At 59.7% G+C, this 51909-nt stretch carries 44 protein-coding genes and 1 tRNA gene; 29 read left to right on the top strand and 16 right to left on the bottom strand.

Annotated elements, in window-relative coordinates; all coding sequences use genetic code 11:
- Window positions 1–354: 354 nt before the first annotated feature.
- Entirely contained in the window at window positions 355–1557 is a 1203-nt protein-coding gene (gene tyrS / locus KXD86_RS14345) for a tyrosine--tRNA ligase (RefSeq protein WP_218636678.1), read from the bottom strand.
- A gap of 305 nt (window positions 1558–1862) precedes the next feature.
- Here tyrS and KXD86_RS14340 point away from each other — a divergent pair, with 305 nt between their 5' ends.
- Window positions 1863–3239: an OapA family protein gene (locus KXD86_RS14340; RefSeq protein ID WP_218636677.1), complete on the top strand. Its 1377-nt coding sequence runs from the start codon at window positions 1863–1865 to the stop codon at window positions 3237–3239.
- 5 nt (window positions 3240–3244) lie between these two features.
- Window positions 3245–4342 (top strand): anhydro-N-acetylmuramic acid kinase, encoded by a 1098-nt coding sequence (locus KXD86_RS14335; protein WP_218636676.1) that lies wholly within the window; start codon window positions 3245–3247, stop codon window positions 4340–4342.
- A gap of 88 nt (window positions 4343–4430) precedes the next feature.
- On the opposite strand, the gene erpA is transcribed toward KXD86_RS14335, so the two are convergent.
- From erpA to argC, 4 genes are all read right to left on the bottom strand, one after another.
- Complete coding sequence (erpA, locus tag KXD86_RS14330) at window positions 4431–4763, bottom strand: iron-sulfur cluster insertion protein ErpA (RefSeq protein WP_218636845.1); 333 nt, start codon at window positions 4761–4763, stop codon at window positions 4431–4433.
- 85 nt (window positions 4764–4848) lie between these two features.
- The gene (locus KXD86_RS14325) at window positions 4849–5340 is read right to left on the bottom strand and encodes a bactofilin family protein (protein ID WP_218636675.1); all 492 of its coding nucleotides are present in this window, start codon (window positions 5338–5340) and stop codon (window positions 4849–4851) included.
- Window position 5341: 1 nt separating this feature from the next.
- Window positions 5342–6082, bottom strand: a complete 741-nt coding sequence (locus KXD86_RS14320; RefSeq protein WP_218636674.1) for a DUF6776 family protein — start codon at window positions 6080–6082, stop codon at window positions 5342–5344.
- Window positions 6083–6091: 9 nt separating this feature from the next.
- Entirely contained in the window at window positions 6092–7129 is a 1038-nt protein-coding gene (argC, locus tag KXD86_RS14315; protein ID WP_218636673.1) for an N-acetyl-gamma-glutamyl-phosphate reductase, read from the bottom strand.
- 155 nt (window positions 7130–7284) lie between these two features.
- Between argC and KXD86_RS14310 the strand changes: the two genes are divergently transcribed.
- The 6 genes from KXD86_RS14310 (at window position 7285) to KXD86_RS14285 (ending at window position 13502) form a co-directional block, all read left to right on the top strand.
- Window positions 7285–9060: a chloride channel protein gene (locus tag KXD86_RS14310; RefSeq protein ID WP_218636672.1), complete on the top strand. Its 1776-nt coding sequence runs from the start codon at window positions 7285–7287 to the stop codon at window positions 9058–9060.
- 3 nt (window positions 9061–9063) lie between these two features.
- The gene (gene hemJ, locus KXD86_RS14305) at window positions 9064–9486 is read left to right on the top strand and encodes a protoporphyrinogen oxidase HemJ (RefSeq protein ID WP_218636671.1); all 423 of its coding nucleotides are present in this window, start codon (window positions 9064–9066) and stop codon (window positions 9484–9486) included.
- Between the two features lie 41 nt (window positions 9487–9527).
- A complete protein-coding gene (gene thiD, locus KXD86_RS14300; RefSeq protein ID WP_218636844.1) occupies window positions 9528–10286 on the top strand; it encodes a bifunctional hydroxymethylpyrimidine kinase/phosphomethylpyrimidine kinase in 759 nt (252 codons plus the stop codon).
- Window positions 10274–10942, top strand: a complete 669-nt coding sequence (thiE, locus tag KXD86_RS14295) for a thiamine phosphate synthase (RefSeq protein ID WP_218636670.1) — start codon at window positions 10274–10276, stop codon at window positions 10940–10942. Before thiD ends, thiE begins: the two co-directional genes overlap by 13 nt.
- A 15-nt stretch (window positions 10943–10957) precedes the next feature.
- Window positions 10958–12238 (top strand): glutamate-1-semialdehyde 2,1-aminomutase, encoded by a 1281-nt coding sequence (hemL, locus tag KXD86_RS14290; protein ID WP_218636669.1) that lies wholly within the window; start codon window positions 10958–10960, stop codon window positions 12236–12238.
- A gap of 343 nt (window positions 12239–12581) precedes the next feature.
- Window positions 12582–13502, top strand: coding sequence for a lipase family alpha/beta hydrolase (locus KXD86_RS14285; RefSeq protein ID WP_218636668.1), 921 nt, complete (start codon window positions 12582–12584; stop codon window positions 13500–13502).
- 34 nt (window positions 13503–13536) lie between these two features.
- On the opposite strand, the gene KXD86_RS14280 is transcribed toward KXD86_RS14285, so the two are convergent.
- From KXD86_RS14280 to KXD86_RS14265, 4 genes are all read right to left on the bottom strand, one after another.
- Entirely contained in the window at window positions 13537–14763 is a 1227-nt protein-coding gene (locus KXD86_RS14280; RefSeq protein WP_218636667.1) for a tetratricopeptide repeat protein, read from the bottom strand.
- Window positions 14764–15008: 245 nt separating this feature from the next.
- Complete coding sequence (locus KXD86_RS14275) at window positions 15009–15446, bottom strand: hypothetical protein (protein WP_228739599.1); 438 nt, start codon at window positions 15444–15446, stop codon at window positions 15009–15011.
- On the bottom strand, window positions 15446–16159 hold the full coding sequence (locus KXD86_RS14270) for an anti-sigma factor family protein (RefSeq protein ID WP_228739391.1): 714 nt from the start codon (window positions 16157–16159) through the stop codon (window positions 15446–15448). Before KXD86_RS14270 ends, KXD86_RS14275 begins: the two co-directional genes overlap by 1 nt.
- Window positions 16160–16163: 4 nt before the next feature.
- Complete coding sequence (locus KXD86_RS14265) at window positions 16164–16700, bottom strand: RNA polymerase sigma factor (protein WP_312846295.1); 537 nt, start codon at window positions 16698–16700, stop codon at window positions 16164–16166.
- Window positions 16701–16967: 267 nt separating this feature from the next.
- On the opposite strand from KXD86_RS14265, the gene KXD86_RS14260 reads away from it, so the two are divergent.
- Complete coding sequence (locus KXD86_RS14260; protein WP_218636664.1) at window positions 16968–17903, top strand: DUF4382 domain-containing protein; 936 nt, start codon at window positions 16968–16970, stop codon at window positions 17901–17903.
- A gap of 54 nt (window positions 17904–17957) precedes the next feature.
- Here KXD86_RS14260 and KXD86_RS14255 read toward each other — a convergent pair whose 3' ends face one another.
- Window positions 17958–18533, bottom strand: a complete 576-nt coding sequence (locus tag KXD86_RS14255) for a tetratricopeptide repeat protein (RefSeq protein ID WP_218636663.1) — start codon at window positions 18531–18533, stop codon at window positions 17958–17960.
- A complete protein-coding gene (gene mrcB / locus KXD86_RS14250) occupies window positions 18530–20860 on the bottom strand; it encodes a penicillin-binding protein 1B (protein ID WP_218636662.1) in 2331 nt (776 codons plus the stop codon). The genes KXD86_RS14255 and mrcB overlap by 4 nt, the downstream gene beginning before the upstream one ends.
- A 122-nt stretch (window positions 20861–20982) precedes the next feature.
- Here mrcB and KXD86_RS14245 point away from each other — a divergent pair, with 122 nt between their 5' ends.
- Together KXD86_RS14245 and KXD86_RS14240 are read left to right on the top strand one after the other, a co-directional pair.
- Window positions 20983–22560, top strand: a complete 1578-nt coding sequence (locus tag KXD86_RS14245) for a bifunctional aminoglycoside phosphotransferase/ATP-binding protein (RefSeq protein WP_218636661.1) — start codon at window positions 20983–20985, stop codon at window positions 22558–22560.
- Between the two features lie 32 nt (window positions 22561–22592).
- Window positions 22593–22967 carry a Rieske (2Fe-2S) protein gene (locus KXD86_RS14240; RefSeq protein WP_218636660.1) on the top strand — a complete coding sequence of 125 codons (375 nt, stop codon included), beginning with the start codon at window positions 22593–22595 and terminating at the stop codon, window positions 22965–22967.
- Here KXD86_RS14240 and sfsA read toward each other — a convergent pair.
- Entirely contained in the window at window positions 22951–23682 is a 732-nt protein-coding gene (gene sfsA / locus KXD86_RS14235; RefSeq protein ID WP_218636659.1) for a DNA/RNA nuclease SfsA, read from the bottom strand. The genes KXD86_RS14240 and sfsA overlap by 17 nt on opposite strands.
- A 180-nt stretch (window positions 23683–23862) precedes the next feature.
- Between sfsA and dksA the strand changes: the two genes are divergently transcribed.
- From dksA to pgi, 9 genes are all read left to right on the top strand, one after another.
- On the top strand, window positions 23863–24303 hold the full coding sequence (dksA, locus tag KXD86_RS14230; protein WP_218636658.1) for an RNA polymerase-binding protein DksA: 441 nt from the start codon (window positions 23863–23865) through the stop codon (window positions 24301–24303).
- Between the two features lie 61 nt (window positions 24304–24364).
- Window positions 24365–25237, top strand: a complete 873-nt coding sequence (gene gluQRS, locus KXD86_RS14225; protein WP_218636657.1) for a tRNA glutamyl-Q(34) synthetase GluQRS — start codon at window positions 24365–24367, stop codon at window positions 25235–25237.
- Between the two features lie 216 nt (window positions 25238–25453).
- The gene (locus KXD86_RS14220) at window positions 25454–28411 is read left to right on the top strand and encodes an ATP-binding protein (protein ID WP_218636656.1); all 2958 of its coding nucleotides are present in this window, start codon (window positions 25454–25456) and stop codon (window positions 28409–28411) included.
- A 7-nt stretch (window positions 28412–28418) separates the two neighbouring features.
- On the top strand, window positions 28419–29822 hold the full coding sequence (locus tag KXD86_RS14215; RefSeq protein WP_218636655.1) for a sigma-54-dependent transcriptional regulator: 1404 nt from the start codon (window positions 28419–28421) through the stop codon (window positions 29820–29822).
- Between the two features lie 716 nt (window positions 29823–30538).
- Window positions 30539–31906 (top strand): polynucleotide adenylyltransferase PcnB, encoded by a 1368-nt coding sequence (pcnB, locus tag KXD86_RS14210; RefSeq protein WP_218636654.1) that lies wholly within the window; start codon window positions 30539–30541, stop codon window positions 31904–31906.
- Entirely contained in the window at window positions 31906–32418 is a 513-nt protein-coding gene (gene folK / locus KXD86_RS14205; protein ID WP_218636653.1) for a 2-amino-4-hydroxy-6-hydroxymethyldihydropteridine diphosphokinase, read from the top strand. The genes pcnB and folK (KXD86_RS14205) overlap by 1 nt, the downstream gene beginning before the upstream one ends.
- Before the next feature lie 149 nt (window positions 32419–32567).
- Window positions 32568–33362: a 3-methyl-2-oxobutanoate hydroxymethyltransferase gene (panB, locus tag KXD86_RS14200; RefSeq protein ID WP_218636652.1), complete on the top strand. Its 795-nt coding sequence runs from the start codon at window positions 32568–32570 to the stop codon at window positions 33360–33362.
- Window positions 33359–34207, top strand: coding sequence for a pantoate--beta-alanine ligase (gene panC / locus KXD86_RS14195; protein ID WP_218636651.1), 849 nt, complete (start codon window positions 33359–33361; stop codon window positions 34205–34207). The genes panB and panC overlap by 4 nt, the downstream gene beginning before the upstream one ends.
- Before the next feature lie 31 nt (window positions 34208–34238).
- Window positions 34239–35900 carry a glucose-6-phosphate isomerase gene (pgi, locus tag KXD86_RS14190; protein ID WP_218636650.1) on the top strand — a complete coding sequence of 554 codons (1662 nt, stop codon included), beginning with the start codon at window positions 34239–34241 and terminating at the stop codon, window positions 35898–35900.
- Here pgi and folK (KXD86_RS14185) read toward each other — a convergent pair.
- The gene (gene folK / locus KXD86_RS14185; protein ID WP_218636649.1) at window positions 35883–36407 is read right to left on the bottom strand and encodes a 2-amino-4-hydroxy-6-hydroxymethyldihydropteridine diphosphokinase; all 525 of its coding nucleotides are present in this window, start codon (window positions 36405–36407) and stop codon (window positions 35883–35885) included. The two genes, pgi and folK (KXD86_RS14185), sit on opposite strands and share 18 nt — an antisense overlap.
- Window positions 36407–36763, bottom strand: a complete 357-nt coding sequence (locus KXD86_RS14180; RefSeq protein ID WP_218636648.1) for a dihydroneopterin aldolase — start codon at window positions 36761–36763, stop codon at window positions 36407–36409. Before KXD86_RS14180 ends, folK (KXD86_RS14185) begins: the two co-directional genes overlap by 1 nt.
- 141 nt (window positions 36764–36904) lie before the next feature.
- Between KXD86_RS14180 and plsY the strand changes: the two genes are divergently transcribed.
- On the top strand, window positions 36905–37498 hold the full coding sequence (gene plsY / locus KXD86_RS14175) for a glycerol-3-phosphate 1-O-acyltransferase PlsY (protein WP_218636647.1): 594 nt from the start codon (window positions 36905–36907) through the stop codon (window positions 37496–37498).
- Window positions 37499–37506: 8 nt separating this feature from the next.
- Here plsY and tsaD read toward each other — a convergent pair whose 3' ends face one another.
- Entirely contained in the window at window positions 37507–38562 is a 1056-nt protein-coding gene (tsaD, locus tag KXD86_RS14170; RefSeq protein ID WP_218636646.1) for a tRNA (adenosine(37)-N6)-threonylcarbamoyltransferase complex transferase subunit TsaD, read from the bottom strand.
- A 236-nt stretch (window positions 38563–38798) separates the two neighbouring features.
- Between tsaD and rpsU the strand changes: the two genes are divergently transcribed.
- The 5 genes from rpsU (at window position 38799) to KXD86_RS14145 (ending at window position 43676) form a co-directional block, all read left to right on the top strand.
- Window positions 38799–39014 carry a 30S ribosomal protein S21 gene (gene rpsU / locus KXD86_RS14165; protein WP_007153483.1) on the top strand — a complete coding sequence of 72 codons (216 nt, stop codon included), beginning with the start codon at window positions 38799–38801 and terminating at the stop codon, window positions 39012–39014.
- Between the two features lie 153 nt (window positions 39015–39167).
- Window positions 39168–40895, top strand: coding sequence for a DNA primase (gene dnaG / locus KXD86_RS14160; RefSeq protein ID WP_218636645.1), 1728 nt, complete (start codon window positions 39168–39170; stop codon window positions 40893–40895).
- A 121-nt stretch (window positions 40896–41016) separates the two neighbouring features.
- A complete protein-coding gene (rpoD, locus tag KXD86_RS14155; RefSeq protein WP_218636644.1) occupies window positions 41017–42864 on the top strand; it encodes an RNA polymerase sigma factor RpoD in 1848 nt (615 codons plus the stop codon).
- 99 nt (window positions 42865–42963) lie between these two features.
- A tRNA-Ile gene (locus KXD86_RS14150) sits at window positions 42964–43040 on the top strand.
- 348 nt (window positions 43041–43388) lie between these two features.
- Entirely contained in the window at window positions 43389–43676 is a 288-nt protein-coding gene (locus KXD86_RS14145) for a hypothetical protein (RefSeq protein WP_218636643.1), read from the top strand.
- A 73-nt stretch (window positions 43677–43749) separates the two neighbouring features.
- Here the strand turns inward: KXD86_RS14145 and KXD86_RS14140 are convergent, their stop codons facing one another.
- Window positions 43750–44319: a PEP-CTERM sorting domain-containing protein gene (locus KXD86_RS14140; protein WP_218636642.1), complete on the bottom strand. Its 570-nt coding sequence runs from the start codon at window positions 44317–44319 to the stop codon at window positions 43750–43752.
- Between the two features lie 530 nt (window positions 44320–44849).
- Between KXD86_RS14140 and aupA the strand changes: the two genes are divergently transcribed.
- From aupA to KXD86_RS14125, 3 genes are all read left to right on the top strand, one after another.
- Window positions 44850–46187 (top strand): alkane uptake protein AupA, encoded by a 1338-nt coding sequence (gene aupA, locus KXD86_RS14135; protein WP_218636641.1) that lies wholly within the window; start codon window positions 44850–44852, stop codon window positions 46185–46187.
- Window positions 46188–46201: 14 nt separating this feature from the next.
- Window positions 46202–49450: an Ig-like domain-containing domain gene (locus KXD86_RS14130; protein ID WP_218636640.1), complete on the top strand. Its 3249-nt coding sequence runs from the start codon at window positions 46202–46204 to the stop codon at window positions 49448–49450.
- Window positions 49451–49606: 156 nt separating this feature from the next.
- The gene (locus KXD86_RS14125; protein WP_218636639.1) at window positions 49607–51901 is read left to right on the top strand and encodes a molybdopterin-dependent oxidoreductase; all 2295 of its coding nucleotides are present in this window, start codon (window positions 49607–49609) and stop codon (window positions 51899–51901) included.
- Window positions 51902–51909: the final 8 nt, after the last annotated feature.

Here is a 51909-nt window from a genome sequence, read left to right as displayed (position 1 = left end):
TGGTTAATTTTTTAAAGAGCGTTTGAGCCGTTGCTCAATCAAGGCCGCGTATTCTACATCGAACCGCCACCTTGTCAACCGTTTATTTTTCGTTGTTTTCCGTCTCCGGAAACCGCCGAAAAATCACCCGGCTTATTGCTTGTTTCGGGCTGCGCATTCTACGCTGAATCGCTACCCTGTCAACCGTTTTCTGAAGAAGCTTGAAACTCATTTTCTTCAATACTTTCAAACGGTTATCTTTCGATTTCCGGCCCGCCTCAGTGGCGTTCCCCTCGAAAGAGATGCGCATTCTACAGACCTGCTCGGAGGTGTCAACGGCGATTCTGAAAAAAACTCAAAATCACCGAAAATCGGTTACGCCGTGATCAAAACCCGGGCAATCTTCTTCTTACCCGCCTGGACGACGCAATCGTCACCCTCAACAAACAGGCGATCACCCTCAAACTTCTGGCCATCCACAAACACAGCCCCACGACCCAGCACATCCCGGGCGGCTGCGCCGTTCTTTACCAGACCAGCCAAACGGAGCACCGAGGCCATGGGCATCTCGGACTGACCATCCAGGGACACCTCAACCGTCGGCACGTTATCTGGAATATCGCCCAACGCCACCCGATTGCCCGCCGACTTGTGCGCCGTTTTCGCCGCCTCTTCATCATGGAAGCGGGTGATAATCTCTTCAGCCAGCAGCTTCTTGTAGTCCTGCGGATTGGCACCATCCGCCACAGCCTTGCGAAACTCTTCAATCTCAGCGAGCGGCCGGAAGCTCAGCAACTCAAAGTAGCGCCAGAGAAGATCGTCCGGCATCGACAACAGCTTGGTGTACATTTCGCCGGGCGAATCATTCACACCCACATAGTTCCCCAACGACTTGGACATCTTCTGAACGCCGTCCAACCCCTCAAGAATAGGGACCGTGAGAATCACCTGAGGTTCCTGCCCGTAACGCCCCTGGATGGTTCGCCCCATACCAAGATTGAAACGCTGGTCAGTGCCACCTAACTCAACGTCCGCTTCAAGGGCTACGGAATCATAGCCCTGGACCAACGGATACAGAAATTCATGAATGGCAATGGGCTGATTGGAATCATAACGCTTCGAGAAGTCATCACGCTCCAGCATACGTGCAACCGTACTCTGCCCCGCAAGCCGAATCATGTCTGCAGCAGACATCTGCCCCATCCATTCCGAGTTAAAAACCACCCGAGTCCGCGCAGGGTCCAGGATCTTGAATACCTGCTCTTTATAGGTAATGGCATTCTGCCGCACCTGCTCCTCTGTCAAAGGGGGCCGCGTAGCGCTTTTGCCAGTGGGGTCACCAATCATTCCGGTAAAGTCACCGATGAGGAAGATCACGTCGTGCCCCAGATCCTGGAACTGGCGCAACTTATTGATCAGTACGGTGTGACCAAGATGGAGATCGGGGGCGGTGGGATCAAAGCCTGCCTTGATTCTGAGAGGACGACCTTCCTTGAGCTTCGTTATCAACTCCTCTTCCGGAATAAGTTCGTCTATTCCGCGCTTGATTATCGCCAACGCCTCATCAATAGATGCCATGAACAACACGTCCCCAATTTGATCTCGGTGGATTCTGACAGTTACAGACCTCTACAAAAGAAATCTGTGAGTTACCTGCACTCCTGCTAAAGTATAATCGTACAGTTTTTAAGCAATGCTGGATGAACAGGGCGGCGCATTATAGCAGTGCCGCCAGCAAAAATCCGGGGGGATGGATCCGCAATCGTAATGTTCCATGCTCGCCCGTGTGCCGTTTATACGGTAATCTGTTTGTCTATACTTAAATAACAGCTTTAATTAGGTAGCTCAACCTACCGGAATACCGATCAAAACGGATGCGATACGTGCTGAAAATGTTTCCAAAGACCCACATTACCATTGCCGCCACTGCAACCGTCGTTGTGACCGCCGCCATTCTTATGAGCCCGAGTGCCGACGTGGAAGCCAAGCGCATGTCCTACGCGCTGGATCTGGAACAGGGCACTGTCTCTGGCAACGGCGTGGCGGAACAGGCCCAACCCGACGCAACCCAGGCCAAGGCGATTGACGAACAGGCGCCGGTGGTAAGCGCAGGCCAGGCGACCGAGGTGGCAGAGCCCGCTGAGCCCCGTTTTGACTGGGCAACCTTTGAGATCAGGTCCGGTGACACGCTGTCTTCCCTGTTCAAGAAAGCCGGCTTCAACGATGGCGTCATGCTCTCGGTCATTCATGGCGAAGGCGATGCGGAGCATCTTCAGCGGCTCTACGCCGGTGAAACCATCCGTTTTGCTACGAGCGAGGAGGGCGGCCTGGCGGCCATTGAGCTTCAGCGCAGCCTGCTTGAGTCCCTCAAAATCGAGAAAACCGAAGATGGCTTCATCGGAGAAAAGGTCATTCGCGAACCGGAAGCACGTCCGGCGTTCGCCTCCGGCACCATCGACGGCTCCCTTTATCTGGCCGCCCGCGAGGCAGGCCTGAACGACCGCTTGACCATGGAACTTGCAGGCATCTTCGGCTGGGAAATTGACTTTGTGTACGACGTTCGCAAGGGCGACCATTTCGAAGTGGTATACGAAGAACTGTACCTGGACGGCGAAAAATTCGACACCGGCCGGATTCTCTCTGCCCGTTTTATTAACCGGGGCGAGGACAACACCGCCCTGCTCTATACTGACAGCAACGGTGACAGCGACTATTACGCCCCCGATGGCAAGAGCATGCGCAAAGCATTTCTTCGCACCCCGATCAATGCCAGGGTCTCGTCACCGTTCAACCTCCAGCGCCGCCATCCGGTACTCGACGTCGTACGCCCCCATGAAGGCACCGACTATGGCGCCCCCACAGGCACGCCCATCAAGGCTGCCGGAACGGGCCGGGTACACTTTGCCGGCTGGAAAGGCGGCTACGGCCGCACCGTCATCCTTCAGCATGGCGACAACATCACGACGCTGTACGCGCACATGAGCCGCCTTGGCCGCGGCATCAAAAAAGGCACCCGGGTCAAGCAGGGCGAAACCATCGGCTATGTGGGTTCATCCGGCATGGTGACCGGTCCACATCTGCACTACGAGTTCCGCCTCAACGGCTCGCCGCGCAATTCCCGGACCGTCAAACTCCCGGACGCCAAGCCAGTACCTGCCTCTGAAATGGCTCGATTCAAACGCCACACCGAGCAGCGCATGGCCCAGTTCGACGTCTTCCGCGAGAATTACCAGCAACTCGCTCTCGCCTCAGAAGAGTAAACACCATGGAAGCCTGGATCGGGCTTATGTCAGGCACCAGCATGGATGGCATCGACGCCGTGCTGGTGTCCTTTGATGGCCGGTCGGTGAATGTCCACGCCTCCGAAACCCTGAGTTATCCGGACGACCTTCGACATCGCCTTCTGGCTGTGAGTCAAAACCTGGGCACACCCGACGAAGTCGGGGAACTCGATACACTGACCGGCACCCTCTTTGCGGATGCCGCCTGCCGGGTTATCGAACGCTCAGGCTTCTCTCCCTCAGCCATCCGCGCCATCGGCTCTCACGGCCAGACGATACGCCACCAGCCGTCGGGGTTCGCGCCGTTTTCCATCCAGATTGGCAACGCGGCTGTCATCGCGGAACGCACCGGGATAACGACCATCTCCGATTTCCGAAGCCGGGATATGGCGGCGGGAGGCCAGGGAGCCCCCTTGGTCCCAGCTTTTCACAAGGCATTTTTCAGTTCAGACCGCGAAGACCGCTGCATTCTCAACCTCGGCGGCATCGCAAACATCACCTGGATTCCGGCAGATTCTACCGAACCGGTCATCGGCTTTGACACTGGTCCAGCCAACGCCCTGATGGATGCCTGGTGCCTGAACCAGACCGGCCTTCCCTACGATACCGACGGCCACTGGGCTGCCGAAGGCCGTGTCGACGAAGAATTATTGAGAGACATGCTATCGGACGCGTACTTTGCGCGACCGGCGCCGAAAAGCACAGGCAAGGAACGGTTCAATCTTGACTGGGTCAAAACCCAGGTTCAGAGACACCCCGACATACCGGCAGAAAACGTCCAACGGACGCTGTTGCAGCTGACCGTGGCAAGCATCATCGAGCAGATGCCGTCCGCGCCAGCGATGAAAATGTATGCCTGCGGCGGCGGAACCCGGAATCCTCTGCTGATGCAGGAGCTGGAGAAGGTAATGGCCCCGACACCACTGGCCATTACCACCGAACTCGGGCTGGATCCGCAGTGGGTAGAGCCGGTGGCCTTCGCTTGGCTGGCCCAGCAAACCCTCGCCGGAAGTCCCGGTAACCTGCCCGACGTCACCGGAGCACGCGGGCCTCGAATACTTGGTGCAATCCACCACGCTTGAGCGCGCAGTCCGCGATGCACACGCACAAAAAAGGAGAGCACGTTGCTCTCCTTTTTCGTTCAGTAGGGATTGATTCAATCCGTCCCACTCAGATGGAGAACGAACTCCCGCAACCGCAGGTCGAACTCGCATTCGGGTTCTGGACCACGAACTGCGACCCCTGGAGCCCTTCCTGGTACTCGATGGTTGCACCGACCAGGTACTGATAGCTCATCGGGTCTACCAAAAGGCTAACGCCTTCCCGTTCGATCACGGTGTCCTCTTCGTCCTGACTGTCGTCAAACGAAAAACCATACTGGAACCCGGAGCAGCCACCACCCGTCACAAAGACACGGAGCTTGAGATCAGGATTTTCCTCCTCCTCAATTAACTCGCGCACTTTGGCCACGGCACTGTCACTAAAGAACAGCGGCGCCGCCATTTGTTGCTGGACTACGCTCAAGTTCGCCTCCGGATCAGATAGGAACAACTCGGACGATTATGGTATTCCTGACTAAAACAATCAACTATTCGGACTTTCCACCACCCTCGACGTCCGCCTCGGTTTCCGCCACAGCGGATGGCTCATCGGACGCGACACTCCCGGACTTCACCCGGGGCTGATCCTGGGTCAGCAGGCCTGCCGGTTCGCGCTGATGAACGAGGTTACCGTTTACCGACGCACCCATCGCCATTTCGATGAGGTTGTAATACACGTTGCCATTGATAGAGGCCTTTTCGGCCAATTCAAGGTGGGCCGAGGCGTAGACATCGCCATGGACCGTACCGTTGATGATGACATGGGGCGCCACGATATCCCCGGCAATTTCGCCAATTTCCGAGAGCCTCAGTACCGCTTCGCTGCCCTCTTCGGCCAAGACTTTCCCATGGACCTTGCCATCCACGTGCAGACCGCCGGAAAACTGGACATCGCCCTCGACCGTGGTGCGGGACGAAATCAGCGTGTCGAAATGGCCAGTAGTAGGCCGACGCGGTTTCTGCTTTTTCTTTCCAAGCATGTCAATTCTCCGTTAAGTCATCCCAGTCAAATGTTCGTTCTGCCTGCGAGGATTTGCGTCCTTCGGCCTGGGCCACCACCTGGACCTCCAGCGGTTCGAAACCGTCCGGAAGCACCAGCAAACCCTCCACGTCCTGGAAGTAGCGGAAGCGGAATTTCACACCGAGGTCTTCGATATCCTGAGACAGGTCGCGCAAGGCAATGACTTCTTTTTCTTCGTCGCGCAGGCCGATGACATTCACCGCCACCACACCCGCAATGTAGCTTTTATTATTCCCCACCTGGGTGAGCACCAACTTGAAATCGAAGGCGCCGGGCTGACGATCCGGCGCCAGCGTTAAGCTGTCCACCTGCAGTCCTTTGCTGGTCTCCGAGGGCGCCATGATATTTTTATAGAACGTCAGATCGGATTTCAGTGAAGCAATCCGGGTTTCAAGCTCAACGATGGTTTTTCGTGCCTGATTCAGAGCCTGCTCGTCAATGGCCCGGCCCCGGTCCAGATTGATGACCTGCTGACGGGCCTCGGTATAGTCCTCCCGGAGCGTATCCAGCTCCTCTTCCAGCACATCATTCGATGCTTCCACATTGGAGAAACGAAATCCCCCCTGGGCCAACCCTGTGGCGTAACCCGCAACGGCGGCAACAACGGAGAAAACCAACAGAATGGCGGTCCGCCGCAGCCGGTAACCCGGCCGGTGGCGGATCACAACATATTCCTGGGCCCGTTTGCGATCCTGACTCACGGTGACGCCTTAAGGAAGCAAAGCCGGGGCTTCAAGCCCGAGCGTTTCGTTCAGGCCGAACATGATGTTCATGTTCTGGACGGCCTGCCCGGCCGCGCCTTTCACCAGGTTATCGATGACCGAGGAGACAATGACAATGTTGCTTTGCTCCTGACGGTGCAGGGCCATCCGACACTGGTTGGCACCCCGGACGCTGCGCGTTTCCGGATGACTGCCAAATGGCATAACATCCACAAAGGGCTCGTCGCGGAACCGGACTTCGAACAACTCCTGCAGACGATCAAACTGCTCGGGTTCCCTGAGTTCCGCATAGAGCGTCGCCTCAATGCCACGGATCATGGGGATCAGGTGGGGCACGAAGGTCACGCCAACCTCAGAACCGGCCGCACCTGCGAGGCCCTGACGGATCTCCGGCAGGTGGCGATGGCCCGAGGCGCCGTAGGCTTTAAAGCTCTCTCCGATTTCGCCGTGCAACATACCAATCTTGCCCTGTCGACCGGCACCGCTGGCACCGGACTTGGCATCGGCAATCAACCTGGTCTGATCCACCAGCGCATTTTCCAACAGCGGCAGAAAACCGAGTTGGACGGCGGTTGGGTAGCACCCGGGATTTGCCACCAACTGGGCCTGGAGAATCTCGGCACGGGCCACTTCCGGCAGCCCATAAACCGCCCGCTCGGCCCACTCGGGGCTTTCGTGCGCCATGCCGTACCAGTTCGCCCAGACGTCAAGATCCTTGAGTCGGAAATCCGCCGACAGATCGACAACCCGAACACCGGCCGCCATCAATTCGGGCACCATACGCATGGCCACGCCATGCGGTGTGGCAAAAAACACCAGGTCACAGGCCTTCAACACACCCGGATCCGGCTCGGAAAAAGCAAGATCGTAGTGTCCGCGCAAATTCGGGTACATATCGGCCACAGGCATACCTGCTTCTGACCGGGAGGTAATGCAACTCACTGTAACTTCCGGATGAACCGCCAGAATTCTCAGCAGTTCCACACCGGTATAGCCGGTGCCACCAACGATGCCTACTTTAATCACTACTTTCTCCAGCGACGTCGTGTCAGGGTTTGGACGAATAACGCCGTAGTCTACCATGATAAACCAAGGACTTATTGCAGCCCGCAAAGCGGTCGTTACAATGATGTCAGAAACGCTCTCTCACTTCATCGCACCCAACCGGAATTCCGGCGTTCATGCAAAGACTCTGGCACCAGCTTACCGAGCATCTCATCCCAGTTTTCCGGCGCCGGTTATCGGGTGTCGATGCCTTGCCTCAACTGGCGGTGCTGGGGTTGTTATCCGGTCTGATTACCGGCGGCGTTATCCTGGTGTTCCGTCTCGCCATCGAATGGCCCCTGGAGTATTTCCTACCCGGCGAAGGTTCCGAATCCTTCGAGGAACTGGACCTGCTCACCCGCGGCCTGCTGCCGCTGACCGGGGCCCTGATGTTGGGCCTGATGCTGCACCGCCTGGCGATCCATGACCGCAAGGTGGGGATCGTGCATGTCATGGAGCGCCTGAATTACCACCAGGGCTACATCTCCCTCCGCAGCGCCATCGTGCAGTTCGTGTCCGGGGTCGCCACCGTGGTGACCGGCCAGTCGGCCGGCCGTGAAGGCCCCGCCGTCCACCTGGGCGCCGCCTTTTCGAGCCTGATGGGCCAGTGGATGCGGCTACCCAACAACAGCATCCGTACCCTGGTGGCCTGCGGCTGTGCGGCCGCCATTTCAGCCTCGTTCAACACCCCCATATCCGGTGTCATCTTTGCCATGGAAGTGGTGATGATGGAGTACACCATTGCCGGCTTCACGCCGATCATCCTGGCGGCGGTCAGTGCGGCCATCGTGACTCAGGCCGTCTACGGCTCGGAACCCGCGTTCAGCGTGCCAGCCCTGACCATGAATTCGCTGCTGGAAATCCCCTGGGTTATCGCCATCGCCGTCATCATTGGCATTGCTGCCGCATTGTTCATTCAACTGGTGGATTCCATGGGGCGTCATCATCATCGCCCCGTGATGCTTCGGATCGCGTTGGCGGGGGTGCTGATGGTCCCGTTCGCGATCCTGATGCCTGAAACCATGGGGATCGGCTACGACACCGTCGACGATACCATCAATGGCCAACTGGGTTTCTGGCTGTTACTGGGCGTCGGTGTGTCCAAGCTGCTGGTAACATCGCTCACTCTGGGCCTCGGCATGCCCAGCGGCGTCATCGGCCCGACCCTGTTCATGGGCGCCACCCTTGGCGGCGCGATGGGACTGGTCGGCGCACAGATCGTTCCCGAACACGCCTCCTCCGTGGGCTTCTACGCTATGCTCGGCATGGGCGCGATGATGGGGGCCGTGCTGCAGGCACCCTTGGCCGCGCTGATGGCGCTGATGGAATTGACCCGCAATCCGAACATCATTCTCCCGGGCATGCTGATCATCACCACCTCTACCCTGGTCACCAGCGAAGCCTTCGGCAAGAAGTCGCTGTTCCTCACCATTCTTAAAAGCCAGGGCCTGAGCTACCAGAATTCGCCGGTTATCCAGGCGTTGCGACGGGTGTCTGTGGGCGCCATCATGGATCGAAGCCTTCTGCGCACGGAACGCCATCTGACCATCGACGAAGCCAGGAAGGCGCTGAAGTCAGAGCCGAAGTGGCTGTTGGTCGAGGGCAGCAGTGGACCCACCGCCCTGTTGCCCGCCGTCGACCTGGCGCGGTACCTGGAGGACACGGACAAACTGGTCGCCGAGGAAGAGGCTGAAGCTCCGGAATCGGTAGACCTGATGGACATTCCGGCCAATCGTCGGGATGTCGCGCCGGTCCAGTATCAGGCCACCCTCGAAGAAGCCCTGAATGTCTTCGATTCGAGCAATTCCGAGGCCCTCTACGTACAACGGCACGTAGCCCCGATGATTCAGCGGGTGTACGGCGTGGTCCTGAAATCCGACATCGAAAGCTACTACCAATACCGACGGAGCTGATGAATGCTGTGGGTTAAAGCCTTCCACATAATTTCCATGGTGTGCTGGTTCGCAGGTATTTTTTACCTGCCACGCCTGTTCGTTTACCACGCCGCCTGCGAGGACGAAGCCGGTCGCGAACGCTTCAAGGTCATGGAACGCAAGCTGTACCGGGGCATCACCACGCCCTCCATGATTGCCACCGTGATCTTCGGAATCTGGCTGATCGGTTACAATGTGTCTGGCTATTTCAGTCAGGGTTGGCTGCACGCCAAACTGCTGCTGGTAGCCTTGCTGATCGGTTACCATTTTTACTGCGGTCATCTGGTTAAGGTGTTCCGGGACGATCGCAACACCAGAAGCCACGTGTTCTACCGCTGGTTCAATGAGCTGCCGGTGTTTATTCTGCTGGCGGTCGTGATCCTGGCCGTTGTCAAACCCTTCTAAGGAGTCGAGCCATCAAACGCTATACCCGACCTCAGGTTCTGATCTTGTCCGGCCTTGATCCCTCCGGCGGCGCCGGCATTCAGGCTGACATTCAGGCGATTACGTCCTTGGGCTGCCATCCTCTGCCGGTACTCACCTGCCTGACCGTGCAGGATACGACCAACGTTTATGGCGCCGAAGCGGTCGATGCCGAACTGATTCGCAAGCAATTGAAGTGTGTTGCCGACGATGCTCCGATTCACGCGATCAAAACCGGCGCCCTTGGTAACGCCGCGATCGTTGATGTACTGGTGGAGTTTATCGGCGAACATCCGGGCATTCCGCTGATCACGGACCCGGTGATCAAGGCCGCCGGCGGTGGCGATCTTGCGGATGATGAACTGATCACCGCCATGAAGGAGCGCCTGTTCCCGCTGACGGAAATGATCACCCCGAATGGGATCGAGTTAAGCATGCTGGGCGACAATGCGGACCCCGAACGCGCCGCGAGGAACCTGCTGGCGAGTGGCTGCGCGTCAGTGCTGGCGACTGGAGGCCACGGAACCGGACTTCACATCACCAACACGCTATTCAACCACGCGCCGGAACCCATGACCTGGGAGCTTGAGCGTATCGGCGGCGAATACCATGGTACAGGGTGCACACTGGCCGCCGCGATTGCCGCTGGCCGGGCAGCCGGTCTGTCCCAGCGAGCGGCCATCTCGCAGGCGCAGAATTATGTAAACCGGGCGATTCTGCATGCGCTGGACGTTGGCAAAGGCCAACCAGTGCCCGATCGGGGCATTCCGTGGGAACGGTGACCGGAATCCTTCGGCCGGGACTGTACGCTATTACCGACAGCCACCTGACCCCGCCGGACACGCTGATTGTCTCGGTAGAAGCCGCACTGCGGGGCGGTGCCGTTCTGGTACAATACCGGGAAAAGCACGCCCCCATGGCGGACCGGCTCCGACAGGCTCGCGACCTTCAAGCAGCCTGCACCAATGCCGGGGTACCGTTGCTGATTAACGATGACGTGGAGCTGGCCCGGCGCTCGGGAGCAGCAGGTGTGCATCTCGGCCAGTCCGATGACTCGTTGACCAGCGCCCGTCACGTGCTGGGTGAAGAAGCGATCATTGGCATCACCTGCCACGCGGACCTGGAACTGGCCCGGAGTGCCGATGCCGCCGGTGCAGTGTACCTGGCATTTGGACGCTTCTACACGTCCGGCACCAAGCCGGATGCGCCGGCGGCCAGCCCGGCCGTGCTGACCGAGGCCCGGCAGTTTGGCCGTCCACTCACGGCGATTGGCGGTATTACCGCCGAGAACGGCGAGCCCCTGATTCGGGCTGGCGCCGACCTGCTGGCGGTCATCGGTGGCCTGTTTGGCGGTGCTCCAGATGATGTAGAAAACCGCGCGCGGGCGTTTGCGCGCCTGTTCCAGCAGCATCACCCTCTTTTTTCACTTTCCAGATAACAGGAACGCAGATTCATGACTCACTCCGAAACGCTGTTCGAAGAAGCCCAGAAATACATTCCCGGAGGCGTCAATTCCCCAGTCCGGGCTTTTCGTGGCGTGGGCGGCACCCCAGTGTTCTTCAAGCACGCCGAGGGCGCCTATCTTTATGATGAGGACGATCGCCGTTACATCGATTACATCGGATCCTGGGGCCCGATGATTCTTGGCCACTCCGATCCGCGCATCAAGAATGCCCTGCACGCCCAGGTGGATCTTGGTATCGGCTACGGAGCACCCACCGCTCTCGAAACCGAAATGGCGAAGAAGGTCTGCGAACTGGTCCCGTCCATTGAACTCGTACGCATGGTGAACTCCGGGACCGAAGCGACCATGAGCGCCGTGCGTCTGGCCCGGGGCTACACGGGCCGGGACAAAATCGTCAAGTTCGAAGGCTGCTACCACGGCCATGTGGATTCCCTGCTGGTGAAGGCTGGCTCCGGCGCACTGACCCTGGGCGTGCCCAATTCTCCCGGCATTCCCGCCAGCCTGGCCGAACACACCCTGACTCTGAACTTCAATGACATCGACAGTGTCCGGGAAACCTTCGCGAAAATGGGGGACCAGATCGCAGCCATTATTGTCGAGCCGGTGGCCGGCAACATGAACTGCATACCGCCTGTACCGGGCTTCCTGGAAGGACTGCGCGAGGTCTGCGACGAGCATGGAACGGTACTGATTTTCGACGAAGTCATGACCGGTTTCCGGGTTTCCCTCGGCGGCGCCCAGGGTTTGTATGGCGTCACCCCTGATCTTACCGCGCTGGGCAAGGTCATCGGTGGCGGGCTGCCGGTGGGCGCCTTCGGTGGCAAGCGGGAGATCATGGAGCACATTTCGCCCCTCGGACCGGTCTACCAGGCCGGCACCCTGAGCGGCAACCCGCTGGCCATGTGTGCCGGCTTGACTACGCTGAACGCCATCTCCGAGCCTGGTTTCCACGACCGGTTGACGGCAAAGACCGTTGCGGTACGCGACGGCATCAAGGCCGCCGCCGACGCCGCGGGCATCCCCCTGGCCGTCCAGAGTGCCGGTGCCATGTTCGGATTCTTCTTCACTGAGGAAGCGTCCATCACCCGGTTCGATCAAGTGATGGCCTGCGATGTCGAGCGCTTCAAGAAGTTCTTCCAGGGCATGCTCAAAGAAGGCGTTTACCTGGCGCCGTCAGCCTTCGAAGCCGGCTTTACCACGGCCGCGCTGACTGACGAGGATATCGAGCACACCATTAACGCCGCCCACAAGGTCATGGCGACGCTCTGATCCACCCGTTCGTTGTTACAGATCCCAACCGGACCCGCTGGCACGGTCGCCTGACCTGTCATGCGGGGCCAACTGGGTGACCCCCGTCACAACCCTGGAAGCTGCTCGCCCGAAGTGCCTGTCCGGACATTGACTTGGGCACCGCCCCGCCAAACTATAGTCAGATCTCATTAGAGATGCTCTGACGGCAACAATCTAACAATCACAAGACTGAAGTCAGCGCACGGAAGCCCTTATTCTGCCCTTGCAGGCAGATGCAGTAAGAGAAGCAGTCTCTGGAGCAGCCTGTTAGGTTGAGCCGCAGTTTGAATAACAAACACAACATCAAACTGTAGGAACGACAATGAAACCCTGGATCAAAGCACTGGCTCTGACCCTCGCAGTCGCGTGGTCAGCCCCCTCCGCCGCATGGTGGTGGGATTCTACTCCCTCGAACTATACCGATACCCGATATCCGATTGTGCTGGTACACGGCATGTTCGGGTTTGATTCCATCGCCGGCGTTGACTACTGGTACGGCGTTTCAGAGGACCTTCGCAAATACGGTGCGGATGTCTATACCACCCAGGTCCCGGCACTCGACAGCACCATTGCACGGGGCGAAGCCCTGCTGCCCCAGGTACAGGCCATTGCCGCGGTGTACGGCAAGGTGAACCTGATTGGGCACAGCCACGGCGGCCCCACCGCCCGCTATATTGCCAGGGTCAGGCCGGACCTGGTGGCCTCGGTTACCTCTGTCGGTTCACCCCATAAGGGGTCACCGGTGGCAGATCTGATCTACGGCTCACCGGCCGAAAGTCTGGCGGCTTCACTGGGCAATGCCCTGGGCAGCCTGATTGACCTGCTCTCGGGTGGCGGCTACAGCCAGGATCTGCGTTCCAGCCTTCAATCCCTGACCACCCACGGTAGCGCCGAATTCAATCGCTTCGCACCGGCCGGTATGCCCACCACCTCTTGTGGCGAAGGCGCGCATTCCGCCAATGGCGTGCGTTTCTATTCCTGGGGCGGAACCGGCGTACTCACCAACGTGCTTGACCCATCCGATGCGCTGCTGGGGACCACCAGTCTTGCCTTCGGATTCAGTCAGAACGACGGCCTGGTTGGGCGCTGCAGCAACCACTTTGGCAAGGTTATCCGGGATAATTACTTTATGAACCATCTGGATGAGGTGAATCAGGCGCTGGGACTGCACAGCCTGTTTGAAACCGATCCCAAGTCGGTGTTCAAACAACACGCTAACCGACTGAGAAACGCCGGGCTCTGACCCGCGGCCGACTGGCCCCGGCCTGGTGCCGGGGCTAGAATGTTCCTTCCAGAGACGCAATCAGGGTATAGCGCCTGTAGTCATAGCGTTCAATGCCGCTATCGTTATCCTGCACCTGCCATTCCGCCCGAACCAGCCAGTCTCCAGTGAGCCGGCGTTCGGCAAACAGGCCCGCCTCCAGGCGGTTATCGACTCGGCGCTCACTTACCAGAGCATCGCCCTCGAATAATACGTACGGGTCCTGGTATCGGCTGTAACGGTAGGCACCGCTCCCGCCCACCGCCAGTAACGGATAGAGACGGTATCGTGCCGTCAGCTCCAGGGTGTGGTGACGGGGCGACACGCTGATGAACTGATCACCGGCTCGAAAATCCTCGCGATCGTTGACTTCCAAGCGGTAATCGCCGTCCAGCAGCCAGCCCCGAAACCGATGCACGGCAGACAATCGCAACCGGTACCACTCGCCGTCGTAACCCTCGAACCCGTCACCACCATCTACGTGGGCTGCCGCCAGGGCAACCGAACACCGTTCTAGCGCTGCAACGCCGCCGCAGGCGGTCCAACGCTGAAACCCCTCGACACCATAACGGCGCTCGAGGGCATCGGCATCGTACCAGGACTGGCTGATGGTGAGACTGCCGCCCTGGACCGAGGACACCAGATCCCGCGACCAGATCAGTTCGCCCTGCAGAAGGGAGGTGTCGAATTCATCATTGGCGGGATAATGGCGACCATAGGCGACGCCTCCAAGACGGACCAGGCCGTCTCCGAGATCACCGACCGTCCCCGAGCCGGCGGCCAGAACCTCACCAAAGACGCCCCCCTCACTGGTTGCAGAGGTCTCGGGCAAGCCGGCAATGTTGCTGTCATAACCAACCGAGGCAGCCAGGTACCCCATGCGCTGTGCGGAGACGTAAGACTCGGGTGTGGGGCTGCCGAGCTTGCCCAACTGAACCCGGGCCAGTTCCCGAAGCTTTTCGGGGCTGGCTGGTGTCGATACCCGAGCAAACCAGTGCCGAGCGGCCGATTCATCGCCCTGAGCCAACGCGACAAGCCCGAGGTTGTAGCTGGCGAGGGCCTGATGTTCGGTGCTCAGGAGCTCGTGGAACGTTCGCTCGGCAGCCTCGTACTGGCCCAGGCGGTAATACACCACGCCAAGGTTGTAGCTGAGTGAGGCCGAACTGAGTCCATCGGCCCGAGCCGCCTCAAACGCCTCGCGGGCCCCTTCCAGGTCGCCCGACTGGAATTTCTCGACACCCACCTTTAGTGCCTGAGTGGAAGACGTCTGTTCGGATGCAGCGACCCAGGAGGGCGCCAGAGAAAGCAGCCAGCATAGAAGAGTTAGCCGAAATGCCAGCAAGGGTACTCTCCGGATCAACGAATGGATCAGCAGGCTGGCAAACGGACGTTCCAGCGCTACCGGGCGATAACGCTGGAGAGTATAGCAAGGCGGGCGCTAAAAAAAGGGTAAGATCGTCTGACGACACCCACGCTCAGACGGTTGATTCAACGGTCCAGTCCGGGTGGGGTTTTGCCCCGGAGATCCTGCACGCGATTCTTCGCGTCAGATGACACGTCGGGACGCTCAGGTCTTTCCGGAGCATTAATGTTCTCCGGAACCTCCGGCTTTTCCCGCACCGCGTCAACACCCCCTCTGGCACCACGTGCATCCTCGGCAATGGACTTGCCGAACTCCCGGCTGCTATTTCGGGCGTCCTGTGCTGACTCAAGGTTTGGCGCGGACTGGCCCCTTTGCAATTCCGACGGGTTCGCCATGGGCAGCTCAATTTCACGGACGACGGATTCGGTCAGTTCCGCATCGTCCAGAACCATTCGCATGGTGACATCAAGATCATCGGCAGCCGCAACACCCAGTGACAGGGACAATCCAGCGACCACGGCAAAGGCGCGTAGGAAAACAGCGGTTCCCATAGTGCGGTACATCACGACGATGGCCTCTCTTTCATTGGCATAGCGTTCTCAGTTTCCGGAATGACCGCCCTGAACGTTTTCTGGCGATCACCGGTATCAAGCCTGGCAACAAGTTCCCCGGTGCCAGGGAACAGAACTTTCAAAGGCAAGGACAACACATTTTCGCCAGCGTCCAGGCTGACCTTCCAGCTCAACTCATGCTGTCCGGGCCACGAGGCGAGCTCCACGTGTGGTGGCAGCTCGAGCGTCAGGGTTACGTTTTCGAGGGCTTCGCCCGAGCGGAATGCCAATCGGACGGTACGCTCGGTTGGCTGCCCAATTTCTGCCGCCGGAGCGTCACGATCACTCTCAACCGCGGGCTCAGAAGTGGCGACCGGCGCATCCGGAGATGATGGGCGGTTGTCCAGCATGACGCCAAGACCAATGCCCAGCGCCAATGCCGCGGCGACCGCGCCACCCAGCACCGAGTGACTCCACCCCTTGCCTGCCCCACTCGAGCGACCGGTTGCGGCATTGAGCACCCGCGCTTCGAACCCGGTCGACGGTGCAGGAATGGCAGCCTGACGCTGGAGCGCCCCGGTCAGGGCCTGTTCGGACTGCAACCGTTGCCGACACAACGAACAGGTGTGCAGGTGCCTCGCAATTTCTTCATTGCGTGCCTCTGAGAGCTCGTTGTTGCAGTAAGCGGCGAGGCTTACACGAATTTCCCGACAGATCATAGTCATTACCTCACTCACCTACACGCCCGGACCCGGGGATTGGTTCCAGCTCCCGCTGCAATTTTTTTCGCAGCGTGGCGCGGCATCGATGCAAGCGGGATTTCACCGTCCCCAGGGGAATCTCGAGCACTTCGGCGATATCCTCCTGGCGCCAGCCGTCCACGTCGTGCAACAGCACCAGGGTACGCTGGTCCGGATCCAGGGTTTCCAGAACCCGATCCAGTGCCGGCCCCAGACGCTCCTGCTCCAACAGGGACTCCGGGCCCTGCTCGTCCGATTCCAGGCTATCCAGCCAATCCGCATGGCTTTCGCCATCAATCAACTCGCTCAATGGGCGGTCACCCTGCCGCCCCTTCCGCCGGACCTGATCAATAAACTGGCGGTACAACACGCGGTTGAGCCACGGCCGGAGCTGCTCCACCGACTCCAGCTCCTCGAGCCTGGGGTAAAGCTTCACCACTACATCCTGAACAAGGTCCTCCGCATCCTGCTGCTGGCCCGCCAAACGATAGGCGAACCGATACATCACCTCCAGATGGGGCTGCACAAGCGCTTCGAAACGCCGGGTCTTAGAAAGCCTGAAAGGAATTAGGGCCAAAACCGGTACTACCTAAGTGGTTCCTGATCGGCCCAGCAGTTTATAACAGTTGCTTCGCCGCTGCATTCAACCGGGCATCCGGGAACCGATTTCATGACCACAGCATGAGGAAACGTTAACAAAAATTGCGGAACTCTAAGGATTCCGCGAACGTGATAGTGACGTCACATAGCTATTTTTCAGCTATTTACAAAGCCATAAACCAAGGGGGTTTATATGAAGCGTTCCATCCGTTTTTTCACCGTCTCAGCTCTGGCTGCAGGCATTGCCGCATGCGGCGGTGGTAGCGATGGGTCAGGTTCAACCGGTACCGTTTCCTTTGATGTAACCGACGCGCCGGCCATGGAGTTTTCCAGCGTAACCGTGGCGTTTACCGGAATTTCTCTGAAACCCGAAAATGGCGAATGGGTCGAATTCAGTTTCGACGAGGCCAAGACCTGGGACCTTCTGGACCTGCAAGGTGGCATGAGCGAGCCGCTCATTACCGATGAAGAAGTGCCAGCGGGCCCCTACAGCGAACTTCGCCTGCTGGTGGACACCGAGAATTCCTTCGTCGAACTTGAAGACGAGCCAGGCATCGAGAAGTCCCTGGCCGTGCCTTCCGGCGAGCAGAGTGGCCTGAAGCTCAAGGGTGACTTCCTGGTGGCGGCAGACACCACCACCGATTTCACCATCGACTTCGACGTCCGCAAATCCATTGTGAACCCACAGGGCGAGTCTCTGGCGGACTACCTGCTGAAGCCGTCCCTGCGCCTGGTGAACAACCTGGAAGTGGGCTCGATCACTGGTGATGTCGATTACGTGACCCTGAGCCAGGCTCGCGCAAACGATGCCGACCGGGCCGATTGTTCGACGAACTACGAAGGCTCTGCCTACATCTACGAGGGCGCTGATGTGAAGCCCACCGACATTAACGTGAACCGCGAAGAGCCTGCCGGTCCGTTGATGGCCATCCCGGTCACCGACCAAGATATGGACGGCATTTACTCCTACACTGCCGCGTTCCTCCCGGCCGGTGAGTACACCGTCAGCTACAGTTGCCAGTTGGATGACAACGAGACCGACGAAGCTCTCGAGTTCGACGGCACTCAGAACGTCACCGTGGTTGCGAATGCCGAGACGGAAGCAGAGCTCATTCCTCTGGCACCGTAACCAGCGACGCTCTCTGCAATAAAAAAAGCCCCTGCCTCGGCAGGGGCTTTTTCGTTAGAGCGCCGCGGCTCTCTGCTCGGCCTGATCAGCCCCGGCGACGTTACCGCGAGCCCTCCGGATATCCGCCAGCAACAACCACCCCGCCCTCTGCAGTTGGGCGTCATTGCCAGCCAGCGAGAGCCCTTTCAAGGTGAACTGTTCAGCGGCTCCCAGATTATTGCTGGCAACGTAGGCTTCGGACAGTTTGAAGTAGACCTCGGCAGAGCGTGGCGCAATTCGTTGGGCCCGTTCCAGTCGGGCAATCGCCCCGGATGCATCGCCCTGGGCCAACAGGTTATCTGCTTCCCGAATCAGGCTGAGCGCCGCAGGGGACAGACTTTCGCCGGAATCCCGGTAGCTTGGTGACGTGCTGCGGGGGCTCGGCTCCGCCGGCTCGGAAGCCTCCGGCTGCTCACTTTTCCGCCAGACCGTGGACTGTTCCGCCTCGCCGGTCGTTCGCGGCGGCTCCGGCGCCCTTGGTGCGTCGCCACCGATGGGCACGTAAATGGATTCACCCGGTGACGAGGCGCAGCCCGCAAGGGCCAGGAAAGCGGCCATCGAAGCGGCAGACATCAAAAAACGCGTATTCATTGGAAAAATCCTTCAAACCAGCCTTGGATTCGACGTTGCAGGGTACCAGAACAGGACACCGTTTGGTCGGGTTCACTGCCGGCAATCATGGGTACCAGCCGGGCATTGTCACAATACTCGTCGGTCAACGCCTGCCGCTCACTGTTTACCCAGTGATAATTGACCCCGTCAGGCACAACCGGTGAAAGACCGTGCTGGGGAACCCGGGCCATGAACCTCGACCATACGGGCAGCGCCCCGCTGGCACCCGTCAGCGACGTAGGCCCATTATCATCCCGGCCAACCCAGGCGACCGCCAGCAGATCGCCACTGAAACCGGCAAACCAGGAATCACGACCGTCGTCCGTGGTGCCGGTCTTTCCGGCCAGGGCAAGTTCCTTTGGCAGCGTGTAATACGCCGACCGACCGGTTCCCTCCTGCATGGTCTCCTGCATGGCGTACTGCACCAGATGGACGGCGGCCGGATCCGCCACCTGGTCAACCTCCAGGCTATAACGGGACAGCGCCTCACCCTTGGGGTCGGTCACTTCGCGAATGGTACGCAGGGGCGTGTTAAAGCCGGAGGTCGCCAGGCCCTGATACATCTGCGCCACCGTGACCGGATTCATAGAGACCGAGCCCAACAGCATTGACGGGTACTCGGAGATGCCAGAGGTCACTCCGAACGCCTGCAGGGTTTCCTTGACCACCCCCACCCCGACGTCCAGACCGACCCGTACCGCCGGCAGGTTGTAGGAATGGGACAGGGCCTCGTGCAGCGGCACTTCGCCACGTTCCTTGGTGTCGTAGTTCTTGGGCTCCCAGCGCCGGCCGTCATCAAATTCCAGGGCGAAGGATTTATCGAGCACCGGGGTGATCAGGGTGTAGCGCTCGGGCTGCTCCAGGGCCGACAGATAAATGAACGGCTTGATCAGCGACCCGATCGGACGATTGGCGTCGAGAGCGCGGTTGAAGCCGGCGAACTGGGGGTCCTTGCCCCCGACCAGCGCCAGCACCTCGCCGCTGTCCTTGGCGGTCACCACCAGCGCCGCTTCCAGCGCCTCCCGGGTTTCACCACTGGCCAACCTCGGCAGGGTGTCTGTCACCGCATACTCTGCCGCATACTGGATAGCGGGGTTGAGGGTTGTGAAGATCCGCAACCCTTCACTGCGAAGGTCCTCCTCGCGGTAGTCCCGAGCCAGGTGCCGGCGGACCAGATCAATGTAGGCCGGGTAACGGTTCTCGGAATAGGAGGGTTTGCCGCTGACACCCACAGGCAAACCTCTGGCACGCGCGGCTCGTACGGAATCAATAAGGCCAGCCTCTTCCATCTCCGAAATCACGAGATTCCGGCGCTCCATGGCCCGGTCCGGATGGCGTCGCGGATTGTAGTAACTCGGCCCCTTGACCATCCCGACCAGTAGAGCAATCTGGTGCACGTCCAGATCCTTCAGGGATTCCCCGAAATAGAACTGGCTCGCGAGGCCGAAACCGTTAATGCTGCGAGTGCCCGCCTGGCCCAGATACACCTCGTTCAGATAGGTTTCGAGGATGTCCTCCTTCTCGTAGTGCATTTCCAGAAGGATCGACATGATGGCTTCATTCCCCTTTCGCAGCAGGGTCTGGTCGCGCGTCAGGAAGAAGTTCTTGACCAGCTGTTGCGTCAAGGTGCTGCCACCCTGAACAATCTCGCCGGCTCGAATGTTCGCGAGCATGGCCCGGGCGATGGACAGCGGCGCGATGCCGAAATGATCGTAGAAGTTCCGGTCCTCCACCGCCATAAGGGTGGCCGGAAGCAGGGCCGGGACCTCTTCCAGTTGCACCAGGATCCGGTCTTCCTTGTGGGAGGGATAGATCCCGCCGATCTGAGCCGGTTCCAGGCGTACAATGGGCGAGGCCTCACCACTCAGCACGGAAAAATCCTGGACCCGATCACCGTAGATATTCAGGGCCAGCCTGCGTTTTGGCTCACGGCCGTCGGGGAACTGGAATCCCCGGGTACTGATAACAAAGTGCCCACCGCTGCGGCGATAGGTGCCGGCCCGACTGCCATCGCCCTTGCGGAAGCCGGCCAACTGAAGCTCTCGTTCCAGACCGCCGGAACTGATGCCCGCACCGTCGTATAACTCCAGGGGCCGCGCATAGACCCGGGACGGCACTTCAAACCGCCTGCCCTCAAACCGCGAGGTGATGACCGCATCCAGGTATACGGTCCAGCCGACCAGCAGAACGAATCCAATGGCGGCAAAGCGGAAGAAGAACCGCCAAAACCAGGGTCGGCGACCGTTCCGTGAAGACTTTCGGGGTGTTTTCCTGGGTGACCTTGGCGATGAGTTAGATTTTTTCATGTCCGGATTATAACGAAGGGACTTGCCCGAAAGGCAGGCCAACTGTGTGTTATTTCTGTAATCTGGCCGCTATCATAGGCCGATAAAAATTCAGTTGGTCCAGGGAACGTTAGGAGAACACCGTGAGCGAAACACCCGCAGAAATTCTGGTTCGGGCACTGCAGAATCCTGAGCTTTACGATCACCCGGTCAACGGTTTTCAGGTCATCGAGACGCACATCTCGCTGGTGATCCTCACGGGCGACTACGCCTACAAGATCAAGAAGCCGATGGATTTCGGGTTTCTGGACTTTTCCACCCTGGAGCGTCGCAAGCATTTCTGCGACGAGGAACTCCGACTGAACCGCCGCCTGGCCGAATCGCTGTACCTGGACGTCCTGCCCATTACCGGCACCCCGGAACAACCGGAGCTTGGCGGCACGGGCGAAGCGTTCGAGTACGCCATCAAAATGCGCCAGTTCGGACAGGATCAGTTGTTCGATCGTCTCCAGGAGCAGGGCAACCTGGATCCCGCCCTGCTGACGGACCTCGCCCGCCAGGTTGCGGCCTTCCACGAACGACTGCCCACGGTGCCGGACGACAAGCCCCTCGGCACTCCGGAAGCGGTCTACGCGGCCATGCAGGAGAATTTTGACCAGGTTCGCCCGATGATCGACGACAAGGGCCTGCTGCTGCAGCTGGACAACCTCGCCGCCTGGACCGAAACCACCTTCAATCGCCATCGTGACCTGATTACCCAGCGCCGGGCCAACGGCCTGGTCCGCGAATGCCATGGCGACCTGCATCTGGCGAACATCACCCGGTTTGAAGGCAAGGTCACGGTGTTCGACTGCATCGAATTCAACGAACCGTTCCGCTGGATCGACGTGATCAACGATCTGGCGTTCCTGCTGATGGACCTGGAATCCCGGCGCGAGCACGCCCTGGCCAACCTGGTACTCAACACCTACCTGGAATACCGGGACGATTTCGACGCACTGCCCCTTCTACCTCTGTACAAAGCCTACCGCGCCATGGTGCGGGCCAAGATTGCCCTGTTCACCATGGGCAACCCTTCGCTGAGCGATGCGGAAAAGGACGGGCTGATGCAGAGGTACCGGGATTACGCTCAGCTGGCCGAAGATTACAGCACCATTCCCAACCCGTATCTGCTCGCCACCACCGGACTGTCTGCCAGCGGCAAATCCTGCGTGTGTTCCGCCATGGCCGGCGAATTGGGGCTGATTCGACTGCGCTCGGATGTCGAGCGCAAGCGGCTCCATGGCCTGGCTCCCCTGGCGAACAGCAAGTCCCCGCTTGGAGGCAACCTCTACACTCCGGAAGCCAATGCGCAAACCTACCAGCGCCTGGCGGATGTCGCCGGCCATTTACTGGCGGCCGGCCTGCCGGTGGTCATCGACGCAGCCTGCCTGAAAGAACAGGAGCGTTCGCAGTTTGCCGCCGTGGCCGAGGCGCAGGCGGTGCCATTCGCCCTGCTGCACTGCGAAGCGCCGGAGGCGTTGCGTCGGGAATGGATCCGCAACCGCAGCAACGACGCCTCGGAGGCCACTGAGGCGTTTCTGGACGAGCAGCAGAGCTGGTTTGAACCGCTAACCGCCGAGGAGCGCAGTCACACCATTCACTTGCACACGGACCAGGAGCACGTGGCGGAAGCGGTCGCTGACCGGATCCGCCAGCACTTCGGTTTCGAACCTCGCTGACCCGCACTCGGACGATCGAAGAGGAGGCTCTGATGAACGCGCCGGCGAACAGTGACTGGCAGCCCGTTTGCCGACGGGACGAACTGACTGGGGAACGGATCGTGGAATTCCGCATCCAGCGCCCCCAGACAGAGCCGGGGACCATGCCCTTGACCGGATTCCTGTTTCTGGACGGCAGCGAGCCCCGGGCCTATGTCAATCAATGCCCTCATCTAGGCATTGAACTGAACTGGATGCCCGGCCAGTTCATGGATGCTGACAACCTGTTCATTCAATGCTCGACCCACGGTGCCCTCTTCAAGCCCGGAACCGGCGACTGCATCGCAGGCCCCTGCCAGGGTGACGCCTTGACCGCACTGGATGTGCGCATTGATGCCGGCGAGGTTCAGATCAGATTTCAAGAATGACCGGCACCGACTCGGCCAGGGTCATGACACCCGTTGGGGTCCCGTCCTCGCCGGCAAGATTGGCGCGGTAGGCAATCACCTCGACACCGGCATCACAGGCCTCCCGCAACAGCCGACCGTAGGTCGGATCGATATGATCGGCCGGGCGCACGGTCTCAATGCCGGTATGGTTCACCACAAAGAACAGCACCGCCCGATCGCCGCCGGCCACCTGGGCCATCAACTCCCTCAGATGCTTCTGCCCCCTGGTCGTCACCGCGTCCGGGAAAAACCCCTGGCCATCCTCCGCCAGGGTAACGTTTTTAACCTCAACCCAGGCATCCGGTTCGCTTTGGTGCCCCGAGAGCAAAAGGTCGATCCGACTGTTTTCCGATCCGTACTTCACTTCCGAGCGGCAGGATTCATAGCCGGAGAGCTCGGTGACGCGTCCATTCTCCACCGCATGGCGAGCCTGGGCATTGGGGCGCGCCGTATTGATGCAGGCGAGCGTGCCCGGCGCGGTTTCAACGAGCTCCCAGGTGAACTTGAGCTTGCGCTTCGGGTTGTCGCTTTGACTCAACCAGACCCGGGCATCCTCAGGTTGGCACCCCAGCATCGAACCGGTGTTCGGGCAATGGGCGGTCACTTCGCTCCCGTCGGCAAGGCGCACGTCGGCGAGGAAGCGTTTATATCGGCGAATCAGCCACCCCTCGACCAAAGGTTCTGGAAAGTTCATGTGATCTCCGTACAAAAGTAGTTGTCACAAGGCTGGCACCCCCGTGACTAATCTGCTATTTTCCGCAAATTCCCGTTTTCAGGACGAATGCTTCATCCAGGGTTCAACCGCTCAGCCACGGGGGCTCAGGCGGTGGGAAGCAAACCGTTCTTGTGAAGTACAAACAAGAGGCCGGGTTCAATGGCAAACACTGCAGAACAACCACGCGAACGTTTTACTAACTTCACCCCCTACGAAATGAAGAAGGGTGAAGAGTACATGAGTGCCGACATGCTGCAGCACTTCAAGAATCTGCTACTGCAATGGAAGCAGGAGCTGATGGAAGAAGTCGACCGCACCATGCACCACATGCAGGAAGACGCAGCAAATTACGCGGATCCCAGTGACCGCGCAACCCAGGAAGAGGAATTCAGCCTGGAACTGCGTACCCGCGATCGCGAGCGCAAGCTGATCAAGAAGATCGATCAGACCATCGACCGTATCGACAAGGACGATTACGGCTTCTGCGACCAGTGCGGTGTCGAAATCGGTATCCGACGCCTGGAAGCACGTCCGACTGCAACCCTGTGCATCGACTGCAAGACCCTCGCCGAAATTCGCGAGCGCCAGACCGGCATCTGAGCCGGACCAACCGCCAGCAGCCGGTAATACGCTCTTCGAGCGGCCGGCTGACTGACTGCCCATGACTTCACCTCGTTACCGGGGCCGATTCGCGCCCTCCCCAACCGGTCCGCTGCACTTCGGCTCACTGGTCGCGGCGCTGGCAAGCTATCTTGAAGCCCGCCAGCATCAGGGCCAATGGTTCATCCGCATCGAAGACCTGGACCCTCTGCGCGAGCCTCCCGAGGCTACCGGTCAAATCCTGCATAGCCTTGAGGCCCACGGCCTGATGCCCGATGAGGCGGTACGCTTCCAGTCCAGACGGCACGACGCCTACCAGGCGGCCATCGAGCGTCTGTTCGCCAGTGGCGATGCCTACCGCTGCTTCTGCTCGCGCCAAGAACTGAAACGTCATGGCGGCCGCCACCCCAACCATTGCCGCGCTGGCGGCGTCAACCCTGGCGATCGTCCGTTCGCCATTCGCTTCGCCCTGAAGGATGAAGAGAGCCATTGGCAGGACCAACTCCTCGGCGCCCAGGTCCAGAACGTCGTGGCGGAACTTGATGATCCGGTGATTCTGCGCAAGGAGGGCTTCTACGCCTATCAACTGGCTGTGGTGGTCGACGACATCGATCAGGGCATCACCGATGTCGTTCGCGGGTCCGACCTGCTGGACATGACCGCACAGCAACAACAGATCTATCGGGCGCTGGGGGCTGGACCACCCAACTGGCTGCACATTCCGGTCATTCGCAATGAACAGGGCCAGAAGCTCAGTAAGCAGACGCATGCCCCCGCCCTCGACGACGACCGACCGGGGCCAAATCTGGTTCAGGCGCTGAACGCCCTGGGGCAGCAACCTCCCGGTACGCTTGCCACGGAGACGGTCGACGCGATCCTTGAATGGGGCGTGAGGCATTGGCGGCGGGACGCCATTCACCTGACAGCCAGGTAAGTGGCATGGTATAAAACCTTTCACAAACCTCAGCGCGGATAGCATGCCTGATGTATATCTACCGTCTGGTCTTCCTGTTGGTCCTGGCCATCTACATATTTTCGCCAAACATACTCGATTGGTGGACCTCGCCGGGTAACGCGTGGTACAGCCCCTATGCAATCTGGGCTGGACTCATTGCCATAGGCTTCTGGCTGGAATGGCGACGTGACCCCAATGAGTTTTAGCGCCGCCGGGCTGCTGTTCGCCAGCCTGCTTTACCTTATCCTGCTGTTCGGCATCGCCTGGATCACCGAGCGCGGCATGCTGCCCAAGCACTGGGTCAGACACCCCCTGGTGTATACCCTCAGCCTTGGCGTCTACGCCGGCATCTGGGCCGTGTACGCGGCCGTTGGCGTGGCCGCGGAAACCGGCTACGGCTTCCTCGCCTATTACCTGGGCATCAGCGGCGCGTTCCTGCTGGCACCGGTCCTGCTGAACCCGGTGCTGCGCATCGGCCGCGCCTACCAGCTGACTTCCCTCGCCGATCTTTTCGCCTACCGCTATCGGAGCCAATGGGCCGGGACCCTGGTCACCCTGTGTTCCGGCGGCGCCATCCTGGCCCTGCTCAGCATGCAGATCCAGGCGGTCACCACCTCCGCCAGCCTCCTCGCGCCGGACACCTCACCCAACGTCATCAGCGTGATGTTCAGTCTCACCGTCGTACTGTTTGCCATGCTGTTCGGTGCCCGTCGCGACCAGACTTCCGAGAACCATCAGGGACTGGTCCTGGCTATTGCCTTCGATTCCCTGGTGAAACTCGTAGCCCTCCTGGTTCTCGGCGGCGTCATTCTGTTCAGCGTCTTTGGCGGCATGGACGGCCTCGACGCCTGGCTGTTGAGCAACAGCTCACCCGCCACCACCATGACCCTGAACGTCGACGATGGCAGTTGGCGGGCACTCATGCTGATGTCGTTCGCGGCCGCCCTGGTACTCCCGCACATGTACCACATGACGTTCAGCGAAAACCCGTCGCCGAAGGCACTGGCGAAGGCCAGCTGGGGCCTGCCCCTGTACCTGCTGCTGCTCGGCCTGCCGGTCCCACTCATCCTCTGGGGCGGACAGGAACTGGCTGTCACCACCGGCTCGAGTTTTTACACCATCGGCACAGCGCAGGCCCTCGGTAGCCGGGGGCTGACCCTGCTCATGTACATTGCCGGCCTGTCTGCCGCCAGTGGCTTGATGATCGTCAGCACGCTGGCCCTTGCAGGCATGGTGCTCAACCACGTTGTCCTGCCCCTGAAGACGCCGCGTGAACAGGGCGATATCTACCGCTGGCTGCAGTGGATCAAGCGCCTGCTGATCGCCGTCATCATCTTTCTGGCGCTGCTGTTCCATGAAACCCTGGGCAAGAACCTCGATCTCTCGATCCTGGGCATCATTTCATTGTCAGGCATGCTGCAATTGCTGCCGGGCGCACTCGGTGTCATCTACTGGCCGGAGGGCAATCGCCGGGGCCTGATTGCCGGTCTGGTCGTGGGCCTGGCGATCTGGATCGTGACGCTGGTTCTGCCGTTCTCCCATACCGCGAATCTGCTGGCGGTGCTGGGCGCTCCGATCGTCCCGGATTACAGCAACTGGCAGATCTTTGTCTTTGTCAGCCTGACCGCCAATGTCACGGTCTTCGCCCTGATCTCGATCCTGAGCACCAGCACCGGCGAAGAAGCCAGTGCCGCCCAGGCCTGCTCAATGGGAGCGTTGTCGCGCCCGCAACGCCGCGAACTGCTGGCAACCTCGTCGGCGGAATTCGCCAAACAGCTGGCCGAACCGCTGGGCGTCGGCGTGGCCAAGCGGGAAGTGGAACGGGCACTGGCTCAGCTGAAACTGCCCAACGTTGAATATCGCCCCTACCAGTTGCGCCGTCTGCGGGACCAGGTCGAAATCAATCTCTCCGGTCTGCTCGGCCCTTCGGTCGCACGGGACATGGTCAAGCGCCACCTTGGCTTCAAGCCCATGGCCCGGGGCGGCACCGCCCAGGACATTCGCTACGTGGAGCGGGCACTGGGCGAGTACCAGAACCGCCTGACTGGCCTGGCCGGAGAACTGGACAATCTGCGTCGCCACTACCGACAAACCCTGCAGAATCTGCCTATCGCCGCCTGTTCCGTGGGCGAGGACGGCGAAATCCTGATGTGGAACAACGCCATGGAGAACCTCACCGGCATCACCGCGGACGACGTGGTGGGCGCCCGGCTTCTGGCCTTGCCCGAGCACTGGCACCTGCTGCTGGACGACTTTAACCTGGGTGAGGAGTTGCACCGTTACAAGCACCGACTCGATCTGCGGGGCAAACCTCACTGGCTGAACCTCCACAAGGCAGCACTCAGTGGCCCGGACCACCCCGAAGGCGGCAGCATTATTCTGGTGGAAGACCAGACCGAAACCCGGTTACTGGAAGACGAACTCATGCACAGCGAGCGCCTGGCATCGGTTGGCCGGCTGGCCGCCGGTGTGGCCCATGAAATCGGCAACCCGGTAACCGGCATCTCCTCCCTGGCCCAGAACCTGAAACTGGAAACCGACAATCCGGACATTCTCGATACCGCAGACCAGATCCAGCAGCAGACCCGGCGGATCTCGACCATTCTGCAGTCGCTGATGAATTTCGCCCGGACCGGAAACCATGCCCAGGCCAACCGCTACGAGCCGGTCACCATCCGGCGGTGCGTCGACGAATCCATCAACCTGCTGTCGCTCAGCGACAAAGGGCTCCGCGTTCGCTTCATTAATGACTGTCCGGAGAACCTGCAGGTCCTGGGCGATGAACAGCGCCTGGTCCAGGTTTTCATCAACCTGCTGGCCAACGCCCGGGATGCCTCCCCCGATGGCGGCACCATCCGGGTCAGTGGAAACGGTGATGGCTACTCCGCTATTATCGAAGTCATCGATGAAGGCTCGGGCATTCCCGAAGATCAGCTCGACCACATCTTCGAGCCGTTCTACACCACCAAGGCGCCCAACAAAGGTACCGGGCTCGGCCTGTCGCTGGTGTACAGTATCGTGGAAGAACATTACGGTAACGTTCAGGTAGAGAGCCCTGCCGCATCCGGCAGGGGTACGTGTGTGCGCCTGAGACTGCCCGCCTTCGAACCGGAAATCGGCGTGACGCAAATTAGCCAGAACGAAAGGTCGTGACACCCATATGCCTCGCATTCTGATCGTAGAAGATGAAGACATTATTCGCTCGGCAGTACGAAAGCTGCTGCAGCACGCCGGTTACGAAGTGTCCGACGCCGGCTCGGTAGAAGAGGCCGAGCAAAACTTCGAACCGGAGCATTTCGACCTGATCATCTCCGACCTTCGGTTACCGGGCGCAGCGGGCACCGAACTGATTAACCGAGCGCCCAATACCCCCGTGCTGATCATGACCAGCTACGCGAGCCTCCGGTCAGCGGTGGATTCGATGAAGATGGGTGCGGTGGAATACATCGCCAAGCCTTTTGATCACGACGAAATGCTGGCCGCCGTCGAGAATATCCTGGCCCGACAACCGTCGATGTCGGGCCAGTCCGAGGACCGCGGCGGTTCGGCCTCTGCGCCGGAGGACGGCGATCCAGCCAACATCATGTTCGGCCAGTGCGATGCCATGCAACGGGTTTTCACACTGATTCGCAAGGTAGCGCCGACCGAAACCACGGTATTGGTTCAGGGCGAGTCCGGCACGGGCAAGGAACTCGCCGCCCGGGCGCTTCACCTTCTCAGTCCGCGGGCCTCGAAACCACTGATCTCGGTCAACTGTGCCGCCATTCCCGAGAGCCTGATTGAGTCGGAATTGTTCGGTCATGAGAAAGGCGCATTCACGGGAGCGGTCTCAGCCCGGACCGGCCTGATCGAGGCGGCCGATGGCGGCAGCCTGTTCCTGGACGAAATCGGCGAACTGCCGGCCGAAGCGCAGGCACGGCTGCTTCGAGTGCTGCAGGAAAGTGAGATTCGCAAGGTGGGCTCAACCCAAAGCCGGACCGTCAACGTCCGGATGATTGCCGCGACGCACCGGAACCTGAAAGCCATGACCCGGACCGGCGAGTTTCGGGAAGACCTGTACTACCGACTGAATGTCATGCAGATTCGCATACCGCCACTGCGCGAACGCCAGGGCGACATGCTTGGCTTGGCACGGCGCTTCCTGAAGCGCCAGGGCGAGAAGATGGGCAAGCCCAACCTCAACCTGAGCCCCGAGGCCATGCGCGCGCTGGAGCGCCACCGCTGGCCCGGTAATGTCCGTGAGCTGGAAAATGCGATCGAGCGCGCCACCATCCTGTGCGATGGCGATGTCATCACCCCGGCCTTGCTCGATCTCGACAGCGAAGTCGGTGACGAACACATTCCGGAAACCCTGGTGGAAGGCAACAACGAGCAGAGTCGCGCCAGCGATGTCGATTCCTCGAACGACCTGTCACTGGAAGACTATTTTCAGCACTTTGTTCTGGAAAACCAGGACCGGATGAGCGAGACCGAGCTGGCCCAAAAACTCGGCATCAGCCGAAAATCCCTGTGGGAGCGCCGGCAACGCCTCGGGATTCCGCGTAAAAAATCCTCCGGAAACTGAATGCGCCAGATCGGCACCGGCCCGACCTGGTAGCGTCCTAATCAAAAGTGTGAACCCCGACTCATTTGTTACCCCCTGTTCCTCACGGTAACACTCCCCATCGAAGTAACGTGATCTGAGTAACACTTTGGTTGGATACGGGGTAACACCTACGACCTAAAAAATCGTAAGGTGCTGTTAATAAAGCAAATCCAAAAACTGGCACACCGACTGCAACCTATTAAGCGCACAACAACAAAAACAACAGTGACAACGCAGCGCCAAAACAAAAACAAAAAGCTGCAGGAAAACGTTCGGTAACAAAAACAAAGACAGAACGTGAGCGAACTGAGTGTTTTGGGTACTTTGCTTTTTAGTGGTCCCACGGCACGTGTGAGTTGTAGATGTAGGAGAAGAATCGTCGAGAGGCGACACTGCAGCTACCCAAGACTCGCCCGATGTCCCTAACCGCTCTATGTATTCAAAGCTTTCCGTTTGCACTGCTGAGATGGCCCACTTTTGGGACATGCAGTGGGGTACAAAAATTAAGAACAATCCCGGTAACAACAACAACAATGCAGATCGTCAACGCTTTCAGGGCGGATTCGTGCGAACGAATCCGCCTTTTGATTTTCTGGCTTTCCGGTATTTCAACACCACTTTCCCGGCCAGACGTGGGCAAATCCTGCGCAAACCGTTAAACTCTCGGTTTTTGCTCATCGCAACCACGGATTTCAATGCCTAAACGACTCGTCGAAAAACTCCGTTCTTTCATCCCCGGCAGCGGAAACAAGAAGCCCCGCCCTTATCAGCGACGGGAAATTCCGCGCGACCAGCACAATGTCTCCCGCTCAGTGATCAGCGAGCCCGCCAAGAAGGTGCTTAACCGACTGAACAAGTCCGGGTATGAAGCGTACCTCGTTGGCGGCGGTGTAAGAGACATTCTCCTGGGCGGAACCCCGAAAGACTTCGATATCGCCACCAACGCCACCCCGGAAGAAGTCCACGAGTTGTTCCGCAACTCACGACTGATCGGCCGCCGTTTTCGCATCGTGCACGTGGTCTTCGGCCGCGAAGTGATCGAAGTAACCACCTTCCGTGGAAATGCCACGGAGGCCGACGACGACACGCCGGATGACGATCGCAGAACCAGCGAACACGGCTTGCTGCTGCGGGACAATGTCTACGGCAGCCAGGAAGAGGATGCACTTCGCCGGGATTTCACGGTTAACGCACTCTATTACTGCATCCGCGACTTTACCGTGATTGATTTTGCCGACGGCATAGAAGACCTCAGGAACCGGCAACTCCGACTGATCGGCGATCCCGAAACCCGCTACCGGGAGGACCCGGTCCGCATGCTCCGGGCCATCCGCTTCGCCGCCAAGCTGGATTTCGATATTGAACCGGAAACCGAGGCCCCCATTCGTGAACTCGCACCCCTGCTGACCCACATTCCGCCGGCGCGTCTGTTTGATGAGGTTCTGAAGCTGTTTTCCGCCGGTCAGGGCGAAGCCACCTATGATCTCCTGATCCGCTACAACCTGCTGGCTCCCCTGTTCCCGGAAACCGTTCGGGCCATGGACAACGGGGAACCGGACGAGCTGATCCGGCAGGCACTGCGAAACACCGACGCCCGCATTGCCCAGGGCAAGTCCGTGACGCCCTACTTCCTGTTTGCGGCTATGCTCTGGCCCGCCCTTCAGGCGGAATGGACCCGCCGTCAGGACCATGGCGACCCGGTCCAGCCAGCACTGCACGGCGCCATCGGCAAAGTGATCGGCCGCCAGGTTCAGGCTACATCCATACCCAAACGCTTCTCCGGCCCCATGAAGGAAATCTGGGAACTGCAGATGCGCCTGCCTCGCCGCCAGGGTAAGCGCGCATTTGCGACCATGAGTCATCCCCGCTTCCGGGCCGCATACGACTTCCTGCTGGTCCGTGAAGCGGCCGGAGAAATCGAACCCGGTCTCGGCCAGTGGTGGACCGATTTCCAGCAAACCGATGAGCGTGGGCAAGAACGCATGCTTTCCCAACTGGGCAGCGATGCGCCCAAAAAGCGCCGGCGCCGCCGCAAGCCAGCAGTACAAAGGCCCGCCCAGTAATGATGACGGACGCCTTCATCGGCCTGGGCAGCAATCTCGAAGATCCGGCGGCCCAGTTGGCGAGGGCGGTGACGGCGCTGGCAACATTGCCAAACACCGTATTCGTCGCCCAGTCGCCCTTTTACGCCAGCCGCCCGGTTGGCCCGCAGGACCAGCCCGACTTCGTTAATGGTGCCGTCTGGCTACGCACGTCGCTGACGCCGCACGCCCTCCTGGATCACCTGCAGTCGATCGAACACCGACACGGACGGGAACGGCTGCGCCACTGGGGCCCCAGAACCCTGGATCTTGATCTGCTGATCTTCGGCGACCAGACCATTGCAGACGATCGCCTGACCATGCCCCACAAGGAACTTCCAAACCGCGACTTCGCGCTCCAGCCTCTGCTGGACCTGAACCCGGACCTGACACTGCCCGATGGCCGACCCATAAAGGCACTCCGCGAGCACTGTCCCGACAACCACCTGCGCAAGCTGCCACCGGCCAACAGGGATCCCTTTTCCCCGACCTGATGCAGGCCCGGGCGGCTGGACGGACGCCCCGATCCGCACCGGGGTTCGTGCTACTATTGCCTCTGGCATACCCCCGGATTACCCTTAACACTGAACGCCGGCAGACCCCGGCCCGGTCTTGGCCCATCCACCCACAAGGCAAGGATTTTATGGCTGTTACCATCAATACCCTTCGGGAATACAAGCAGAAAGGCGAAGCCTTCTCCGTTCTCACCTCCTACGACGCCACCTTTGCCCAGCTGGTCAGTGAAGCGGGGGTCGATGTCATCCTGATCGGAGACTCCCTTGGCATGGTTCTTCAGGGTCACGACAGCACCCTGCCCGTCACCATGGACCAGATGGTTTACCACACCAGCTGCGTTGCCAAGGGCAACCGCGGTGCGCTTATCATGGCCGACATGCCCTTCATGACTTACGGCACAGTGGACGCCGCACTGGATAACGCCGCTGAGCTGATGCGTGCCGGTGCCCACCTGGTGAAGCTGGAAGGCACGGACTGGATGAAGGACACCATCAGCGCCCTGAGTGAACGCGGGGTTCCCGTGTGCGCCCACCTGGGCCTGACACCCCAATTCGTCAACAAGTTCGGTGGCTACAAGGTACAGGGGCGCGATGAAAAGGCGGCAGAAATGATGATTGAGCACGCCTGCGATCTGGAGGCAGCGGGTGCCGATGTCATCCTGCTGGAATGCGTGCCGGCGCCCCTCGCCGCCCGCATCACCCAGGCGGTGAAGGCCCCGGTCATCGGCATTGGCGCCGGAGCGGATACCGACGGACAGGTCCTGGTGCTGCACGATATGCTGGGCGTGACCACCGGTCGGAAACCCCGCTTCGTGAAAAACTTCCTGGCCGAGACCAATTCAGTCCAGGAGGCCCTTGCCGCTTATGTCTCCGCCGTACGCGAGCGCACTTTCCCCGCCGAGGAGCATACGTTCAAGGCATGAGAACCGTACATTCCCTTAGAGAGCTTCGCACCATCCTCCGTGGCTACCGGCAACAGGGTAAAACCATCGGCCTGGTACCAACCATGGGCAACCTGCACGAGGGCCACATATCGCTCGTCCGCAAAGCCGCGGAGTCGGCTGACGTAGTGGTGACCAGTATTTTCGTCAACCCGATGCAGTTCGGAGCGGGCGAGGACCTGGACAAATACCCCCGTACCCTGGCCGAAGACCAGGAACAGCTTGAGGCGGCGGGCAACACCCTGGTATTCGCACCCGGGGTCGAGGAGATCTACCCGGAAGGCCTGGCCAAACAGACCCAAGTTGTCGTGCCCGAGGTCAGCGATGGCCATTGTGGCGCGAGCCGACCCGGACATTTTGAGGGTGTGGCCACCGTGGTCACCATGCTGTTCAACATGGTTCAGCCCGACCTTGCCGTCTTTGGCGAGAAGGATTTCCAACAGCTCGCAGTCATTCGAAAGATGGTCCGGGACCTGATGATGCCGGTGGAAGTGGTTGGCGCCCCCACCGTCCGCGAGGACGATGGCCTGGCCAAAAGCTCCCGGAACGGTTACCTCTCGGCGGCGGAGCGCAAAATAGCACCGGCCGTTCACCGGACCTTGCAGGAAACGGCCCAGGCGGTGGCCGAAGGACGCACCGATTTCCCGGCACTCGAAATCGAGGCCAGGGACAAGCTCAGTAAGGCCGGGATGCGCCCCGACTACTTCAATATCGTCAACAGCCAGACCCTCAAGCCGGCAACCGAAGACGACACCGAAATTACCTTATTGGCAGCAGCTTTTCTGGGCACCACTCGCCTGATCGACAACCTGTCCATCACACGCTAATCCAGCAACCACGCAGAGAAAGGACGTTCTGATGCCCGACACCGCAAACAAGCTGACCTCGACACCCGAGTGGCAAGCACTGGAACAGCAGCGACAGCACCTGCTGAACACGCCCATGTCCCAGCTGTTCACGGAAGACCCGGGCCGGGCGAAGCGCTACTTCATTGAGGGCGCGGGCCTGTCACTGGATTTCTCCAAGAACCGGATCACCGACGATACGCTCAACGGCTTGCTGGCTCTGGCTCGTCGCTGCCAACTGGAGGACCGTCGGGATGCGCTGCTCCGGGGTGACAAGGTCAACACCACGGAAAACCGTCCGGCCCTGCACACCGCCCTCCGACATCCGGGCGGCGCCTCTATCCTGGTCGACGGCGTCGATGTGGTGGCCGAAGTACAGACAACGCTGGATCGCATGGAAGCCTTCGTCACCGGTGTGCTGGACCGGTCACGAACGGGCTACAGCGGCAAACCCCTGACCGACGTGGTCAGTATCGGGATCGGCGGATCCTATCTCGGGCCCAAGCTGGTGACCGAGGCCCTTCAGCCCTATTGGCAGGGCGGCATGCGCTGCCATTTCGTGGCCAACATCGACGGCACCGACATCTGTGAAACGCTCAAGCTGGTCGATCCTGAGACCACCCTGTTCCTGATCCAGTCCAAATCCTTCCGCACCCAGGAAACCCTGGAGAACAGCGCCGTGGCCAGACAGTGGTTTGTGAATCACTGCGGCGATGAGTCCGCGGTCGCCCGGCATTTCCTGGCGGTGACCGCCAACGTGCCGGCCGCTGAAGGCTTTGGCATCGATGCCGATAACGTGTTCCCGATGTGGGACTGGGTCGGCGGGCGCTACTCGCTTTGGTCTGCCATCGGTCTGCCCGTGGCCCTGATCGTTGGCATGGACAACTTCCGGAAGCTGTTGGCCGGCGCCCACGCCATGGATACCCACTTCCGGGACGCACCACTGGAGCGGAACCTGCCGGTGGTAATGGCGCTGTTGAGCGTCTGGTACAACAATTTCTGGGATGCCAACACCCACGCCATCCTGCCCTATGATCACTACCTGCGGAGTCTTCCGGACCATTTGCAGCAGTTGGACATGGAGAGCAACGGCAAAAGCGTGAACGAAGCCGGCGAACCGCTTGGGTATGAAACCGGCCCGGTGATCTGGGGCGGCACCGGCTCCAACGGCCAGCACGCCTATCATCAACTGATCCACCAGGGTACACGGCTGATTCCCGCGGATTTCATCATTCCCCTAAAGACCCACAATCCGGTGGCCACCCACCATGCCGACCTGTTTGCCAACTGCCTGAGCCAGGCTCGGGCCATGATGGCCGGCAAGTCTCTGGAGGAAGCCCGTTCAGAATTGAAAGCGGAAGGCCTGGCAGACGCTGAGATAGAGCGACTGGCGCGCCATAAAGTGATTCCCGGCAACAAGCCGAGCAACTCGCTGATCATGGAGAAGGTAACGCCGGAAACGGTTGGAGCCCTGATCGCGCTCTACGAACATCGCACCTTTGTGCAGGGCGTCATCTGGGGCGTGGATTCCTTCGATCAGTGGGGCGTTGAGCTGGGCAAGCAACTCGGCAAGGGCATTCTTCCCCGTCTGCTGGGCGACAATGGCCCGGCGTCAGACAGCGACAGTTCGACGGACCACCTGATCGACCTGTTCCGGTCAGCCGGCGGCCAGTGAAATCCGGCGACCCTGCCAGGTGAAATCCACCGGCCAGAGCTTCTGACCGGTATGGTAGTCCCGCCAAAGCTCTTTGTAGGACCTGCCGCACACCGGGTGCACGGCGTCTGGCGCGATATCGGCCAGTGGCCTCAGGACAAAGGCATTCTTGAGAATTTCCCCGCGAGGAAGCTCCACGCCGTCTATCTGACCGACCTGGTCTCCGTAGGTCAGGATATCCAGATCCAGCGTCCGGGCGCTGAACTTGGGCACATCACGACGGCGCCCATTGTCCGCTTCCAGCTGCTTGAAGCGACGAGATAACTCCCCCACTGGCAGGCTTGTGGTCACGCCAACCACCAGGTTCAGGAACGGAGAGCCGTCAAAACCGACGGCTTCGCTTTCATAGACCGGCGAGATGATCAGGTCACCGAACCACTCCGCAAGCGCATCCAGGGCCGCTGACACGTAGTGATTCCGGTCGATGTTGCTGCCGATGCTGATATAAACCCGGACCTCACCGGACATTAGCGCGCTCCCCTTTCGATACGAACGCCTACGGCCTGAGCCGCCGGCACGGCCCCGGGCTTCCGGAGTGTCAGCCTGAGCCAGGCAATTCCGAACACGTCCTGAAGCTCTGCCGCAAGCTGCTCGGCGCCGTGCTCCAGCAACTGAGGCTTGAGCGCCTGCAGGCACGAAACCACCCGGTCACTGACGGCCGCATAATCCAGTGCATCGGCCACGTCATCTGAAGCCCCCGGAACCCGGTTGTCCCAGGCCATCTCCAGGTCCACCAGCAATCGCTGGTCAACCTTTCGCTCCCAGTCGTAGACACCAACGACGGTCTCTACCACCAGACCTTCAATGAGCACACTGTCTGCCAAAAAGGACTCCCGGAGTATTCCACTCTTTGCTGATTGAATAACACACAACCAGCGGATACTGTGTAAACGCTGGCCAGCGATATCAGGGCCGGCATTTTCGCACACAACACCCTGAGACGTCTTCGCCTTCGAGCCGACACCATGACCCTGCCCAGCGATCCGGTTTTAACCGTCCTGCTCTGTGCCGCGGCCTACCTTGCCGGTTCCGTGCTGTTTGCCCTGCACGTGAGCCGGCTCTGGAAGCTGCCGGACCCACGGGCCCTTGGCTCAGGCAATCCCGGTGCCACCAATGTCTACCGCACTGGCGGCTGGCCACCAGCCCTCGCGACACTGGTTCTGGACGCAGCCAAAGGCTGGCTACCGGTCTGGCTGGCCCACGCCAGTGGGCTCTCGGTGATGGCACAGGCCATGGTGGCCCTGTTCGCGGTTACCGGCCACATGATTCCCGTGTTCTACCATTTCAAAGGCGGCAAGGGCGTGGCGACAGCGCTGGGCGCCGGCCTGGCCCTGGCCCCGGTAACCACCCTGGTGATGGCAGCGATCTGGCTGCTTGTGATGTGGCGCTGGCGGATTTCTGCCCTGGCATCCCTGATCGCCATCATCAGCGGCCCGATCATCAGCGCCTTTATCGAGCCCAAAACCCTGCCCTTGTTTGGTCTGCTGGCGATTCTGATCGTGGTTCGCCACCGCAATAACCTGATTCGGCTGGCCCAGGGCCGGGAAACCGGGCTTTAGGCACGGCCTTAGTCCACCAGGCCATTGGAACGGGGCTCGGTGATCGGCGGCAAGGTGTTCATGGGCCAACGGGGCACGGCAACAATGCGCTCACCATCCTGCTGGCCCGATTTCAGTCGTTGGGCCCCGGCGTAGGCAATCATGGCACCGTTATCCGTGCAGAACTCCGGCCGCGCGTAAAAAACACCGGCCTTCAGTTTTTCCGCCATTTTTTCCAGCCCGGCGCGCAGGCGCTTGTTGGCACTGACACCACCGGCAATGACCAGGCGCTTGCAGCCGGTGTGCTCCAGTGCGCGGCGACATTTGATGGTCAGGGTATCCACCACCGCTGCCTCGAACGCCAGGGCGATATCGGCCCGGGTCTGGTCGTTGAGATCCCCGGCTTCGCGGGCGGCGTTTACGGTATTGAGGGTAAAGGTCTTCAGGCCGCTAAAGCTGAAATCCAGCCCTGGCCGGTCCGTCATTGGCCGTGGAAACCGATAGCGCCCCGGGGTGCCCTGCTCGGCCAGTGCGGCGACACGGGGACCGCCGGGATAATCCAGTCCCAGCATCTTGGCGGTCTTGTCGAATGCCTCGCCCGCGGCATCGTCCACCGACTCACCCAACATGTCATAGGCGCCGATGCCATCAACGCGAACCAACTGGGTATGGCCGCCGGAAACCAGCAAGGCCACGAACGGGAACGCCGGCGGATTCTCCTCCAGCATCGGCGCCAGCAAATGCCCTTCCATGTGGTGAACACCGAGAACCGGCAGCCCCAGCGCAAACCCCAGAGAGTGGGCCACCGAGCCGCCCACCATCAGCGCGCCGATCAGGCCGGGGCCGGCGGTGTAGGCAATGCCGTCCATGTCTGTCCGGGTTTTGCCAGCCTCAGCCAGCACCTGGTCGCACAGGGGAAGCAGCTTGCGAACATGGTCCCGGGACGCAAGCTCTGGCACCACGCCACCATAATCCGCGTGCATATCAATCTGACTGAAGAGCGCATGGGCTAACAGCCCCTGCTCGCTGTCGTACAGCGCCACACCGGTTTCGTCGCAGGAGGTTTCAATACCAAGAATCAGCATAATGTCAGGGCCACGTTGATCGGCTATAATAAAAAGAGCCGCATTTTAGCAGAAACCCGAAACGCCCTGTCAGATTCATCGAACAAACATTGACCTCGCCATCGGGCAAGCGCTATCATTGCCGCCCTAAAATACGCACTGGTCGAGTTTTAGCCAATCTGACCAGGGATCGAACCGGTCTGGCCTGGCCAGACGGACAAAATTGAAACCGAATCTATCAGGTAGGTGATTTTCGAATGCCAGCTGTTAAAGTGAAAGAGAATGAACCGTTTGACGTAGCACTGCGTCGCTTCAAGCGTTCCTGCGAGAAAGCCGGTGTACTGTCTGAAGTACGTCGTCGCGAGCACTATGAGAAGCCGACCGCTGTTCGTAAGCGCAAAGCAGCCGCTGCCGTTAAGCGTCATCTCAAGAAGCTTCAGCGGGAACAGCGCAAGTTCGAGCGTCTGTACTAAGTTCTGACTGACGCCGCTTGACTGCAAAGCACTGAATTGCTTGTCCAGCCGCAGGCTGCACAGAGCGACTCACAAAATGCCGCCGAGGCCTGGCTTCGGCGGCATTTTTGGCTATGGCCGAACCTGACAAGTCCTGGTTGATCTGGAGTCTCCATGAGTGGACTGATCCCTCAACGTTTCGTTGAAGACCTGCTCGATCGTCTCGATCTGGCGGAATTGATCGGTTCACGCATCACCCTCAAGAAAGCCGGCGCAAACTACAAGGCCTGCTGCCCGTTTCATGATGAGAAGACACCGTCGTTCAACGTAAGACCGGACAAAGGCTTCTATCACTGCTTCGGTTGCGGCGCCCATGGCGATGCCATCAGCTTTATCCGGGAATTCGAGGGCCTGGGCTTCACTGAGGCGGTCGAGGAACTGGCCAAGCGGGCCGGCCTGGAAGTGCCCTACGACAAGGCGGCCAAACAGGAAATCCAGCAGGCCCGGACACTGACCGACGCCCTGGATTTTGCCAACCGCTTCTATCAGTCGGCACTGGGTGGCCAGCAAGGTGCCTATGCGCGGGATTACCTGAAGCAACGGGGCCTGGATGACGCCATTGTCCAGCAGTACCAGCTTGGCTATGCGCCAGCGGCCGGAACGGCACTGTTCGATGCCGCCGGCACGGACCTGAAGGGCCCCCTGGTTGAGACCGGCACGGTGTCGGATAAATACGGCCGGCCACGGGATCTGTTCCGCAACCGGGTCATGTTCCCGATCCGTAACAGCCGCGGTAAAACCATCGCGTTCGGTGGACGGACCCTGGGCGATGACAAGGCGAAGTACATCAACTCCCCGGAGTCCGATGTCTTCCACAAGAGCCGGGAAATCTACGGACTCTTCGAGGCAAAGCAGGCGCTGCGGCAACTGGACAAGCTGCTTGTGGTCGAAGGTTACATGGATGTGATTGCACTGGCCCAGCACGGCATTCATTACGCCGTGGCGACACTGGGCACGGCAACCAACCAGGACAGCCTGACCGCCCTGCTCAGGCAGGTGCGGCACATCGTGTTCTGCTTTGACGGCGACCAGGCCGGCTTCCGGGCAGCCGATCGCGCCATGGACAACGCACTCGAATTGATGGCGGACGGCATGCACCTGCAGTTCCTGATGCTGCCACAGGGCGAAGACCCGGACACACTGGTCCGCAAAGAAGGCCGGGAAGCGTTCCAGAAACGGATCGACGGCGCGACACCGCTCTCCAGGTACCTATTTGACCGGCAGAGCGAGGGCCTGGACCTCCAACTGCCGGAACACCGGGGCGAATTGCGGGCGCGGGTGGAACCGCTGCTGAACAAAATGCCCAAGAGCACCCTTCGGGATGCGATGTGGCACGAAATGCTGCGTCTGTGTGGCGGCCGCAATCAGTGGCAGAACCGCCAGCAGAACCAGGGTGGTCAATGGAAAGGCGAACGCCGGGACCGCATCGCCGAGGAACGCATCGACGTAAGGCTGAGTAAGGACAGTATCCTGTGCCTCGCGTTGCTCGAAGCACCGGACATGGCGGCTGAGGTAACCGAACTGGCAAGAAGTTCACGTCAGTTTGATCAGGCCCGCAACTTTGCAAACTGGATTTTGGACCAGGACATCCGTGACCGTAAAACCCTGGTGCGCTGCCTGGCCCTCGACGGCCAGGCGCGGGATCGCTTCTTCCATCTGTTTGACGGGATTGAGCACATTCCCGCACGGGAGAGCACGCTGGCAGCGGCACGGGAGTTACTGAGCCCGAACGAGGAAACATCACGCCAGCAGCGCCTCGCGGCCCTGTTGCGCAATTTTTCGAACCTCACAACCGAGGAACGGAAAGAATTAAGAACCCTGAGCAGTGGTACTCAGGACTAACAGCACTTGAAACTAGACGCATTGATCACCATCTAACCATTCGGTGGCAGTGCAACTGAGCGACAGCTATAATGGCTGTTTAACTTTTTTTCCTTCTAAAAAGCGAGTTCACAGGGTGTCTATGTCAGGCAATTCGCAGAAATCACGTTTAAAAGACCTCATCGCACGAGGCAAGGAACAAGGTTACCTGACTTACGCCGAGGTAAACGATCACCTCCCGGAAGACATCGCCGACCCGGATCAGGTCGAAGACATCATTCGCATGATCAACGACATGGGCATTCAGGTCACGGAAGAGACGCCGGACGCTGATACCCTGCTGATGACCGAGGGCGATTCCACCGCTGACGAAGCAGCCGCCGCCGAAGCAGCCGCCGCACTTGCCGCTGTCGAGACCGACGCAGGCCGCACCACCGATCCGGTCCGCATGTACATGCGGGAAATGGGTACCGTGGAGCTGCTGACCCGCGAAGGCGAAATCGTCATCGCCAAGCGTATCGAGGAAGGCATTCGCGATGTCATGGCCGCCGTTGCGCATTTCCCCGGAACCGCCGGCACCGTTATCCAGGCGTACGACCGGATTATCGAGAACGAAGGCCGCATCAGCGATATCGTTACCGGCTTCCTCGACCCGGACGACGCCGAGCCGTTCATGGGTGAGGAAACCCAGACTGAAAGCACCGAAGATTCCGATTCCTCATCCGACGACGATGACGATTCCAGCGATGAAGAAACCGATAACGGTCCGGATCCGGAAGAAACGCGCCTGCGTTTCGAGCTGCTGAAAGAAAAGCTGGCCGTCGCCGATAAGGCGCTCGCCAAGCACGGCCGTTCCGACAAGAAAACCCAGGAAGCCCTGAATGATCTGGGCCAGGTGTTTGCACCGTTCAAGCTCGCCAACAAGGCGTTCGATGAGCTGGTTAACGTCGTCCGCTCCACCAACGATCTGGTCCGTGAGAACGAACGCGCGATCATGCAGATCTGCGTTCGCGACTGCAAAATGCCGCGCAAGGACTTCATCAAATCGTTCCCGGGCAACGAAGTAAACCTGGACTGGGCCGACAAGATTGCCAAGAGCAAGAAGCCCTACGCCGCGCCGATGGCCGAGCGCATTGATGAAATCGTTCGTCTGCAGAAGCGCATCCAGAACGTGCAGACGGAAGTGGATCTGGACGTTGCCGACGTCAAGGAAATCAATCGTCGCGTCTCCATCGGTGAGGCGAAGGCCCGTCGCGCCAAGAAAGAAATGGTTGAGGCCAACCTGCGCCTGGTGATTTCCATCGCGAAAAAGTACACCAACCGCGGCCTGCAGTTCCTCGACCTGATCCAGGAAGGCAACATCGGCCTGATGAAAGCCGTGGATAAGTTCGAATACCGTCGTGGCTACAAGTTCTCCACCTACGCCACCTGGTGGATTCGGCAGGCCATCACCCGCTCCATCGCGGACCAGGCCCGGACGATCCGTATTCCGGTACACATGATCGAAACCATCAACAAGCTCAACCGCATCTCCCGCCAGATGCTGCAGGAAATGGGTCGCGAACCGACCCCGGAAGAGCTGGGTGAGCGCATGGAAATGCCGGAAGACAAGATTCGCAAGGTCCTGAAGATCGCCAAGGAGCCGATCTCCATGGAAACCCCGATCGGCGATGACGAAGACAGCCATCTGGGCGATTTCATCGAGGACATCCAGGCGCTCTCGCCGGTGGATTCCGCCACCGCCGAAGGTCTGCGCGAGTCCACTCGCCTGGTACTGGCCGGCCTGACTGCCCGCGAGTCCAAGGTACTGCGCATGCGCTTTGGTATCGAGATGAACACCGACCACACCCTGGAAGAAGTCGGCAAGCAGTTCGACGTCACCCGGGAGCGTATCCGCCAGATCGAAGCCAAGGCCCTGCGCAAGTTGCGCCACCCTTCCCGCTCCGATCACCTGCGTGGGTTCATTGACGACCAGGGCAACCAGGGTTAATTGCTCAAACAGTAGCGGGCGCCACACCTCACCGGTATAATGGCGCCCGCTTTGTTTTCCCCACCAGGAAACACCCTTCAAAACAGCATTTTGCTGCTTGGGCCTATAGCTCAGTTGGTTAGAGCAGGGGACTCATAATCCCTTGGTCGCTGGTTCGAGTCCAGCTGGGCCCACCATTTCTGAATGACTGAACGAAGTTCCTGCCACCTACAGCCTCACTACCCGACCGCCTCGACCGAACCGGCATAAAAAAGCCCGAGTCCTGCGAAGGAAACCCGGGCATACAGACCAACAAGTACTGACCATCAAGCTAGGGTTTCAGTATCCGCCTCCCATGTGACAGTCCTGTTGCAGCGGCTCACGCCAATAACGGGTACCACGTGGACAGGTCAGGGAGAACACGGCGCGGTTCGAGCCGCCCGCCGATCGACAGGAACCCAACCGCGGTTGGCTCAAGCGAGAAGCATCGCGGCAGGCTGACCTTTGAACACAACCTGCTGGCCAACCTTGGGCACCTGGGCAGAGTGATCAAGGAATCCGGACAAGACGACGATGATTATGGTTTTGATGAACAGGCCTGGATGAACCAACCGTCGAAAAACAATACATTCAGGGTGGAAACCGCCCTCTTCCCCAATGCCCGGAACCTGACAAAACCCAGATGCATGCCTCGGGTTCAACAACGCCAGATGAATGCAACCGGTCCGTCGCAAAGCGAACTCTTCGATGAATCCGGTAACTTTCTGGGGGCGGTGAGCCCGGTGTCGGCCGACAGCTGGCTTACCGGGTGGACGGGGTTCCCGGAATCCTGATACCGCTTCAAGCCTCGCAGCAAGCAACAAAAAAGCCCCGGAATTCCGGGGCTTTCTTTTCTTTTTTTGTCTGTCAGCCTCTGGATTTCATGAAACGACGTCGGCATCCGAGGGCAAAGAGGCCAACCCCCAGCAGAGCCAAGGTCCCTGGCTCGGGTACATCGACGGTTCCACCGATCGGTGCAATATGACTGATCGTAAACCCGTCACTGGGCAGGTTGAACCCGGCGGCGAGCATTGTGGTGTCGATCACCGCCCAGTCAAGCTCAGGGGTGTTCTCGAACAGCCCATACCACTGTGCGTTCTTGATAAAGAAGTACTGCGTCGGGCTTGAAAGCTCGAACGCAATGACAGTCGAGCTGCCGTCAACCAACTGGTACGACTGAGTTTCGACTTTATCGCCTTCCTCATACGTCGTTGAGCTTCCACCAAGACTCGACAGCAAGTTATTGATCCAGCAAAGCTCGGTGCTCGGGCTGTTGCCGGTACCACAGGTGCCAGTGGGATTGGCATTCAGGTCGTTGGTTTCCCCCAACAACACGTCCGCGCCGCCCACGTCTTCGGTTCCGATCATGTAGGCCGAAGCCGAGCCAGCCCAGGCGAGGCTTGCAGCCAGAACCACAGATTGAGTTAATGCCTTCATATCCTTATCTCCCCCAGTAAGGGACTATCAAATCCAACCGCTTGATCCTGTTAAAGTTACAGGCCCTGCAAGCGAGTTATCACTGATACCACCCAAAAAGTCAGGCGAGTGTTAACGCGCGTTCACTCTACTGTTGCACAGTCCGCGCCAATATTTTATTACCAGATTAAATTCAGGATGATGCTCACACACCAACCATCCCCGCGGGGATCGACTGTAAAGATTCCCGACAATCGCGCCGCCCCGCCATTACAACGCAGGGCTTTTGCGCCCGGTCACACTTCAGGCAACGAAACGCAACAATTCCGCACAAAAATAAACGCCCGAAACTCCCATTAAGCTTATGTTTTTAAATTACTTTTACATGCCACTTATGGGTACGTGGTTTTGCCGACACCGATCTCTGTCAAACAAGCCAAAGTCCTGATAAGACAAGCCTCATACACTAAAACTGAACAAACGTACCAGTCGTGTTACCGCTTCGGTCAACGACGCGAGTATAAAAACAAAACAGATGATGGAGTGTATCGATGGCTTCCAACTCCCGGTTTTCTGTACGGGCGATGTCCCTTGCCGTTGCAACAATTTCTGCCAGCCTTTCCATGTCAGCCAACGCCAGTATGGGCAACCTCGGGACTACCTACGGGGTCATGCCGGTGGACGTCGCGACTGCGCAATCGCTTTCCATGTTCAACGACCAGGTTTCGGCCACCTATTACAACCCGGCCTATCTCACCAAGGACGCCCGCGGTGAGCTCACCACCGGCATTCTTCACGCCGAGCAGGAATTGCGGTCCGCCAATCCGAATGCCGATGGGGATGTGCTCTCCAACTCCCCGAGTCAGCACGTGCTGATTGGCATGAAGACCAACCTCGGCTCAATTACCCGTTTTGACCATCCGATCTACCTTGGCTTTATTGCCGGTGTCGAAAAATATGGCAAAGAGATGCTGGCCTTCAGTTCGGAAACCACTGAAAGCGGGCAGTTTCTGCAGTACGGCAAGGAGCCGCTTTTCCTGAATATTGGGGGTGCGACATCCCTCTGGCGCGGCATATCCGCCGGTGCGTCGGTTCGTGTCACCCTGGAAGCGGCCGCCAAACTCGATGCGGTCTCAACACTGGGTGGTGAAACCAGTCGCGAGCGACTGTCTGTCAACGCGGAGCCTTCGCTGAAGACCATCCTCGGCACCAACATTGATCTGGGCAGCACTTTCTGCCCGGGTTCCGACTGCTTCCTCAATGGCTGGGAAACCGCCCTCACCTATCGGACCAAGTCCGCCGCCTCCACGGCCATCGATTCCAACATCATCGTGACCCAGACCATTCCAGATCCAGGCCTGAGCCTCGCGGTGTCGACCATCGATTCGTTTCAGCCAGAGACTTTCGCAATCGGTACACAATACCGGGGCGAGAACTGGCGCGTGGGTGGCTCTATCGAGCAGCAGAACTGGTCAGAGCTGGAGGATGAGTTCGCCGCCGATACCATCAAGGACCAGCAGTCTGCCGCCCCCAGCGATCGAATCCGGTTCGATGACATCCTGATTCCCCGGCTCGGTGCGGAATATGAGCTCAACAAGAACTTTGCCCTGCGTGCGGGCGTGGCGTTCGAGGAATCCCCCCTCAAGTCCACCCGCAATCCCGAGATTAACTATCTGGACACCGACAAGATTGTCGTGGGTCTTGGCCTGAGTGCGACCTACGACCGCACCCGCCTGCTCGCACATCCGGTGCGCCTGGACATTGGCTATCAATACCAGCAACTCCAGGAACGGGATTTTACCCTGGTGGACTACGACGGTAACGAAACCGACGTAACCGCCGACGGCGATGTTCATGTAATCAGCGGCTCCATCACCCTGAAGTTCTGAGGAGAGGTTCTGCCATGAAATACAACAAGACCCTGGCACTGATTCCAGCCATGCTGCTCGCGGCCTGTGGCGGCGAAGAACAGACCATGAACGAGCCGGCCACACCGGGATCGGTGGTCTATTCCTATCCGGCCGACGGGCAATCGGGCATCAGCCCCAAAGCCAGCATCGTCGTCCGCTTTTCCCATGCCATTTCGGACGAAGAAGCGGACCTGCAACAGAAGATTCTGGTGACCGACGGTACCACTCCCGTCACCTTCACCGTCACCAAGGTGGATGGCGGCCGAAGCCTGAAACTGACGCCGTCCAGCGAGCTGGCAACGGGCACCGAGTACTCGGTTACCTTCACTGATCCACTGCTTGCGGCAGGCGCCCGAGAGGTCAGCACCCCGAACGCCCAGGGTCCTGAAGGCATTCAGTTCTCCACACGGGGCGGTTTTACCGGGATCGCCGGGCTGGACAACCTGAGCGGTGAATTCGCCGTTGCGGAACTGATTCCCTCCCCAGACAATCAGTTCAAGCCGATGAACTTCTCCACCTTCCGGCTCACGCTGACCCATCCGGTGCACCCGGAATGGCGTGAAATGGGCGGTCAGATCACTCTGGAAAATGCTGCGGGTGAGACCGTCCCTGCAACGGTACTGGTGGATCAACGCCGGATCACGGTTGATCCCTGCACCGTTGAGTCCAAGGAACTCTGTGGCAGTAAAGACGACGCCCTCACGGCCGGTGAAACCTATACCCTTCGGATCCAGGGTTTGCCAAGCCACACCAGTGCCGGGGTATTGGACTTCACCCAGGAGTTCACTCCCCGTGAGACCGGGCCGACCGTGGTGCTGTTCCAGGAGGTCATTGACTCAGGGCTGCTGGCAGGCAGCGATGAATCCGCCGCCCAGACGTCCCTGCTCAACGGCCAGATCATCAATGGTGTCACCCTGAATTCCGTTCTTCAGGGCGTGGCCGGACCGTCACAGCAAACCGGCGGATTGTTTGCGGAATTGGCGTACGCGCCCTCATTCTCGGCGGACGAGCCGTTACCGCTGCGGGTCCCCAAGGGCAGTGTCCTGACCAGCAGCAGCCTGGATGTGAAGATCAACGGCAGCGTGCCCGTGCTCGACGCCAGCACCGGACAGCTGCAGACGACCGGCGACATTAACGTCACCATGCTCTCCGATGCGACCGGGTACCTGAGCCCCAATCCCTACACCGATGACCTGAGCGCCCCACGTCACGTGAAGCTGTTCATGGATGTGGCCATGAATACCGAGGCGGCGCAACCGAATGCCTCCCTGTCACAGGATCTGCTCGGCGTTGAACTCAGCGGTATTGCCCTGGTGAAGGACGGTGTGCTGACCATCGATGCCATCGGTGTGGTGGAGCCCGAACTCCTGGGCCAGGAGTACACCGATTCCACCATCGCCTTCCGGATCGAAGCCGCAACCGACGCGGACTCGGTTCTCGACGCCGCGCAACTGCGGACCCTGGACACCACCAGCCCGCAATTGGTGAGCTGGATGCCCGGCCCTGCCGACGCCATTCCAGCCACGCGCCAGTCCATGCAACGCCCGGGCGACCCGGTGATCCTGAACTTTGATGAGCCGCTGGATCCTGAGACGGTCGCGAGTGGCATTACCGTCATTGAGGGCGCCACAGCCTTGCCCAACGAAGACGTCGAAACCAAGCTCGACGGCACCGTCGTGGTCATTAACCCAAAGGGCGGGCTCAAGCATGGCGTTGGTTACAGCGTCCAAATCGATTCCAGCCTGACCGATCTTGCGGGCAACGGAGCAACGGCACAGTCAATCGAATTCTCACTGCCTGCGCTCAGCGATGGCACCGAAGCTGATCCAGCATCTCCGATTGCCCTGACCACCTACCCTGGTTTCCCTTGTGTAACCACCGCCGTCGATTTGAATGCCCGGACTCATGGTCAGTGTGTGGATGACGCGCCAAACGGTCCTGAGGGGGACGTATTGCCGGTCACCACCCTACCAGCGGACCGGCCGATCGTGGTGGTCTTCTCTCAGTCCATGGATCTTGCGTCGATTCGTTCTGGCGAAACCTTTGTGGTGGAGAAAGTCGCTGCCGACGGCACTTACCTGAGTGACGTCAGCGGCCGCCTCGAAACCAACAATCAGCGCATTCGCTTCTATCCGGACCAACCCTGGGAGCAAGGCAGCTTCTATCGGTACACCCTTGCCTCAGGCACAGTCGTTAATGACTGCGCCAACGCCGTTTGCTCCGAGGCGGGTTATCCACTGCAAACCGACCTGCTGGTCAACCCGGAAGATGTCGGTGGCCCGGATCTGACCATCTATTTCGAGGGGGCTGAAGAACGCCAGTCAGTGTTTACTCCTCTGAGAAACCTTCCGATTCGGGACGTCAACTCCAACTATGTAATTGACTGCCCCACCCTTGGTGGTACGGATTGCCTGGAACCGTTCAATCACGACGTCCACGAAACCGATGGATTCAAGCCTTCGGCCAATGCGGCAAAACTGGCGGTTACCGACAAAACTGCAACGGTACTGGGCGCGCCTGCCGGAGCCAGCGTGGGCTGCTCGGCCGATGAGACCTGTCCGGAATCCAAGTTCATCTACCAGACCTACGGTCTGAACACAGAGGTGGTCGGTCCAGCCGTGGATGAAGAAACCGGCAAACAGGGTGTTCGGGTGCTGCTGTATCCCACCATGTTGGCAACCACCTCCGCCACGGTGGTTCTGGATACCCTTGGCGAGCAAGTCACTGGCCCCCAGATCCTGCGTATGCGATACGGTAAAGATGATCCCGCCTGCAATGACAGTTGCGCACGCAGCGGATTGATTCCAGGCATCATTGTCGAAGGCGAGAACGGCGGGCCGGTCTTCAAGACCACGGCGGAACTGACACTGGACGCCCCGAACCTGGTCGTTCCCCTGGAGGGCGCTTTGCAGCATAACCTGTACGCCTATCCATTCACTCTTGAACTGGATGGTGACATCACGTTCTTCGATGATGGCCGCATGCAGATCGAACAGAGAAACTCTAATGTTCCCGAAATCAATGTGTTGGTTTCCACTGAAGATGCGATTACTGGAGCGCTGATCGATTTCGGCTCCTGCCTTGGCGGCCTCTTATTTGGCGATACCACGGCCTGCGAAGCCCTCTTGTCTGAAGACACCGAGTCCACGGGGGCCGTACTGATCCCCCTGGTCATCCCGGACCAGGGGCTTTACCTCAACTTCATCTCCAATCCCATAAAGGAAATTCCTGCACAGCAGTAACCTCAGGCCTTTGCCTTTCAGGCCAGCCTTCGCGGCTGGCCTTTTTTTAGGCCCGAAGCCCGCCCCGGACTTTTCCCATCCCCCTGCTATCCTGCTAATCTGGTTGCGCAACGAAACTGCCCGATCACAACAAGAATCCGCCAGGAGAGAGCATCCATGGAAAACGGCACCCATTACCGAACCTGCCACCTTTGCGAGGCCATGTGCGGCGTCGCGATTGAAATGAAGGATGGGCACATCGCGTCCATCAAGGGTGATGACGAGGACCCGTTAAGCCGTGGGCACATCTGCCCCAAGGCCGTAGCCCTCCAGGATCTCCACGAAGACCCGGATCGGCTGCGCAAGCCGGTACGGCGGACGGACGACGGCTGGCAGGAAATGGAGTGGGACGAAGCGTTTGATCTGGTGGCCGACAAGCTGAATCACACCCGCAAGGAGTTCGGTCGCAACAGTGTGGGCGTCTACCTGGGCAACCCCAATGTCCACAACCACGGCTCCCTGGTGGCGACCATGCCCTTCCTGCGGGCCCTGGGCACTCAGAACCGGTTCTCGGCCACGTCCAACGATCAGCTCCCGCACATGCTGGCGAGCCTCGAGATGTTTGGCCATCAGGTGCTCTTTCCAATTCCGGATATCGACAACACTGACCTGTTCATCTGCATCGGAGCCAATCCCATGGCCTCGAATGGCAGCCTGATGACGGTTCCGGATTTCCGCGGCCGGATAAAACGCATGAAAAACCGGGGCGGAAAACTGATCGTGATCGACCCCCGGCGAACCGAAACCGGCAAGCTCGCTGATGAGTTCCATTTCATCCGGCCCGGCAACGATGCCCTCTTGATGATGGCCATGGTGCACACCCTGTTTGCCGAGGACCTGGTCAACCTTGGCCCCGCGGAACACCTGGCCAAAGACACCGATCTGCTGCGACTGGCGGCACTGGCATTTACCCCGGAAGCGGTCAGTGAGCACACCGGCATTGCCGCCGAGGACATCCGACAGCTCACCCGCCAGTTGGCCAGTACTCCCAAGGCGGCGTTATACACCCGCATGGGCACCAGTACCCAGGTTTTTGGTGGTGTCGCCACCTGGCTGGCCTACTGCCTGAACATCCTGACCGGCAAACTGGATACACCGGGCGCCATGCTGTTTACCCAGCCTGCCATCGATCTGGTTACCCTCGGCGCCATGGCAGGCCAGAACGGCCACTTCGGCAAGCGGTACAGCCGGGTGAAGGGTTTGCCGGAATTCGCCGGCGAATACCCGGCCAGCACCATGGCGGATGAAATCCTGACTCCGGGCGACGGCCAGATCCGTGCCTTTGTCACCGTGGCGGGCAACCCGGTGCTGTCCAGCCCCAATGGCAAGCGCCTGGAGCAGGCGTTGAGCGGGCTCGACTTCATGGTCTCGGTCGACTACTACCTGAACGAGACGACGCGCCATGCAGACATCATCCTTCCGCCGACCGCTGCGCTGGAGCGCAGTCATTACGACCTGATTTTCAGCATGTTCGCGGTGCGCAATTTTGCCAAGTACAGCGAGGCTCTGTTCGACGCGGGCCCGGACAGTCGGCACGACTGGCAGATCCTGCTGGAACTGGCGCACCGCCTGGAAAAAAAGCGCAAGGGCGGCAGCCTTCCGCTGCGGTCGGAGCTTGGATGGCGGGCATTCAAACAGATTGGTCCAGACCCGATCCTTGACCTGTTGTTGCGGTCCGGCCCCTACGGCACCGACGCAGGTCGCGTTCGCGGGCTGGCTCAACCGGTCGTTGATCTGGTGCTGGACTTACTGCCCAACCGCCATCCGCTCCGGGGCCTGGCCAAACTCAGCCCACTGAACCGGCGCTGGCAGGCGTTGCCAAAGGGCTTGTCGCTGTCGGCCCTGAAAGACAACCCCAACGGTGTGGATCTCGGCCCCCTTCAGCCATCGCTGCCCGACCGCCTGTTCACACGGGATGGCCGAATCAATCTCGCGCCGCGGCGTTACCTCACGGACCTGGATCGATTGCACGAACACCTGGCGCAACCGGTAACCGACACACTGGTGCTGATCGGTCGACGTCACGTTCGCAGCAACAATTCCTGGATGCACAACAGCCAGCGGCTGGTGAAAGGCAAGGATCGTTGCACCCTGATGATTCACCCCAGAGACGCAAGCCGGCTGGGCCTGCAGGCCGGCGACTCGGCGCAGATCTCCGCCGAGACTCGAAACATTGTGCTGCCCGTGGAGATTACCGAAGATCTCATGCCCGGTGTGGTTTCCGTACCCCACGGCTGGGGCCACGACCGTGACGGTACGGGCCAGTCTGTTGCCTCTGCCCATGCCGGAGCGAGCATCAATGATGTCCTCAGTGACGAGCAGATTGATCCGCTGGTCGGCACGTCCGTATTGAATGGGCAGTCGGTAACTGTCAAAGTCTGGCGTCCGGAACGACAACGCAAACGCGCCTGAGCCCAAAC

Origin of the sequence: Marinobacter arenosus, assembly GCF_019264345.1 — a bacterium.
Lineage (GTDB): Bacteria > Pseudomonadota > Gammaproteobacteria > Pseudomonadales > Oleiphilaceae > Marinobacter > Marinobacter arenosus.
This window is presented reverse-complemented; position numbering and strand designations above follow the sequence as displayed.

What these genes read in the sequence shown, in the direction of transcription:
- rpoD (WP_218636644.1), top strand. Translation starts at nt 41,017, where the DNA reads ATGTCAGGCAATTCGCAGAAATCACGTTTAAAAGACCTCATCGCACGA.
- hemL (WP_218636669.1), top strand. Translation starts at nt 10,958, where the DNA reads ATGACTCACTCCGAAACGCTGTTCGAAGAAGCCCAGAAATACATTCCC.
- dnaG (WP_218636645.1), top strand. Translation starts at nt 39,168, where the DNA reads ATGAGTGGACTGATCCCTCAACGTTTCGTTGAAGACCTGCTCGATCGT.
- gluQRS (WP_218636657.1), top strand. Translation starts at nt 24,365, where the DNA reads ATGACTTCACCTCGTTACCGGGGCCGATTCGCGCCCTCCCCAACCGGT.
- hemJ (WP_218636671.1), top strand. Translation starts at nt 9,064, where the DNA reads ATGCTGTGGGTTAAAGCCTTCCACATAATTTCCATGGTGTGCTGGTTC.
- erpA (WP_218636845.1), bottom strand. Translation starts at nt 4,763, where the DNA reads ATGGCGGCGCCGCTGTTCTTTAGTGACAGTGCCGTGGCCAAAGTGCGC.
- KXD86_RS14140 (WP_218636642.1), bottom strand. Translation starts at nt 44,319, where the DNA reads ATGAAGGCATTAACTCAATCTGTGGTTCTGGCTGCAAGCCTCGCCTGG.
- KXD86_RS14285 (WP_218636668.1), top strand. Translation starts at nt 12,582, where the DNA reads ATGAAACCCTGGATCAAAGCACTGGCTCTGACCCTCGCAGTCGCGTGG.
- KXD86_RS14220 (WP_218636656.1), top strand. Translation starts at nt 25,454, where the DNA reads ATGAGTTTTAGCGCCGCCGGGCTGCTGTTCGCCAGCCTGCTTTACCTT.
- folK (WP_218636653.1), top strand. Translation starts at nt 31,906, where the DNA reads ATGATGACGGACGCCTTCATCGGCCTGGGCAGCAATCTCGAAGATCCG.
- pgi (WP_218636650.1), top strand. Translation starts at nt 34,239, where the DNA reads ATGCCCGACACCGCAAACAAGCTGACCTCGACACCCGAGTGGCAAGCA.
- plsY (WP_218636647.1), top strand. Translation starts at nt 36,905, where the DNA reads ATGACCCTGCCCAGCGATCCGGTTTTAACCGTCCTGCTCTGTGCCGCG.
- KXD86_RS14240 (WP_218636660.1), top strand. Translation starts at nt 22,593, where the DNA reads ATGAACGCGCCGGCGAACAGTGACTGGCAGCCCGTTTGCCGACGGGAC.
- KXD86_RS14325 (WP_218636675.1), bottom strand. Translation starts at nt 5,340, where the DNA reads ATGCTTGGAAAGAAAAAGCAGAAACCGCGTCGGCCTACTACTGGCCAT.
- rpsU (WP_007153483.1), top strand. Translation starts at nt 38,799, where the DNA reads ATGCCAGCTGTTAAAGTGAAAGAGAATGAACCGTTTGACGTAGCACTG.
- panB (WP_218636652.1), top strand. Translation starts at nt 32,568, where the DNA reads ATGGCTGTTACCATCAATACCCTTCGGGAATACAAGCAGAAAGGCGAA.
- dksA (WP_218636658.1), top strand. Translation starts at nt 23,863, where the DNA reads ATGGCAAACACTGCAGAACAACCACGCGAACGTTTTACTAACTTCACC.
- aupA (WP_218636641.1), top strand. Translation starts at nt 44,850, where the DNA reads ATGGCTTCCAACTCCCGGTTTTCTGTACGGGCGATGTCCCTTGCCGTT.
- KXD86_RS14310 (WP_218636672.1), top strand. Translation starts at nt 7,285, where the DNA reads ATGCAAAGACTCTGGCACCAGCTTACCGAGCATCTCATCCCAGTTTTC.
- KXD86_RS14335 (WP_218636676.1), top strand. Translation starts at nt 3,245, where the DNA reads ATGGAAGCCTGGATCGGGCTTATGTCAGGCACCAGCATGGATGGCATC.
- KXD86_RS14260 (WP_218636664.1), top strand. Translation starts at nt 16,968, where the DNA reads ATGAAGCGTTCCATCCGTTTTTTCACCGTCTCAGCTCTGGCTGCAGGC.
- KXD86_RS14215 (WP_218636655.1), top strand. Translation starts at nt 28,419, where the DNA reads ATGCCTCGCATTCTGATCGTAGAAGATGAAGACATTATTCGCTCGGCA.
- folK (WP_218636649.1), bottom strand. Translation starts at nt 36,407, where the DNA reads ATGTCCGGTGAGGTCCGGGTTTATATCAGCATCGGCAGCAACATCGAC.
- tsaD (WP_218636646.1), bottom strand. Translation starts at nt 38,562, where the DNA reads ATGCTGATTCTTGGTATTGAAACCTCCTGCGACGAAACCGGTGTGGCG.
- KXD86_RS14125 (WP_218636639.1), top strand. Translation starts at nt 49,607, where the DNA reads ATGGAAAACGGCACCCATTACCGAACCTGCCACCTTTGCGAGGCCATG.
- KXD86_RS14270 (WP_228739391.1), bottom strand. Translation starts at nt 16,159, where the DNA reads ATGACTATGATCTGTCGGGAAATTCGTGTAAGCCTCGCCGCTTACTGC.
- tyrS (WP_218636678.1), bottom strand. Translation starts at nt 1,557, where the DNA reads ATGGCATCTATTGATGAGGCGTTGGCGATAATCAAGCGCGGAATAGAC.
- KXD86_RS14275 (WP_228739599.1), bottom strand. Translation starts at nt 15,446, where the DNA reads ATGTACCGCACTATGGGAACCGCTGTTTTCCTACGCGCCTTTGCCGTG.
- KXD86_RS14130 (WP_218636640.1), top strand. Translation starts at nt 46,202, where the DNA reads ATGAAATACAACAAGACCCTGGCACTGATTCCAGCCATGCTGCTCGCG.
- mrcB (WP_218636662.1), bottom strand. Translation starts at nt 20,860, where the DNA reads ATGAAAAAATCTAACTCATCGCCAAGGTCACCCAGGAAAACACCCCGA.
- panC (WP_218636651.1), top strand. Translation starts at nt 33,359, where the DNA reads ATGAGAACCGTACATTCCCTTAGAGAGCTTCGCACCATCCTCCGTGGC.
- sfsA (WP_218636659.1), bottom strand. Translation starts at nt 23,682, where the DNA reads ATGAACTTTCCAGAACCTTTGGTCGAGGGGTGGCTGATTCGCCGATAT.
- KXD86_RS14255 (WP_218636663.1), bottom strand. Translation starts at nt 18,533, where the DNA reads ATGAATACGCGTTTTTTGATGTCTGCCGCTTCGATGGCCGCTTTCCTG.
- pcnB (WP_218636654.1), top strand. Translation starts at nt 30,539, where the DNA reads ATGCCTAAACGACTCGTCGAAAAACTCCGTTCTTTCATCCCCGGCAGC.